Below are 57,671 nucleotides of genomic sequence, written 5' to 3' on the forward strand. Positions count from 1 at the left end.
CCTCGCAGCAAGCGTCGATTCAAACAAGCGCTAGGCGTCGGGCGGACTGAGGGGCGATCGGGGACTAGTGTTCGATCCGGCAGCAAAATGAAAGGGTCTGCGGAAGCGCGATCGACGCTCTGGCTCTACCTTAACAACAACTTTGAGAAAAGGCTTAATAGTGACGGCAGCTGTAGGAGAGGTTCTCGATGCACCTCTACTGAAGTCAGAGAGCGCATTTTGGAGCAATTCCTCAAGCGCGCCTTCGTCGAACGTGACGGGCGACTTGAGAAGAAGAGCGGGGATGCCCTTAGAGCAGCTAGAAACGGGACGTCGAGGAAGATAGCCGAGATCCTTTTTTCTGAACTTTTAAAGGAACTCGGATCTAAGTCCTAACAGTAAGCAATCAATACCCCTCGTCTCAGACTTGGGGTATTTTTCTGTCAAATTCACTCCCTATAGGGAAGGTCATGCGGGAACGGTGGAGATTCAGACGGCGCAGTTGAGTTTGAGTGAAGGGGCGCGTATATCGTCCTCGACCTTTGCCAGTGGCGACGCGGGTAATATTAGGATCGCCGTCGCCGAACGGATCGAATTGAGTGGCGAACTGCCCGGAAGTATTTTCCCCACGACGATCGAATCCGGAGCCGTTCTCCTGGACAGTTTCACTCGGCAACTCTTGGCGGTGCCGGAATTTCCCACGGGAGCGGGGGGAACGGTGAGGCTGAGTGCATCGGAATTGAGGCTAAGCGAGGGCGCCCGCATCGATGTCAAAAATGAGGGAACGGGGAATGGCGGTCAATTAGAAATTGCCGTCGGTAACTTGCTCTTGCACGATCGCGGTTCACTTTCGGCGACGACGACCTCCGGAGAAGGGGGCAATATCGAGATTGCCGTGGCAGATCGCTTGCAACTCGACGGGGGTAGCACGATCGCCACGAGTGCTGGCGGAACGGGGAATGGGGGCAACCTACGGCTGTCCTCCCCAACGATCGCCGCATTGGGCAATAGCGATATCGTCGCCAATGCGGTAGCCGGACGCGGGGGGAATATTGCCATCGATACCCAGGGGTTGTTTGGGATCGAGTTTCGCGACGGGCCGACGCCCCAAAGTGATATTACGGCGAGTTCTCAATTCGGTCTTTCCGGAACGGTGACCCTCGCCAATCCGGAAGTGGACGATCCCTCGCAATGGGTCGATTTACCCAGGGGCATCATCGAGCCGCGCGATCGCCTCGTCACCGGATGCAGCCCTGGGGAGAATCGCTTTACCGTGACCGGACGCGGCGGTTTGCCGTTCGGTCCCGACGAGGTGGGAAGGAGCGATCGCCCCTGGCAAGATTTGCAAGATTTCAGCGATTCTTCCTCCTCTTTTAACTCGGACTCTTCCCCGACGATCGCCCGGGGAACCCCACGAGGAGTCCGGGTACCGGATGGCGATCGCGCCGCGCGCTTAGAAGAAGCCAAAGGATGGGTTAAAGATCGGTCGGGAACCGTTCATTTAGTGGTCGATCGCGGGGATAGAAGTCGGTCGGTCGCGGGCGATCGCCCCGAAAACTGTGGTAGTTTAAATATAGAAACTTTCCGTTTCTAATTGATGGAAAATCAGAGCATTTAATCGATCGCAGAAAAATAAAGAGTTTGTAAAAAATTCGTACATTTTTCATCGAACTTTGAAAAAGTTTTAAGGGTGCCGAACGGACCGAGATCGGAGCGAAAAAAGGGAAATGTTTCTGCTTCAAAGCAACTGCCTGTCGTCCGTCCGGGGGAACGAAGGCTTGTGGTACCGTCGTCCGACCTGTGGGGAGGTAAAAACTAGTGATTGACCTGCGTTCGCTACCGCGATCGGTTCGTTCTTTTATTCGATTAGCCGTTTTGAGCGGTTTGCTCGTGGCGATCGCCCTTCCGGCGGCAGTCAGACCGTTGCAGGCCCGAGGGGTGCAGCCTGCGGGAACCGTGGAGATCCCCACTGCCGAGGTCGAAAGCAATCCGTTGCAAGCGGGACGCCGCCTCTACGATGCGGGACGGGTGTTTGAAGCGACCCAAATTTGGGAAAGTGCGGCGCGAGATTATGCCGCGCGGGGCGATCGCCTCAACCATGCCCTGAGTCAGAATTATCTGGGAGTGGCTTACCAGCAGTTGGGAGCGTGGGAGCGATCGCGATCGGCGATCGATACCAGCTTGGACGCGATCGGCGCCGAAACCCAACTCGATCGCCGGGGTAGTGCGATTCTCGCTCAAGCGCTCAATACCCTCGGCAACTGGCAACTGGCTCGGGGCCAAACCGAGGAGGCCCTCGAAACCTGGCGTCAAGCGCAAAGCGCCTACGAACGCGCCGAAAACCAAACGGGGATTATCGGCAGTCAGATTAATCAAGCCCAAGCCTTGCAAGCGTTGGGGCAGTACCGCCACGCTCGGGCGCGCTTGGAGGAACTGGTCGAGCGCGTGGGAGGACAACCGGATTCGCCGTTAAAGGCCGATGCCTTGCACAGTTTGGGGATCGCCCTGCAAATGACCGGGGAATTGGAACGCTCGAAAGCGGCCTTGGAAAGCAGTTGGGCGATCGCGGAGCGTTTGGGCGATCGCGCCACCCTCAGTAAAAGTCTGCTCGGGATCGGCAATATCGCCCGGGATTTAGACCGCGACGAGGTCGCCCGGGCCTACTATCGCGAAGCGGCGAAGCAAGCGCCGGACGAGTTGACTATCGTACAAGCGCGCCTCAACGAATTAAATTTGAACGTTCGGACACAGCGTTGGGCCGAGGCGATCGCCCTGGTGCCGGAGATCGAGAGCCGATTGGCGAATTTGAGTCCGTCCCGTCCTTCCATTTACGCCCGGGTCAACCTCGCCGCCCATTGGCTCCAAATCGACCAACGACAGCCCCAAACCGCAGCGCGAACGCAAATCGCCGAGCTCCTGGCCACGGCGATCGCCCAAGCCCAAGACATTCGCGACGAACGCGCCCAAGCTCACGCCCGTTACCAACTCGGGCAACTCTACGAACGCAACGGACAACTGGAACAAGCCCGCCATCTGACCGAACAAGCGCTGACCCTAGCCGATCCCTTGGAAGCGGAAGATATCGAAGCGCGCGCCGCGTGGCAGTTGGGACGGCTGTTAGTGCGAGAGGGACGGCGCGATCTCGCGATCGCCGCCTATCAAAATGCGTTCGAGACCTTGCAAACCCTGCGCGCCGATTTGGTGTCGGTCAATACCGACGTGCAATTTAATTTTCAAGAAAGCGTCGAACCCCTGTATCGGGAATTTGTCAGCTTGTTACTCGCGCCGGATGCCCCGCAAGACCAGATCGTGCGAGCGCGCGAAGTGATGGAAGCATTGCAACTGGCGGAACTCGATAACTTTTTCCGCGACAGTTGCTTGGAGACCAAACCGACCCAAATCGACCGGATCGACCCGGAAGCGGCGGCGATTTATCCGATCGTGCTCGCAGATCGCCTCGAAGTCATCGTTTCGATTCCCAATCGTCCCCTGACCCACTACGCCACCGCCGCGAGCCGCGATCGCGTCGAGCAGACCTTGCAGCAACTTTATACGTCTTTATTCTTGGGCTATTCTGGAAACGAGCGGTTGCAATGGTCGCGCCAAGTCTACGACTGGCTGATCCGCCCCGCCGTTGACGAACTCGACGCCGCCGGGATTAAAACCCTCGTCTTCGTTCTCGACGGCTGGTTTCGGAATTTGCCGATGGGAGCGCTCTACGACGGTCAACAGTATCTCGTCGAGCGCTACGGCGTGGCGCTCTCCCCGGGATTGCAACTCTTTCCCGAAGGACTCAAACGCAGCGATTTGAGCGTGTTGGCCGTCGGACTGACCGAAGCGCGACAGGGATTTTCGGCATTGCCGGGAGTGGAACGGGAAGTGCGACAACTCGAAGCCGATCTCAAATCGGAAGTTTTGCTCGATCGCCAATTTACCCGGGAGAATTTCCAACAGTGGGTCAATGCCAAATCGTTTCGCGTCGTCCACTTAGCCACTCACGGACAATTCAGTTCTCGCCCGGAAGAGACGTTCTTGCTGACTTGGAACGATCGCATCGACGTTAAAGCGTTCGAGCGCTTGTTGGAAAATCGCGAGCAAGCCGAATTTTATCCGATCGACCTGCTCGTTCTCAGCGCCTGTCAAACGGCGTCGGGAGACAAACGCGCCACCCTCGGATTGGCCGGATTTGCCTTGCGTTCCGGGGCGCGCAGCACCTTGGCAACCTTGTGGTCCGTCAGCGATCGCTCGACTGCCGAGTTAATGGGGTACTTCTACGACTTTCTCTCCCGCGAGGATCTCAAGCTCAGTAAAGCTGAAGCCTTGCGTCGGGCGCAATTGCGGCTGATTCAGGATCCGCAATACAACCATCCCTATTTTTGGGCGCCGTTTGTCTTAGTCGGGAATTGGTTGTAAGGGCGTTCGCCCTGGGGAATGCTAAGAATAGATTCTCTGGGGGAGAGGATTCGCACTCCATCCCCCGGCTCTTTCGGGTTGGCTCCAACCCAAAAGTTGGGATGGTATAGCGGGAGCGAATATGGAGGAGTTAAACGATCCGAATTTTCGGTAAAAACAGTGACCGAGTAAAGCCGATCTCGCTTATTTTTTGAATCCCGCTAGATCGACCCGCATCAAAGTTCCTTTTCTCACATACTTTTCAATGGATTGAGCGATGAAGCGATTGAAACTTTATTTTTCCTACCCTTTACTCCTTTTCAGTGTGGCAGGTAGTCTCCTCTGGCTCGCTGCCGCCAGCGAAGCCGCGCGGGCGGGCGATCGCCACGCCCCCGGCACTTGGTCGGTTCCCAGCCGAGGGCAAATCAGCTTAAACTTCCAACCGCCCGGCGATGCGGCACCTTTGGATACTACCGGAGGCGGCACCCGGGGCAATATCAACTTCCAAGCTCCCGGCGATGCGGCTCCGAGTAACAGCGCTTCCGGCGGCACCCGGGGCAATATCAACTTCCGAGCGCCGGGAGAAGCGGCCCCGAGTAACAGCGCTTCCGGCGGCACCCGGGGGAATGTGAGCTTCCAAGCCCCCGGCGATGCGGCGCCGAGTAACAGCGCTTCCGGCGGCACCCGGGGGAATGTGGGTTTCCAAGCCCCCGGCGATGCGGCGCCGAGTAACAGCGCTTCCGGCGGCACCCGGGGGAATGTGGGCTTTGAGGCTCCGGGAGAAGCGGCGCCGAGTAACAGTGCTTCCGGCGGCACCCGGGGGAATGTGGGTTTTGAGCCGCCGGGAGAAGGCGCCCCGAATAATACTGTATCCGGAGGCACTCGGAGTGACGCCTTGGCGGAGGTCAAGCCCTTGTTGCCGTCTACGCAACACGGACGCACGGTTTCGGCTCGTCCGACGTTCTTCGTGTACGTGCCGCCTACGGAGGCCCGTCAAGTGTTTTTCAGCCTGCAAGACCAATATCGTAACCATCACTATCAAACGGTCGTCGAAATTTCCGGGCGGGGAGGAATTGTGAGCGTGACCTTACCGGAAGACGCACCGGAATTGGAAATCGGCAAGGACTACGTGTGGTTTTTTGCCCCCCTTCAACCGGGAGAAGAACTCGGACCGGATACGTACAAAGTGACCGGATGGGTCAAACGGGTGGAGTTCCCGAGTTCGGAAAACGCCGGGGTGAGTGCCAACCCGATGCAACAGGCGACGACCTACGCCGAGTCGGGGATTTGGTACGATACCCTGTCGGTGTTGGCGGCGGCGAAACAAGCTCAACCGGAGGAGGCGACCTGGGTTGAGGAGTGGCACGACTTGCTCGAACAGGTGGGTTTGGAGGCGATCGCCTCTCAACCTTTCAGCGATCGGTTGTAGTTACCCTCAAACGTAGATGTGGCAGCAGGCGAGAGACCGAATCGAACAGCTACCGAAAGGGTTCGGCCCTTGGCTCAAACAATGGCGGGGAGTCTTGACCATTGCCCCGGTGGTTGCCGCCACCACGATTGGCGGCAACTTCCTCGGGGTGTTTCAGCTATTGGAATGGGCCACTCTCGACAGTTTCGTGCTGTTGCGTCCGCAAGAGGCGATCGACTCGCGGATCGTCATTGTCACGATCTCCGAAGAAGATATTACTCGGGTCGGACAGTGGCCCGCGAGCGATCGCGTCCTGACCCGCGCCATGAGTCACATTGCGGCACAAAATCCGACGGCGATCGGTCTCGACCTCTATCGCGATTTACCCGTCGAACCGGGTCACGCCGAATGGGTCGAACTGATGAAATCGACTCCGAATTTAATCGGCATTCAAAAAGTGGCGGGAAACCCGGTGGCGCCGCCGCCGACCCTCAAAGAGGCCGGACAAGTGGCGGCGTCGGATTTGATCTTGGATGCGGACGGGAAAGTACGACGGGGTTTGATTTTAATCGGGACGGAAAGCGGCGAATTTCTCGAAGGACTCGGGGCGAAATTGGCGCTGATGTATCTGGAACAGTCCGGTCTCGAACTCGAAACGGTAGATGCGGAGAATAATATTTATCGCCTCGGTCGGGCGTTGTTCGTTCCCCTACGCGGCAATGAAGGGGGTTATGTCGGCAAAGATACTGGGGGCTATCAGATTTTAATTAATTTTCGCGGCGGTCTCGGTCATTTCCACCATATTTCGTTCACAGATGTTTTAGAAAACCGGATTCCTAAAGATTTGATGCGCGATCGCCTCGTGTTGATCGGCGCTACGGCGGAAAGTTTAAAAGATATTTTTCAAACCCCTTATACCAATACGGTTTTAGCGACGCCGGAGTTAACTCCCGGTGTTGTCATTCATGCTAATTTTGCCAGTCAAATTATGGCGGCGGCCCTCGACGGTCGCCCGATGTTGCGGGCGTGGACAAAACCGTTGAATTCTTTGTGGATCGTCTTGTGGTCGTTTACGGCGGCGATCGCCTGCTGGCTGGTTCTCGAACACCACCAATCCCATCGTTACTTGTTCCTGCGCGCGATCGTCTTGGGCTGGCTCCCGACGGCGGGGGTTCTGGTGACTGTCACTTATCTCTCGTTTATTTACGGGTGGGCTATTCCGGTTTTTTCTCCGTTATTGGCGGCGACGTTTTCGGCGATTTTAATCCTCAATCATTACAATCAATGGCAACTCAAAGTCACCAATGAAAAGTTGGAAACTGCCAATGGAAAACTCGAAGATTATTCTCACACTTTGGAAGCAAAAGTAGAAGAAAGAACCCGAGAGTTAAAAGATGCTTTGGAAAATTTGAAATCCACTGAGGCTCAACTGATTCATACTGAAAAAATGTCGAGTTTGGGTCAACTTGTGGCCGGAGTTGCTCACGAAATTAACAATCCGGTTAATTTTATTTATGCCAATATCGACCATGCCAATGATTATTTAGAAGATCTAATCGATTTGATCGAACTGTATCAAAAAAAATACCCGGAACCCGATCCAGAAATTTTAGAAGAAATAGAGGATTTGGAGTTGGATTTTATTCTAGAAGATTTTCCTAATTTGCTCGTTTCGATGAAATCGGGAGCCGAACGGATTGGCAAGATCGTGACGGGATTGCGCAATTTTTCGCGACTGGACGAGTCGGAAATGAAACCCGTGGATCTTCATGAGGGAATTGACTCGACTTTATTAATTTTACAATCGCGATTGCAAAAAGAGGCGATCGAGATTATTAAAGAGTATGGAAATTTGCCGAAAGTGGCTTGTTATGCGTCTCAAGTCAATCAAGTTTTTATGAATATTTTGACTAACGCGATCGATGCGTTGGTGGAAACCAAAATGAAGGCGATCGCGCCGTCTGAGAATGGCAAGCACGACGGAGAGGGAGGAACGGACCGTCGCGGGTTGAAAATTTGGATTACCACCAGCGTGTCCGGGTCGGATACGGTGATGGTGAAAATCACCGACAACGGACCGGGAATCAGTGAGGCGGTGGCTAAAAAGATCTTCGACCCATTTTTTACGACCAAACCCGTCGGGTCGGGAACCGGACTGGGACTGTCGATCGGCTATCAGATTATTGTCGAAAAACATGGCGGCCAATTGAGCTGTTTTTCGCCTCCGGGGGGCGGCGCCCAATTTATTATCGAAATTCCGCGATCGCCGCAAACGAAAAAACCCGGAGATCGCGCGGCGATCGCATCGGGATAGACTGCTATGCTTTTGGACATGCAAGGGATTTTAGAATTTAGAGTTTAGATTTTAGATTGAGAGGGTCTGAAGTCTGATTTCCTCCCGAAAGCGGGCAACCTGTCCGCGCCACGGGTTCGACCCTCGTGCTTCCTACCTTGTGCCTTTTGCCTTGTGCCTTTTGCCTCCCAACTTCCCATGAGACTTAATAACTTAGAGTGGCTCGATCTCGCTGAATATCTCTGTCTGACCCTCGCCGTCGTCGGTGCGGTGGCGGGAGTGGGCGATCGCCAGATTCTCTATGCGGCTTTGCCTTTAGCCGCTTGTATTTTTCTCAATCTCGTCCGGCGCCAACAAGCGCAACAGGCCGATCGCCAGAGTGCGATGAGTGCGATCGCCGTGTTAGAAGAACGCTTGACCCGCTTGCGAACGCAATGGGAGGGCGATCGCGAACAGATGCAACAGCTACGAGCATCGATCGAACAAGTCGGCGATCGCCTCGATCGCCTCGATATCAAACCCGCCGCGTCCGAATCCCCGGCGGCGAACGAGTCGAACCGGGAAGAACTTGACTGTCTGGTGGCGGCGATGCAGCAGCAACAACGGCAACTGAGAACCCTCAGCGAACGCCTCGACGCGATCGCCACCTCGGCGCCGGAACCCCCCGCAGAGTCGCCACAATCGCAACCCCCTCAAACGCCCCCCGCGCCGGAACCGAACTGGGAACAATTGCAAAATTTGCCGGAGGCGATCGCCACCTTGACCGATCGCATCGCCCAACTCGGTCGCGGAATGGCACAAGTGCTGCAACGTCTCGAACGCGCCAGCGATACCCCCGACCGTTCCCCCGCGCCCTCAGTGGGGGATTTAGCCGACGCCCTCCAACCCCTCGCCCGCGCCGTGAGCGAAATTCAGCAGCAAATTGCCGGACTCGAACCGCGAACGGGTACCCCTCCCACCACGGCGCCCTCGGAAACGGCGATCGCCCGCACCACACCCTCCCCCGGCCCCGTTCCCACCAACTTCGGGATCGGCAGCGATCCCCGCCAAAATTTACCCCAATGGGGCAATACCCCCAATATTCCGCCAGAATCGAGCATCACCCCCGCCGCCTTTCCCAACGCCCAACCCGCCACCGTCGCCCCCCAAGAATTCGTTCGCCGCTACCAACAAGGCGAACGCAACTTTCCCGGGGTCAACCTCGAAGCCGCCGATCTCGCCCGGGTCTATCCCAGCCAACCCGGTAGCCCCATCGACCTGCGCGGCGTCAACCTCGTCGGTAGCAGCCTCACCGGGGCCAATTTTGCCGGAGGCGACCTCGCCGAAGCCAACCTCAGCGAAGCCGATTTAAGTCACTCCGATTTAAGACAAGCCAACTTAGCCGGGGCCAACTTAGCCGGGGCCAATCTCGACGGCGCCGACCTCGAAGGCGCCAACCTGATCGCTGCCGACCTGCGAGGTATTAATTTCAGAAACGTTTATCTCCGCCAAGTGAACCTAAGTAGCGCCAATCTCTGCCGTCAAAATTTTGCCGGGTTCGACCTGTCCGGCTTCAATCTCAGTCGCGCCAATCTCACTTATGCCGATTTGAGCGGCGCCACTTTAGAAGGCGCCGACTTGACGGGCGCCGACCTGACGGGGGCAAATCTCGACGGCACCTATTTCGGCGACGGCGAAACCGCCGCCCGTTTGGATGGGGCGATCTTGCCCGACGGCAGCAGATTTGAATGAAAATCCCTATAAAAAATCCCTCCAGGGGATGGATGGGAGGGAATGGGGTGTATTAAGTCAAACACTTTCAGTCTTTTCTATTTTCTCGTCTGTTTTCGATCCTGACGAGGGGGTTGTTTCCCCCAAGTGGTCTGACCCCAATCGGACGGAAAAAACACCCCTGCACGGGCAGAGGTGGACGGGGAAAATTCTCGTTAGTTTAATTCTAACCTAATGCCTTCTAAGGTTCGCCTGCTTTTTCTTCGATCGCGGTGAATATTCCCGCCAGCGATCGCGCGATCGCTTGGTATTTTTTTGCCAAAATAACGATAAAATATGCTTCGACTTGTACGCAGATCTGCGATCGCGCTTCGTAGGACTGCGATCGACCCGATCGATCGGCTTTTCCCTCTAAAACCCTCTAAACATGAAACGATTAATTTCGATCGCCGTCAGCTTAATTATTTTAACGATTATTTATACCAAAATTGACTTTTTAGGACTTATCCGCGTTTTTGAAAACAGCGATCGCGCCTGGACGATTGCCAGTTTTGCCATGTTAATCCCCTTAGTGTTGATTACCAGTTGGCGGCTGCAAGAATTAACCCCTTCGGGAGTACGGTTGAGATTTGCCGAAGCCAATCGCCTGATCTTAGCCGCCAGCGTCTTAAATATGGTTTTGCCCTCTAAAATGGGGGATCTGGCAAAAGCTTACTTTATGCGCGATCGCGGTCATTTAAGCGGGTCGTTAGCCCTGTCTCTCGTCGTCTTTGAAAAAGCCTGCGATCTGCTTTCCTTACTGCTGTGGTGTATTTTTGGCTTGTGCTTGTATCCCGATAAAAATTTTTTGTTTTGGGTCATGACGGTTGCCGTCAGCAGTAGTTTTATTTTTGGTATTTTATTACTCAGTTCTCGCAAGTTCGCTCATTTATTTTTTAATTTAGCTGGCCGAATCGCCCCTAAAAAAATTAGGGTTAAACTCGATAAAATGCGCTTTTCTTGGGGAGAAATGCACGAATATTTCTGGAGCGATCGCCGCCAATTGGCGAAAATTTGCCTCACCTCAATATTTCTGTGGTTTTGTCATTTATTGCAAATTTGGTTTTTTATCCTCGCCCTCAAAGCTTGGACCCCCTTTCTGGCCAATTTAGCCCTGTCCCCCCTAGCCATTTTAGCCGGATTAATGCCCCTCACTTTTGCGGGAGTCGGAACCCGAGACGCGGCCCTGATTTTGTTTTATCAACCCTATTTTAACGAAGCCACTGGTGCAGCTTTGGGCTTATTATGTACCTCTCGTTATTTCATCCCCGCGATCGCCGGACTGCCTTTTCTCAGTCAATATTTAGCAACGGTTCGCAATTTTAAAAAGTCGTAACTTTTTTGAAAATCACTGAACTTTATCGGTCAACTTGATTGACTTTTATTCATTTTTATGATCGATTTTTGCCGCTATCTGCTGTCAACTTCACCGCCGACCAAAGCCCGAGAACGGTTTTGGTTGGGATTGACGGTGGTTTTTTCTTTAATTTATAGCTTGATGGCATTAGAAAAAGCCTTTGACAGTAGTTATGTCGTGCAAGATGACGCCCGCCAACATGTTTTTTGGATGCAGCGTTTTCTCGATCCGAGTTTATTTCCCAATGATTTAATTGCGGACTATTTTCAAACCGTCGCCCCTAGCGGATACACCACAGTTTATCGCCTAGCTGCCGGATGGGGAATCGATCCATTATTCTTCAGTAAATTATTGCCCGTGGCGATCGCACTGGTGACGACAATTTACTGTTTTTATTGTAGTTTACTGCTGTTTCCCATCGCGATCGCCGCCTTTAGCAGTAGTTTGCTCTTAGCCCAAAGTTTTTGGATGAATTTTGATGTTGTTTCGGCGACACCTAGGGCATTTTTATATCCGATTTTTATTGCTTTTGTGTATTACTTTTTACGGCGATCGTGGCTGGGGATTGGCGGGGCGATCGCCCTGTTGGGTTTATTTTATCCTCAATATGTTTTTATTGCATCGGGACTGTTGCTATTACAAGTCATTGAAGTTGAAAAAGGTTCGTTAAAACTCTGCAAAAATTGGCAAACTTATCGTTTTTGTGGCTGGGGATTGGCGATCGCCTTTGCGGTCATGTTACCGTATGCGTTGAAAACGAATGTTTATGGTCCGGTAATTGACGGGAGTCAAGCGGTGAACTTGCCGGAGTTTTGGGCGGAAGGACGCGCTCAATTTTTTAATAGAAATGCTTTCTTATTTTGGACGATTGGGGAGCGATCGGGCATTTTACCGCCCTTATTACCGCCCTTAATTTGGTTGGGAGTTTTTCTCCCCTTTTGTCTGCCAAGGTTGCGGCGATCGCGCGATCGCTTTCCTTTAGTTAGTTTAATTCAGCCTCAAACCGGAGGGCTTTTTTTACGCTTAGGTTTCTCTTCATTCGGGATGTTTGTTGCCGCCCATTTATTTTTATTTAAATTACATTTACCGAATCGTTATATCGAACATACTTGGCGCTTTTTACTGGCGATCGCCTCCGGTATTTTTATCGCCATTCTCTGGGATGCTGCTTTCAAAATTAAGGTTGAAAAACATCAGTTATGGGGTCGAATAGCGGCGATAGGATTGGCGATCGCTTTATTGGGTTATCCCCTCTATACGCCGAGTTTTCCCAGAACGAATTACCGTCCCGGTCGTTTACCGGAACTCTATAGCTTTTTCCAACAACAACCCAAAAGCAGCACGATCGCTTCCCTGTCCGGAGAAGCGAACAATTTACCGACATTTTCCCATCGTTCGATTTTGGTCGGTCGCGAGTATGCGATCCCCTATCATCTCGGGTATTATCGTCAATTTAGCCAGCGAATTCGTGACTTAATTGAGGCACAATATAGTCCGGAATTGTCTGTTGTCAAACAGTTCATCGATCGCTATGGTGTTAATTTTTGGTTAGTCGAACGATCGGCATTTTCGCCGGAGTATTTGGAAAATCAGGGATGGTTACACCAATATCAACCCCAAACTCAACAGGCGATCGCCGATTTGCGATCGTCAGAAGCTACTGTTAAGGTTCCAGTTGTGGCGGCGGCGATCGATCGCTGTCGGGTATTTGAATCGGGAGATTTTGTCGTTTTAGATGCGCGATGTATTGTTGGAAATCCATCTTTAGAATGATATAATTGCGCTTCCCTTTGTCTTTTCTATGATTCAACTAACCGAGTTAAGCCTCAACAAATTGAATTCATCGCCTAAAGATCGACTCAATTCACTAAATTAATATGTCAATTTCTAGCGTCCATCAATTTTTAACAGGTTCGACCGATAAAATTCCTCGAAAAACTACTCTATTTTGGTGGAATCTAACGGCTATTTTTGTCATTGGTTTCGGTTGGCTGGTCTTAAAAGAAGCATTATCGGCGGAATATGTAGTGCAAGATGACGCCCGCCAACATGTTTTTTGGATGCAGCGTTTTCTCGACCCGCAGTTATTTCCCAACGATTTAATCGCGGACTATTTTCAATCGGTCGCCCCCGCCGGATATACGGCATTTTATTGGATCTTTGCCAAAGTAGGAATTGACCCGATTTTTTTACACAAACTCTTACCACCTATCTTAGGGGCGATCGCCAGTTTCTACTGTTTTTTACTGACTTTAGAATTATTTCCCGTTCCCTTAGCTGGGTTTTTGAGTGTTTCCTTACTCAACCATTATTTATGGATGCGTGACGATCTGATTTCTGCGACTCCCGCCGCTTTTGTCTATCCTTTGTTTTTAGGATTTCTCTATGCACTGTTTCGCCGTCAACTTATTTTTACCTGTGTCACTCTCGCACTTTTGGGTTTATTTTATCCCCAATGCGTGTTAATTGCTGGGGGAATTTTATGCTTGCAAATCGTCTGTTTTTCACCTCGCGGAGTCTCCGTGAATCTGCACAAACCCACCTATCGCGTGGCGGCGATCGGTTTGGCGGTGACGTCCGTGGTGATTTTACTGTATGCATTGAAATCGAATGATTACGGTCCGGTGATTTCGGCGACGGAAGCAAAAGAGTTTCCGGAGTTTTGGACTGGGGGAAAAAGTGAATTTTTTACCCACAATCGCGAGGAATTTTGGTTTACCGGACAGCGAACCGGGATCGTTCCCCGCTTTGGAACCATTTTACCGATTATAGCGGGCGGATTTTTGCCCCTATTTCTGTTATTAAATGCGATCGATCGCGGGTTGCGTCCCCAGGGCGATCGCTGGTTCCCCAGTTTGCAAAAGTTGCAAGAACGCGGCTTATTTTTACTGCAAATTATTATTTCCTCTTTAGTTCTATTTTTTCTCTCTCACGCCCTTTTATTCCGCTTGCATTTACCGAGTCGCTATACGGAACATACCCTGAGAATGGTCACGGCGATCGCCGCCGGAATCGCGATGACGGTTCTGATCGATGCGGCGTTTTCTTGGGCGAAAAAATTACGCCGGACGCCAATTCAAATCCTTCCATTAACTCTAGCGGCGGTATTAATCGGATTGGTGGTACTCGAACCAACTTGGTTAAAACGCTTTCCGCGAACGGAATATGTTATCGGCAAATTTCCCGAACTTTATCAATTTTTTGCCCAACAACCGAAAGATATTTTAATCGCTTCTGTAGCGGATGAAGTGAATAATATTCCTTCATTTAGTGCGCGATCGATCCTAATTGGTGGCGAAGGTTATGCGGTTCCCTATCATAAGGGTTATTTTATGCCGATTCGAGAACGCAGTCTCAACACGATCGCCGCCACTTATACTCCCGATCGCGATCGCTTGCGCGAATTTATTCAAACCTATCAGATCGATTTCTGGTTACTCGAAGAAGGAACCTTTACCCCACCCTATATCGATCGCGATCCGTGGATGATGCAATACGATATCGCTAAAGAAGCGATCGCCCAATTACAACAGGGAATCGTTCCCGCCCTCGCCCCCATCGGCGATCGGTGTAAGGTTTTTGAAACTGGACGCTTTGCGGTTTTAGAGGCTTCTTGTTTAGTAGAACAATTGCAAGATTAATGTTTTATTTTCATCGAATATTTAGCGATAATAAGCTCAATATTATTCCTTTCTTACTGATTATCACTGTCGATTGTTTGGCTTTAAATTTCGCGATTCTTCTAGCAGTATTTTCCGGGTTGGAACCGACCCATTTTATGGAAGAAGGAGAACCGATCACCTGGTTTTCGGCGGGACAATTGGCGGCGATCGGGGCGATCGCCGCGATCGTTGGCGCAATTCGTTTCCGCGATCGCTACTCTCGAAAAATCGCCCATGCTTCTCCCTGGATTTGGTTTTTTATCGCTACTTGTTTCTGGTTTCTCGGGCTTGACGAACTCCACGAAATTCACGAATCGATCGATCTATGGATTCATGAATTATTGAACATCGACCAAAGCCATTTGAGCGATCGCCTCGACGATCTAGTTATTTTACTATATGGGGCTGTGATGGGATTTGTTCTTTACAAAAATAAGCGCGAATTAAAACAATTCCGACAAGTGTGGAAATTATTAAAAGTAGGAATTTATACGACAATCGCGATGGTGATTCTCGATGCCATCACTAATCAAAATGATATTATTGCTAGTGAAACTATTAATGAATGGGTGGGAACTGTTGAAGAATGCTTCAAAATTGGCGCTGAAGGTATCTTGTTATCGGTGAGTTACTACTGTTTGCAAATTGCTAAAAATTTGAGCATTAGAAGCTTAGAAAATAACTAAATTTGGAGGGCGATCGCCTTGAATCAAAATCCTTTTAATTCTACAAATAATCCCGATCGCCTCAAAATTGCGATCGCCCTCACTGCGATCGTCTGCGTCAGCTTTGTTATTAATATTATCGGCATTAATTGGGGATTGCCGAGTACGATCGGCTGGGCGCCAGACGAACTCATCCCTTTACGAGTTTTAGAGGGATTAGAAAAAGGTTTTTCTAATGGGTGGTATTACAAATATCCTCCTTTTCATTTCTATATTTTAGCCCTTCTCTATTCTCCTTTCTGGATTCTGCATCAATTCCAGATTGTTGACATTTACAGCAGTGAAATTTATACGATTTTATTTTACCTCGGTCGCGGTCTGACTCTGCTCATGTCTGTCGGTTTGCTGCTAGTGTTGTATTTCTTGGCGTCGAAGGTTTTCGATCGCGCTTCCGCCCTCTTTTCTTTACTAATTATAATCGTCAGTTGTCCGTTTGTTTACTATTCAAAAACTCTCAATCTCGACATTCCGTATTTATTTTGGTTTTCGCTGTCGTTATTCTTCTATTTAAGAATTCTCGAACGACAACAATTACGAGATTATCTCCTCTTTTCTTTGATGGCGGCGATCGCCGTTGCTACCAAAGATCAAGCCTATGCCTTTTACCTACTCACTCCTCTAGTAATTATTTGGCAACATTATCGTCATTTAAAACAACTCAATCCCGATACTCGTTTTAAAGATGCCCTTTTAGATCGAAAAATTGTTTATTCGCTGTGGATTGGATTCGGCGTCTTTTTTCTCCTGCATAATCTTATTTTCAATTTGGAGGGCTTTTTCAAGCATGTTAACTTAATTACCTCCGGTAGCGCTCAAATTCGCCCCCGATACGAACAGAATCTCTGGGGACAGTTAAAAATGTTTCGTCAAAGTTTGACCCATTTGCGATTTTCTCTGGGATGGGGATTGTATTTTATTTCGATTTTGGGCTTTCTCAAGGTTATTTCAAAAATTAAAAAGTATCGTTTATTCGCGTTTCTACTGGTTCCCCTCGTTTCTTACTATCTTTTTTATATTTGCATTGTTTGGTATAGCAATATCCGTTATTTAATGCCAATTTGGCTGATTCTGTCTCTGTGTGGCGGCAAATCGATCGCGGAGTTTTTGGGAAGACGATCGCCTTACCTTGCAGTTAAAGCGTTAGTCATTATTGCCATTTTTATTTACAGTTTTTCTTATTCATTTACACTCAATATTTTGATGGTCAATGACTCCCGTTATACGGTGGAAAGGTGGATGAATGAAAATATTGAAGCGAATGCACTGGTTTTGGGGGCGGGCGATCGCAAATATTTACCCAGACTGGAAAGTTATCGTTCCCAAGTCATCACCGAACCGACCCTAGAAACAGTGACTAACCTCGATCCGGACTATATTATTTTAACGAGTGCTTACGATATTCGTCGATTTGAAAGTGGAACGCCGGAATATCAGTTTTTCGCGGAACTTCAAGACCGTAACTTGCCTTATAGTCTGCAATTTAGATATCAATATCGACCGCAATGGTATTTTTTCAATCGCCAAGAATTGGAATATCGCAATGTAGACGATCGCTATATTTACTCAAATTTCGATAAAATCGATCCGGAAATTACTATTTTTCAAAAAGTTCGGGAATAAAAAGCCTAAATTTTAAACCCTTTCGATCGCGGCAGGACGCCCGCCCCCCTCATAATCATTCCATCCTAGAATCTACAATCTAAAATCTACAATCTACAATTCCTTCACCGACTGCGCTTGTCAATCATATCCGCAAGCAGGGCAAACATCGCCAATTGAGTAGAAGTTACCAGTAAAATTAAAGTTCTTTCAGTTAAATCCTGACGGATAAAAAGATCTTGAAACAGAGTCATTAAAAATCCCGAAAAAAAGACCCCTGCAACGGGTAAAAATACGCGCAAAGGAGCAAAATAAACCCCGGTTCTGAGAATAATTTGTAAGAAACGCAGGGTATCGCGAATTGGTTGAATTTTACTTTTACCAATGCGGGGGTGATAGTCGATCGGTTCGTAATCGACAATATAATGATTCGTCAACATGGCGATCGCGATCGTGGTGGTGAAACTGAAACCGTCCGGGAGAATATTGAGAAACTGTTCGGCAATATCTTTGCGAAAGACGCGCAAGCCACTGTTAAGGTCGGGGATGTGACATCGGGTGACCCATTCGGCGAAGCGGACGAGAAACCATTTGGGGATTTTGCGGAGGTTGGAATAGCGGACGTTGGCGCCGATGCGGGCGCCGATGACCATGTCGGCGTCGCGAGTGAGGGCGACGAGGTGGGGAATACGATCGCTCGGATAGGTTCCGTCGGCGTCGGTAATGACGATTAAGGGATGTTTGGCGTGACGGATGCCTGTTTTGAGGGCGGCGCCGTAGCCTAAGTTGTTGGAGTGGTGGTAGACGCGCAGGTGAGGGCTGGGACGAGGGCGATCGCGCTGCTGCCACTGTTGTAAAATGGCGGCGGTGGCGTCGCTGGAACCGTCGTCGATCGCCAAAATCTCGTAAGTCGATCCGGCGCGATCGAGGATTTGTTCTAATTCGTCGAGGGTATGGGCGATCGCCAGTTCTTCGTTATAAACCGGAATAATCACCGAAAATGGCGGATTTTCGCCGCGATCGCGTTCGATAGAGTCCATAGGGCTTGCAAAACAAGCATTTTAGCAGAACAGTTGAGGAGAATCGATTCTATCACGTCGGTTTGGGCGCGAAGGCGGCGCTATTTTTCAGGGTGACGATCCTAAAATAGGAACCCGATAGATACACTATTGGTGGTCTAATCCCGCGCGCTAACGCCACACGTCCTTGTTTACCAAGTTTTTTACGCGAGAGCTTCGAGATCGCCTGCACGCCGTGCGCCAGTCGCTGACGGCGACGCGGATGTTGATGGCGGTGACGATCGCCGTGTTGATTGGGGGCTTACTGCTGGCGCGAACCTGGGGATGGACTCAAAACTTAGAACTGGCGGTGTTCGATCGCATGGTGCAGATGCAGCCGGATCTCGGCCCGGATCCGCGCCTGTTGGTGGTCGAAATTACCGAGTCGGACTTGCAACGTTTTCAACAATGGCCCTTGAGCGATCGCATTTACGCCCAAACTTTGCAAGAACTCCAAAAACATCATCCCAAGGCGATCGCCCTCGATATTTTTCGCGATCTTCCCAATCCTCCCGGTTATGAGGAATTGGTCGCCCAATTACAACAGCCTAACGTCATCGGTATTACCTATTTCGGCAATAGCAAAATCGAACGCATTCCGCCACCGCCGACGTTACCGGAATCTCAGGTCGCCTTTAGCGATCTGCTCACCGATCCCGATGGGGTCGTCCGTCGCAATTTAATGTTTCTCCCCGAGGACGACCGGATTTTCCAATCCCTCTCTCTGAGTCTGGCCCTGTTCGAGTTGGGCGATCGCGGTCTGACGCCGAAAATTGCGAAAGATAATAACTATCACCTGGGCAACGCTATTTTTACCCAACTCAAGCCCAATTCCGGCGCCTATCAAACCATCGATGCGGGAGGCTACCAAATTCTCCTCCACTACCGATCGCGCGATCCCGCCCGCCGGGTCACCCTCGGCGATATCCTCGACGGACGCTACGATCCTGCGTGGATCGAGGACAAACTGGTGGCGATCGGAACCACGGCGCCGAGTTTAAAAGACACTTTTTTTACCCCCTACAGTGAAGTCGCCGAGGGCAATCGCAAAATGCCGGGGGTGCTGATTCACACCCAAATGGTCAGTCAGTTTTTGACTGCGGCGATCGACGATCGCCCCCCTTTCTGGTTTTGGCCCGCATGGTTAGAAACCCTTTGGATTCTCACTTGGGCGGGGTTGGGAATTGGTATCGGAATGTGGCTCAATCATCCGGCTATGCTTGCCCTTTGTACTGCCGTGAGTTTGTCCGGTTTGGCGCTAATTTCCTATCAATTCTTCCTCCACGGCGGCTGGATTCCCATAGCCACGCCCGGCTTAGGATTGTTGCTCGTATCGGCGGCGATCGTGACTTACGAACTCCAAAAAGCCCGACAACAACAATCGATGGTCATGCGCTTACTCGGTCAACAAACTTCGCCAGAAATTGCCCGAGCCCTTTGGCAACAACGCGACAGTCTACTCGAATCCGGAATGATTCCCGGAAGGACATTAACCGCCACTGTATTGTTTAGCGACATTCACAATTTTACGACGATTTCCGAGCAGACTTCTACCGATCTTCTCATGAGTTGGCTCAATGAATATTTGCAAGCAATGACTCGAGAAGTCACCACCCATCACGGCATTGTTAATAAATTTATTGGCGATGCCTTGATGGCAGTTTTTGGCCTTCCCTTATCCCATTACAATACGGCAGAAGATGCCCGCAATGCCGTATCTTGTGCGTTGGCGATGCGCGATCGCCTCCGCGAACTCAATGACAACTGGGCCAAGCGCGGTTTACCCGTAATTCAAATTCGCATCGGAATTTACACCGGATCTGTAATGGCGGGCAGTTTGGGCGGGAAAGAACGGCTGGAATATGGCGTCATCGGCGATAGTGTCAACATCGCTTCTCGTTTGGAAAGTTGCGAAAAAGACCGTCAAATTGATAATTGTCGGATTTTGATCGCTCGCCAAACACTGATTCACGTTTACGGAGAATTTGAAGTCGAATTCTGGGGGCCGTTGCAACTCAAAGGTAAACAACATTCGGTGGAAGTCTATCGCGTTTTGGGTAAGTTGCGAAAGTAGAAAAGAATTTGAGAGTTGAGAATTTAGATTTTAGACGCGGTGAGATTTAAATCTTGTGTTAATGCTATTAAAATCAACATCAATGGATCGGTATCGATCGCGAGTTTGAGAAGGACTCTAAGGATCGGTTACAATTAAAGAATTAGATGAAATGTTCAGTTATAATTTTCAGTCTAAATATTTTTTAGTGCCATGCCAGTTAAAGCTTTTCAAAACTCCATACTTTTTCGATCGCCGACCTCGGCGTTAGCGATCGCCACCCTCTTAGTCGTCGCGATCGCGCCGATGGGAAATCGGGCGACAGCTTCCGAAATCACGATCGCCGATTCGTCTACCCCCAGAGTGAACGACCCTCCGGGAGGACGAGAACCGGGAGGCAACCGCGCGCCCCTCCCCGAGGTTGACAATGCGCCGGGAGGACGAGAACCGGGGGCGACTCGCAGCGCCAATGGATGTCTGGAAGAAGATAAAGCCTTGGCGATCGTGCAACCCGTCGGCGATCGCAACCGCATTACCACCAGTGCTATCTATCCGACCTTCTTCTTCTACCTTCCAGAAACCAGCGCACCCAAAGCAGAATTTGTTCTCACGGACAATAGGTATCAAGAAATTTACAAGACGACTTTCGACGTTTTCGATGCAGGTAGCACGATCCGGGTCACTATCCCCGCTTCTCTCCTGTCGCCGACATTGGAAGTGGGATCGGAGTATACTTGGTCTTTTTCCTTATTGTGCAATCCCAACGAACCCTCGGGGAATATCTTCATTCAAGGAACGATCGAACGGATGATGTCGAGTGGGGGATCGGGACGGGAAATGATGGCCGCTTCGGCGAGCGATCGCCTCGCCCGCTTCCTGGAGGAGGAAAACTGGACCGATGCCCTGATTGCTTTAGCCGACCTGCGCCGCGAAAACCCGAATGACCGCAGTTTGCGCGATCGCTGGACGTCCCTCTTACAAGAGTTGGGACTCGAAGAGTACGCCAGCGAACCGTTAGTGCAACCTTGAGCTGAAGATGAGTTATCACGGGAAGAAGGGGAACGGCCCGGTCGTGGCACGTTTCCCGGTGTCCCTTTCGACGGTTCGATTGCTATGAGTTTTTCCATCTCCCTCTCACTTCTGCTCGCCTTCAGTATTTCAGGAAGCGCCGATCGCCCGTTCGCGCCGTCCTCACTTAATCCCGTCGTCACCCTGGCGCAAGGAACTAGCGAAGACGACGCCCGGGGCGATCGCCTCCTGGAACAAGGACGCCAGCAGTTTAATAACAGTCAGTTTCGCGAAGCGGCGGCGACCTGGGAACGGGCGTTAACCGTGTATCGGGCCGACGGCGATCGCCGGGGAGAACTCCAAGCGGTGGGGTTTTTGGGCATGATTTACCCGTACTTCGGCGAGTATCGAAAAGCCCTGGAGTTCGCCGATCGCCAGTTAGCCCTCGCCCGGGAATTGGGCGATCGCCAGGGAGAAGCGAACGCCTGGGGCAATTTTTCGGTGATTTATATTTACCTCGGCGATTTTCCTCGGGCGATCGAAGTCAGCGAACAACTGTTAGAACTCTCCCGAGAACTCGACGATCCGGCGGGGGAACGCAGTGCGATCGGAAACTTGGGATTGATTTATTTATCTCGATCGCAATACGGCAAGGCAATCGAATATATCCATCAAAGTTTGGAAATGAGCCGCGAAGATGGTAACAAGTTAAATCAATCCAATGGCTTGGGCAATCTCGGGGTCGCCTATCGGGCAATCGGCAATTACGATCGCGCGATCGAATATACCGAGGCGCAATTGGAGATCGCCCGCGAGATCGGCAATCGCCAGCAAGAGGCCAACGCCCTCGGCAATCTCGGGATAATTTATATCTACAAGCAACAATATAATAGCGCCATCGAGTATAACGAACGACAGTTAGCGATCGCCCGCGAGATCGGCGATCCGCGCGGTGCCAAAAATGCTTTGGGAAACATCGGCATCGTTTACTTCCTTCGCGAAGATTACGGCGGGGCGATCGCCCGGTTTAACGAGGTGTTGACCCTCACGCGCCAGATCGGCGATCGCACCGGGGAAGCCAATTCCCTAGGCAATCTCGCCCAAGCTCACCTGCGATCGGCGAACTATAGCGAAGCGACGAACTACGCCCGAGAACAACTCGCCCTCGTGCGCGAATTGGGCGATCGACGCGCTGAAGCCAACGCCCTGATGAGCGTGGGGGGCGCCCTGTTATACGACGGTCGCAGTCAAGAGGCGATCCCGTTGTTGCGTCAGGGGATTGAAGTCTTCGAGTCCCTAGTTCCCGGAGTCAGCAACGAGAATAAAATCACCTTACTCGATACTTTTGGCGACTCCTACGACCTCCTGCAACAGGCCCTGGTCTTGGTCGGTCGGGCCGAAGAAGCCTTAGAAGTTTCCGAACGCGGACGGGCGCGCGCCTTCGTCGAGTTATTGGCCCAACGTCGCAACCCGAATTCGACCGCCGAAATCGAGTTAGATCCGCCGACGATCGCCGATATCACACAAGTGGCACGAGATCGCCAGGCGACCCTCGTCGAATATTCGATTGTCGATGCCGGATTATTAATTTGGGTTGTCACCCCGGAAGGTAACGTCCATCTGCGAACGGTGAAATTTTCTCCGCAACAACTGCAAAACCTCGCCGAACAAGGACGGGTCAGTGCTGCCGGAGGTGTCATCCTCAACGAAAACGAGATCGCCTTTGCGAATGCCGTGCGCGGCACGCGAGCGGCTCTCAACTTCAACCAAAGTGCGGCACAAGAACAAGCGAACGACGTAGAGGAAATCGAAGAAGAGCGCGAAAAGTTAAAAGAACTTTACAACCTCCTCATCAAACCGATCGAAGATCTGTTACCGGACCATCCCGACGCGCGGATCGTGTTTATTCCCGACGCTGCCTTATTTTTGGTTCCCTTTCCGGCATTAATCGACGATCGCGACCGCTATTTAATCGAACGTTACACCCTGTTAAGCGCTCCTTCGATTCAAGTGCTGCAATTGACCGAACGGCGATCGCCACCCTCCTCATCCGAGTCCGGCGAGGGGGAATTTTTAGTAGTGGGTAACCCGAAAATGCCCCCGGTTTACTCTCCAGAAAGGAATCAGCTAGAACCCTTGCGGGCGCTCCCTTACGCCCAAGCGGAGGCGATCGAAATTGCCAAAATTGTTAAAACCTTGGCTTTAGTCGGCGAGAAAGCCACCGAAGCGCTGCTCAAACAACGGATGACCCAGGCGCGGGTCATTCACCTGGCGACTCACGGCTTGATTGACGACCGTCACGCAATGGATAGCGCGATCGCGGTAACCCCGGATGGGGATAACGACGGCTTGCTGACCGCCGAGGAAATTTTCGAGTTAGACCTGAAGGCGGACTTAGTGGTGCTGTCCGCTTGCGAGACCGGATTGGGCGAGATTACCGGGGATGGTGTAGTCGGCTTGTCGCGATCGTTCCTCAGTGCGGGGAGTCGCAGTGTTTTAGTCTCCTTATGGTCCGTTCGCGACGATTCCACCGCCTTTTTAATGCGCGAGTTTTACCGGGAGTTCGATCGCACCGGAGATAAAGCCCACGCTTTACGACAGGCGATGTTAGTGACGATGGATCGAGAGCAGTACGCCCACCCCTTTCACTGGGCGGCGTTTACCCTAATTGGGGCGGCGGATTAGAGATGAGAGTGTGAAGTTTAGATCGAGAGGGTCGGGAATCGGGAAGTCCTCAGAACGGGAAAGGTTCTCGGCGGGGGAGAGCTGACACGCGATTCCCGACTCCCGACAGGACCCGCGATCGCTCATTGACGCCGTTAACCGTCGGTGCGTAATATTAATGCAAGGTTAAAAAGTGTAAAAATTTATTAACTTATAAATTAAGGGAAAATCCCACTAGGCATCGATTCCGATCGCGCCGACCGACTTTAAACCCCCGACAACTAGATAGAGCGACCCATGCAACAGCAGTTTCGTCATTCTCTTCTCAAAACTCTTGCCGTCTTCTTCCTGGCGATTTGCACGTGGGCGATCGCGCCGCACGCCGCCCGTGCTTACGACAATCCGGACTTGCTGCCGACGACGCCAACGCCGATTATCGACTTGGCCAAATCCCTGACCAGCATTCAGCAAGAAAACCTCAGTACCGAACTGGAGAATTTTGAAAGCGAAACCGGGTGGAAGCTCAGAGTGCTGACCCAATACGACCGCACTCCCGGTCGGGCCGTGCGAGAGTTCTGGGATCTCGACGACAAAAGCATTTTACTCGTCGCCGATCCTCGCGGCGGCAACCTGCTCAATTTCAACGTCGGCAATGAGGTTTACGCCTTGCTACCGCGTACCTTTTGGGTAGAATTGCAAACCCGTTACGGCAATCAATTTTTCGTGCGCGACCACGGAGAAGATGGCTCGATTCTCAACTCGTTAAACGCCATTGAGGGCTGTTTGCGTGACGGCGGTTGCCGCGTCGTACCCGGACTGCCGCGCGAACAGTGGATTTTAACCTTAGTCACCTCCACCCTTGGCGGTGTGGTGTTGGGATTTGCCGCCCACCCGCGCAAGGATCGCCAAAACTTTTCGTGGCAGTGGGCCTTAATGTTTTCGCCCTTATGGGGAATTCTGTTCGTCGCCTTCGGGATCGGTCCGGTCGTGAGCCGTACCTCGGATTGGCTGCCACTTTTGCGAAATGTCCTCGGCTTTTTACTCGGGGCCGTCGTCGCTTATCTGACCCCGGTTATCGATCGCAAATCCCCTTCCGAAACCTAAACGGCGTGCTGAGGAGAGGCGATCGCTTCTCCCTTAGCCTGCCTTACCCCTGAGTGCGATCGTCCCATCCCGGTTGTTGGTGGCGGAACACACTCAAATCGAGGGTCGGACCGTCCCCCGGGGCGTCGGCCACGCCGTCGCTACGCAGGGAAAAGGCAATCACCGGATCCGGATGTCCCGTGAGGGTTTCGATCAACTCCCCAGTGTGTAGATTCCATAACTTGATCGTCCGTTCCGTACTGCCACTGGCGAGGGTTTCGCCGTCGGCGGCGATCGCCAGCGATCTCACGATCCCCGAATGTCCGGCAATGGTGCGGATCGATTCCCCGGTTTCCAAATTCCAAATGTCGATCGTGCCATCTTGGGTGCCGCAGACCAGGGAGCGACCGTCGCGGGCGATCGCGCAAGAAATCACCGGATCCGAGTGGGTCTCGAACGTCCGGATTAAGCGCCCACTGCCCACGTCCCACAACTTCAGAGTTTTATCAATACTGCCACTGGCGAGCAATGCCGAGTCCGGGCTGAACACCACCGGGCGCACCGTTCCCGTATGGGCGGCGAAACTGTGCAGCAACTCGCCACTATCGAGCTTCCAGAGATTGATCGTGCCGTCGTAGCCGCCACTGACGAGCAAGCTGGCATCTTTGGCGATCGCCAGGGAACTCACCCCACTGGTATGACCTTTCAAGGTATGAATTAAACGGCCCGTTCCCCCCCGAACTTCGTCGAGTTTCTTTTCCGTACTGCCACTCGCCAGGGGTTGTCCGCCGCCCCCGGTCGAGAGGGGATAGAACGAGAGAGACTCGCCGTGGAGCGCCTCGCATAACTCGGGATCGTCCAAGTTCCAGAGCTTGATCGTGCCGTCGTAACCGCTCGTCGCCACCGATCGCCCGTCCGCCGCCACTGCAAACGGGTAGACCGAACTCGACGCCCCGGCGAGGGCGCGCATCCACTCCCAAGACGCCCGATCGGACGCGACCGACGCCAAATAACTCCGCAGACCGCCCCCGTAGAGCAAATCCCCGGGATGGAGCGCGGACGAGTCCTCGGCGAGCCAATCCGTCGGCACGAAGCCCATCAGAATAGCCCGATATTCCTCCCGCGATTCTTCCGGCGGTTCGAGGATCCAGGCACAGGCGATCGCCACGTTCTCGCGGATCTCTTCGGCGGAAACCGACCAGGAGAGAGACTCTAGGGAGCCGCGCGCCACTTTGACCAGAGCCCGAGTAGAGCGGTGGGCCGCCACGGCAAACGGCACGGTTCCATCAATTTTGATATTTTCCGCATCTTCTAACGGAATCAGATCCTCTCCCAGGGTCTGGGCGATCGCCTCTTGGGCCAACTGTTCCGGCAAATATTGCAAGCATAATTCGCGCACCGGAGCAAACTGCTCGGCTTTGAGAACCATCCGACGACAACGGGCGTGAATATTTTTCAGTCGCCGACCCCGAATGATGACGAGTTCGCTATACACACCGGGCAATTCACAACAAATCAAGTTCGCCCAATTGTCGTTGACCCGGGCGAGAAAATCTTGTTGTTGTGCTTTCAGGGGTCTTGTCCAGTCCATGTTTGAGGTGGGTTGTCCTCCCAAGATTTTTACACAGATCGCTCAAAAAAAAGGCGCGCGAGCCGCGCCCCGATCGCGATCGCCGTTGGCGAAGGTTCAATGTCTAAGGTCTTCGTCTATATCCTCCAATGCAGGCGGCGGAGCTTCCGGCGTTCGCAGCAATTCGACCATTTCCTGAATCTCCGGAGGCGGTGGCGGCGTCAACCGCGACCCTACCAAAGTCAGCACCCCGCTCTAAAGAGACGGAGTGCTGACAGGATCGGACATTTTTGTGATAATTGTAGAACGACTTCGGAAATCTTATCTTTTAGCGGCAAAAATGAGGGAGATCGCACCGATCGCTTGCCGTTCAAGTCCCGAACCCCCCACAATCCCTAGAGCCTTACTTTCCCGAAGATCTCCAAGGCTTCGATCGCCCTCTCATTCGTTTCAAATCATCTTGAATCGATCGAGTCGGACGATTCCAAGCCGTCTACAAGTCACAACCTGTTCTCAGTGCCAGCTTAAACAAAGATCGCCCCAGAGATCGCCGCTCGTTTCGATCGCGGCGCCATGTTCGAGTGCATTGCAAGCAAGGTTCGGAATGAATCTAGCGTTAAGCGAGGGAGACCTTTGCTACTCTAGGTTCGGGAAAATCATGAGATGACTCGTTCGAGAAAGGGCATCCTAACTATTATCCAAAAACTATTAACGAATTTATACGAATGACCGATATTGCTAACGCGAATCAAAACAGAAATCCTACTGCCAATATTTTAGTCATTGACGATACCCCAAATAATTTACGCTTGTTGGGTAAAAGCTTAAAACAGTTGGGCTATGGCGTGCGCTTGGCGAAAGATCCTCAATTGGCTCTCCAGTCGGCGATCGCGCGGCCACCGGATTTGATTCTACTCGATATCATGATGCCGGAACTCGACGGTTACGAAGTCTGCGCTCAGTTGAAAGCCAACGAGCGAACGCGACAGATTCCGGTCATTTTTTTAACGGCCAAGGGAGAAGTATTAGATAAAGTGCGAGCCTTTGAATTGGGGGCGGCGGACTATATTACCAAACCCTTTGCAATGGAAGAAGCGATCGCGCGCATTGAAAATCAACTCAAATTTTCCCAACTCTCTCAAAAATTAATTCGTCAGAAAGACTTACTCCAGCAAGAGATTCAAGCGCTACAAAACTTTCGTAGCCCGTCGCCGCCGGATCTCACCTTGCCGTCTTCTTCCCCGAGTTTGATTCCCGTACCGTTAGGGGAGAACGCAGACGCGATCGAAACGGTCGTCCCCGATTTGGTCGTAGATCCGCCGTTACCCGACAGTAGCGCCTTGCAAGAATCGTTATTCCAGCACTCCCAGGCGATCGAAAAACAGTGCTTGCGCCTGTCCCCAGGGACCACCGTCGCCGAGGCGATCGCCCGCATGAGTCGAGAAGGGTTCAGTTGTGCCTTAGTCGTCGAAAATAACCAGTTGGTGGGACTGTTCGCCGAACGGGATATCGTCAAAATGGCAGCCGAGGCGATCGCCCCCGACGACATCTTACTCTCCGAGGTGATGACTCCCGATCCGATCGCCGTCAACATCTGCGAACCGATCGACATCTTCTCGATTTTATCTATACTGCGCCAGCACCGGATCCGACATTTACCCGCGATCGACGAATCGGGTCGGATCGTCGGCTTAATCACCCAAAGTAGCATCCGTCAAGTCCTCCAACCGACGGACTTACTCAAATTTAAGCAGGTCGATCGCGCTATGACCCGCAAAGTCATTCACTGCGCACCGAGTGCTTCTGTCTTAGAAATAGCGCGGCTGATGGCGACCTACCGCATTAGTTGCGTCGTCATCGCCGAACCCACCACCGGATCCGTTGGCGATGTGATTCCGATCGGCATTGTTACCGAACGCGATATCGTTCAATTCCGAGCCTTAAACCTCGATTTAAACGCGATCGCCGCGCGAGAAGTGATGAGCGCCCCCCTGTTGCCGATCGAAGCCGGGGACTCCTTGTGGACGGCCCATCAGTTGATGCAACGCCATCGCATTCGTCGTTTAGTCGTCACCTCCGACAACGGCACCCTCGCCGGGATCCTCACCCAAAGTAGTCTCCTCGAAGCCCTCGATCCGGTGGAAATGCAGGCCACCTTAGAGGTCTTGCGCCAACAAATCGACCGTCGCGTCGGCCAGTTAAACGAAGTCAACCACCGCCTACAGCAAGAAATTAGCGCCCGGGAACGGGAATTGCGAGAACGCACGATTCTCGAACAGGAACTCAAGACCCAGAATCTGCGCTTGCAGGCGGAAATTCAAGAGCGCATCCGCGCCGAAAACGCTCTCGCCAAACAAGAGGAACTGTTCCGTACCGTCGCCGAAAATGCCCCGGCAGCGATCATGCGACTCGATCGCCAATATCGCTACCTGTATGTCAACCGCATGACCGAAGATATTGCCGGGATGGGGGCAAATGAATTTATCGGCAAAACCAGCAGCGAGCTAGGATTTGACGAATCCTGCGTGGGTCAGTGGGAAACGACGATCGCCGAAGTGTTCGATCGCCGCACGGCCCAAACCATTGAATATGAATTACCCGGATCCCACGGCATTCGCTATTTTTCAGCCCGCATCGTCCCCGAATTCGACAGCAGGGGAGAGGTCGCCTCGGTACTGGCGATCGCCCACGATATCGGCGATCGCAAACGACGGGAACAAGCGTTGCGATCGATTGTCGAAGGAACCGCCTCCACGACCGGGGACAATTTCTTTTACGAATGCACCCGCTATCTCGCCCAAGTCCTCCAAATCCGTCACGCTTTAATTGCCGAACAAGCAGATCCCGAATTTACCAAAGCGCGCACGTTGGCGTGGTGGACCGGAGAAAGTCATCGGGAAAATATCGAGTACGAACTCGCGGGAACCCCCTGCCGACAAGTATTTCGAGGGGAATCGTGCTTTTATCCCGATTCCGTGCGCGATCGCTTTCCCGACGATCCTTATTTTCCCCAACTGAAGATCGAAAGTTATTTCGGCATTCCCCTCAACGATTCTAAGGGACGGGCGATCGGTATCCTCACCATTTTTGACGAGCGACCGATGGCAAACGATGCCGACACCCAGACGATCTTAAAGATTTTTGCCGCCCGCGCCAGCGCCGAACTCGAACGCAGACAAGCGGAGAAAATCCTACAGCAGCAAGCTGCCGCGATCGCCGCAACCGCCGACGGCATCGCCATTCTCGACCCCCAGAATCGCTATACCTATTTAAACGAGGCTCACCTCCAGATTTTCGGCTACGAAGGCCCGGAAGAACTCTTAGGCAAAAGTTGGCAACAGCTCTATCCGAGTAGAGAACTCGAACGTTTCGAGCGCGAAATCATTCCCCAGTTGCGGGAAAAAGGCTCTGTCCGCCTCGACGCGATCGGTTTGCGCCGGGACGGTCGGGAGGTTCCCCACGAAGTCTCCGTTTCCCTACTCGACAGTGGCGATCGCATTTGCATCGTGCGCGACTGTACCGAACGCCAACAAGCTCAAACCGCCTTGCAAGAGAGCGAACAACGCTTGCAAGTGGTTCTCGAAGGCAGCGATTTGGGTTGGTGGGACTTGAATCTCGCCACTGGCGTCGTTGATTTTTCCGAGCGCTGGAAAACCATGCTCGGTTACCGCGATGAGGAAATCGAGAACGTCCCCAACGCTTGGTTGGAATTACTCCATCCCGACGATCTAGAACCGACTTTAGGGTTACTCAATGCTTGTTTAGAGGGTCGCAGCCCTAGTTACGAGGCCGAATTTCGGATGTTGACCCGTTCCGGCGAATGGAAGTGGATCCTCGCCCACGGCAAAATCGTCGAACGCGACGAGCGAGGTCAGGCGCTTCGCATGGCGGGAACTCATAAAGATATCGACGATCGCAAACAAGCCGAAGTCGAACGCCTAAAATTATTAGCACGCGAACAAGCCGCCCGCAGTGAAGCCGAAGCCAACCGCACCCGGGTCGAAACGATCCTCGAAAGTATCAGCGATGCCTTTTTTGCCCTCAATCGCCAGTGGCAAATCACCTACATGAACCAACAAGCCGAAGTCTTGTTACAACAAAGCCGCAGCGAACTGCTCGGTGAAAATTTGTGGGAACATTTTCCCGAAGCCGTCGGAACTCAATTCGATCGCGTTTACCATCAAGTGATGGCCGAGCAAGTCCCGATCGACTTTATCGAATTTTACGCGCCATTGGCAGTCTGGGTTGAGGTACATGCTTATCCGTCAAAAGATGGGATTTCCGTTTATTTTCAAGATGTGACCGCTCGCCAGCAAGCCGAAGACAATTTACGCGATCGCGAGCAGTTTTTACGCAGTATTTACGAAGGGATCGAAACGGCGGTTTTCGTTGTCGATGTTTTAGACCATGGCGAGTTTCGCTATGTCGGCATCAATCCCACTCACGAGCGCTTGACCGGGATGACCGACGCCGAGTTAAGAGGGAAAACCCCTCAAGAAGTGTTACCGCCTGCGGCGGCCCGAGCCGTTACCGATTATTACCGCATGTGTGTGGAAGCACGAGCGCGCATCAGTTATGAAGAATGCTTGCCCTTGAAAGGGCAAGACACCTGGTGGATTACCAACTTAACGCCCTTGTTCGATCGCCACAATCGCGTTTATCGCTTGATCGGAACCTCTTTTAATATCAACGATCGCAAAGAAACGGAAATCGCCCTGCAACAGCAACTCAAACGCGAGCAACTGCTCAAGTCCATTCAAGAGCGGATTCGTTCCTCCCTCCAACTCGATGAAATATTGGCGATCGCGGCAGAAGAAATTCGCAGTTTCCTCGGCTGCGATCGCATTTTGATTTACGAAGTTTTGCCAGAAGATCGGCGCAGTCTGCTTACAGAATCCGTCGCGCTAGGATGTGGGGCGATCGTGGCGAGGAAAGATTACCAAGACAGTATTTTTTCTCGATGGAAAGAACGCGGCAAACTCGGAAGTATTGTAAAAATTGACGATATCGAGACCGCCGATCTCGAACCGGAATACGTAGAGTTTCTGAAGCGCTTCGATGTTAAGGCGAAATTAGTCATCCCGATTTTAAAAGATCAAAAAAATTGGGGATTAATCGTCGCGCACTCTTGTAAGAAAGCAAGAAAATGGCATAATTACGAGATCGAATCCCTCAATCAACTTGCTGTACAATTGGCGATCGCCGTGCAACAATCGATGCTGTTCGAGCAAGCTCAAGCTGAAATTGCCGAACGCAAAAAAGCCGAAGCTGCCTTGAGAGAAAGTCAGGATTTCGTCCGGCGAATCGCCGATACTTCGCCGAATTTACTTTATATTTTCGACGCGATCGAACAGTGCAATATCTATACAAATCGGGAAATTGCTACGACTCTCGGCTACAGCTCGGAAGAAATTAAGGCAATGGGCAATAATTTATTGCCGAGTATCTTGCACCCCGACGATTTATCCAAAATCCCCGAGCATTTTAAGCAACTCGATCGCGCCCCAAATGATGAAATCCTAGAGTTGGAATATCGGATGCGAAATGCGCGCGGAGAATGGCGTCACATTCTCGCGCGCGAAGCCGTGTTTGCGCGCACGCAAGAGGGCAAACTCAAGCAATTAATCGGTACCGCATCGGACATTACCGAACGCAAAAAAACGGAAGCAGCCTTGCGTGAAAGTGCCGAACGGGAACGGGCGCTCGCGGCGGCAATTCGCCGCATCCGTCAATCCTTAAATTTAGAGACAATTTTTGTCACGACGACGGAAGAATTACGAGTTTGTCTCGATTGCGATTGCGTCGCTATTTACCGCTTCGATGAAGACTATCGCGGTCAATTCATGGCGGAGTCGGTCGCCAAACCGAAATTCTCAACCCTCGGCAAACCGAAAGAGCAACAGCTTCAAGTCGTTGACGAAGAATCGAACCATTGCGGACTAGAAAATTTGTTAAATTCTCCACATTTATGGGAGGAAGATCCGTACTACTCCACAGATACAAATCGACTGGAACTGAGCGAGACAACTTGCTTAGTCGTGGAAGATGTTTATGCGAAAAACTTTAGCGATTGCTATCGCGAACGGCTGGAATCTTTCCAGATTCGAGCCTATCTGATCGTTCCGATTTTTTGCAATTCCCGAGTCTGGGGGTTGCTGGCGGCTTATCAATGTTCCGGTCCGCGAGAGTGGAAAACGAGCGATCGCAAAATGGTCATCCAAATTGGCAATCAATTAGGAGTTGCTTTACAGCAATTTGAACTGCTCAATCGCACCCAAAAGCAATCGGAAGCCCTCGCGCAAGCGGCGATCGCTGCCGATGCCGCCAACCGCTCTAAAAGTGAATTTCTCGCCAATATGAGCCACGAATTGCGAACCCCACTCAATGCGATTCTCGGCTTCGCTCAAATCATGACCGCCGACGATTCTCTAAATTCCGAACATCGCCGCAATTTAAACATTATCAACCGTGCGGGCGCCCACCTGCTCGATTTAATTAATGATGTTTTGGAAATGTCAAAAATTGAAGCGGGGAGAATTCAATTAAACGAAAATGATTTCGACTTGCTCTTACTGCTCGATACCTTGCAAGAAATTTTGAAAGTTAAAGCCGATAGCAAAGGATTGGATCTGATTTTCGAGCGATCGCCCGACGTCCCCCAGTTTATTTGTGGGGATGAAGGGAAATTGCGTCAAGTCCTGCTCAATCTCATCGGTAATGCTATCAAATTTACCCACACGGGTTCGGTGACCTTGTGCGTCACCCTCAATAATAAGGCGACTGAGACGGGTTCGGGCGATCGAGATTCCCTTTTCGATTGCAACTTACTATTTTCAGTAGAAGACACGGGCGAAGGAATCGCTCCCGAAGAAATGGGCAAGCTCTTTGAAGCCTTCGGTCAAACCGAAAGCGGACAAAAGTCGCAACAAGGAACGGGATTGGGTTTACCCATTTCACAGAAATTTGTAGAATTAATGGGAGGCAGCATAGAGGTTTGGAGTCAACGCAATGTCGGCAGTGTTTTTAGTTTTAACATTTTGGCTAAAGCTAGTTCTATCGAAAACATAGACGAAAAGTTAGCTCCAAAAGAAGCCCTCGAACTGGCTCCCCATCAACCTCAAATTCGCATTTTAGTCGTAGACGATCGCGACGAAAGTCGTTTACTCGTGCATCAAATGCTCGCAGCTCTCGGCTTTACCGTCCGAGAAGCAATAAACGGTCTCGACGCGATCGAAGTTTGGCGCGATTGGCAACCCGATCTTGTTTTGATGGATATCCGAATGCCCGTTATGGATGGCTTACAAGCGACCCAAACAATTAAATCTCAAGCCGCCGGAGAAAAGCCGATTATTATTGCCCTAACCGCCAGTGCGTTTGAAGAAGAACGCTCTAGCATTCTCGCCGCCGGATGCGATGATTTTATCCGCAAACCCTTTCAACGAGACAATTTACTCGATAAAATTCGGGAACATTTAGATATTGAATATATCTACAAGGCAGAAGATAACAAAGGAACTGCGGGCAATATTAGATCGACAGCTCCCGAGCCAAGCCGAAAAGATGACTTAAATCTGCTTTTAGCAGAAATGCCCGAGCAATGGATTCGACAAATTTATGAAAATGCCGCTCGATGTATCGATGACAAAATCATAGAGTTACTCGAAGAAGTCCCCGACAATGCAGCTTATTTAGCTGAAGTTTTAGGAGACTGGGCGAATAATTTCCAATTCCAAAAAATCATGGAATTCATCGATCGTGAAAAACCAGGGAGTTAAGCTGTTGAAACAAGATATCTTGATCGTTGACGATACCCCAGATAACTTGCGCGTGTTATCTTCTTTATTAGCCAGTCACGGGTATTTAGTTCGTAAAGCTTTAAATGGGCCTCTCGCTTTACAAGCTTGTCAGAAACAATTACCGGATCTGATTCTGCTCGATATTATGATGCCGGAAATGGACGGCTATGAAGTGTGCAATCATCTCAAATCCGACCCCACAACTCAAAAAATTCCCGTCATTTTTATCAGCGCCCTCGACAATCCGTTTGATAAAGTCAAAGCGTTTAATATTGGCGGCGCCGATTACATTACCAAACCCGTTCAAGCGGAAGAGGCGATCGCCCGCGTTTCCCATCAACTGACGATCGCCGAACAGCAACGGCAACTCGCCGAACAAAATGCCCAATTGCAACAGTTAAATCAAAAACTGAAGCGATCGAATGCCGATTTAGAACAATTCGCCTATCACGTCGCCCACGATTTGCGATCGCCGATTCAGAGTATTATTTTATTCGCCGAACTCGCGGAAGATCGCTTTCAGGACTGTCTCGGAACTAAAGGTCGAGACTATATGGAAGGGATAATTAATTCGGGACTGAGAATGAAAGATACCATCGACAATTTACTCGCTTATTCGCGGGTCGAACTCAGTCAAAATAACTTCCAACTCACCGATTGCGAACAAGTTTTAAGCGAAGCATTAGCGAATTTAGCCGAAGAAATTAGATCGTCCGGCGCGGTCATTACCCATTCAAATTTACCGACCCCGATCGCCGATCGCACCCAACTGGTGCGCCTGTTTCAAAACTTAATCGGAAATGGGATAAAATTTCGCGATACTGGAATCGTCCCTCAAATTAAAATTGGAGCGGAATCGATCGGCGATCGCGAATGGATGTTTTCGGTACAAGATAACGGAATCGGGATTGACCGGGAGTCCTTCGAGCGCATTTTTGAGATTTTCGAGCGTTTGGATACCTCCAAGAAATATCCCGGAAGTGGGATCGGGATGGCGATTTGTAAAAAAATTGTCGAACGTCATGGGGGGAAAATTTGGCTCGAATCCGAACTCGGTCGGGGAACGACCTTTTACTTTACTTTACCCGCCCAAGGGAGCGTTAACCCTTAAATCTAAAGCGATCGGGGTGGATTCGGCGATCGTCCCCGACCCTCCTTGCGATCTTGTTATATTTTGATGGGTGGCTAACAATTAAAGATCGTTAAAGATCTGAAAAAGTGCCTCTTTAAAAATTACTCCAATGGAAAATCAAGCCAGCGAAACCGACTACAAAGCAACCATCTTGGTCGTTGACGATACGCCGGACAACTTGCGCGTGGTATCGGCGATTTTAGTCGATCGGGGATATCAAGTCGGCAAAGCCTTAAACGGACAACTGGCACTGATGGCGTGCAAACATTTATCTCCTGATTTGATTTTACTCGATATCAATATGCCGGAGATGAATGGGTATGAAGTTTGTAAACATTTAAAAAACAATCCCAAAACTCAAGATATTCCGATTATTTTTATTAGCGCTCTCGACGATGTCCTCGATAAAGTGAAAGCTTTTGAAGTCGGCGGCGTCGATTACATTACCAAACCGTTTCAATCCGCCGAAGTGATTTCGCGCGTTGACAGTCATCTGAAGTTGCGATCGCTGCAAATTGCCCTACAAGCACAGAATGACTCTTTAGAACGAGAAATCGAACAGCGCCAAAAAATACAAGAGGCTTTAGAACAGAGTGAAGCGCAAAATCTCGCCCTTCTCAATGCGATTCCGGATCTGATGCTGCGGATTAGTGCGGACGGTATCTTTTTAGATTATCGCATGGCTAAAAATAGCGAAGATGCCAATCAAAACTCCGTGCGGGCCAATCTGTTAACGAGCTTTGCGGCTTCAACGAGTTCACCGGGGGGCGATCGCCCGTCTCCTCCCTATACTCATCCAGAATCCAATCCCCATTTAAAACTGCACGCTTCCCTATTTCCCGAAGTCGATCGCCCCGAACAGCACAATCCTTTCGTCGGTCAAAAACTCACGGATATTTTATCGGAGGATTTGGCCTTTTGGATGATGCACTATACGGAACAAACCCTGATGACTTCGCAAATGCAAGTGGGTGAATTCGTCCAACAAATTGACCGTCGGTGGCACGGTTACGAGGCGCGATTTGTCAAAAGCGGTTCGTCGGAAGTGCTGGCGATCGTGCGCGATATTTCCGAACGCAAACAAGCGGAAGCGGAACGGTTGAAAACGGAAGCGATTTTGCGCGCGCAAAAGCAACAGCTCGAAAAAACGTTATCCGATCTCAAACAAGCTCAAGCGCAACTGATTCAAAGTGAAAAAATGGCGAGTTTGGGGCAACTCGTCGCCGGGATTGCCCACGAAATTAACAATCCGATCAATTTTATTTATGGCAATGTTTCTTATTTAAAACAGTATGTGGTCGAATTACTAGAAGCTTTAGAGTTTTACCAACATGAATTTCAGGGGGGCGATCGCGATGACCGGGGGGACGATCTGGATCTGGACTTTTTGAAAAGCGATACCCAAAAAATTTTACATTCCATGCAAAATGGCGCCGATCGCATCCGCAAAATTGTCACGTCTTTACGTAATTTTGCGCGACTCGACGAAGCGGAAATGAAGTGCGTGGATCTTCACGAAGGGATCGAGAGTAGTTTGGTGCTGGTCAGACACCGATTGCAACGCGAGGCGGGCGATCGCCAAATTCAGGTGATTAGAGAATACGGCGATTTACCCAAAGTTATGTGTTATCCCAGTCAACTGAACGAAGTCTTTTTTAATTTGCTCAATAACGCGATCGATACGATCGAAGAAAAGTTAAAAACCACGACAGGGCCATCCGAGGCGGAGGACGACGATCGCTGTTGGATTCGCATTCGCACGGAAACGACGGCTGACGGTACGGTGACGATTCGGATCGCCGATAGTGGCTTGGGGATTCCGGAGTCGGCGCGATCGCGCTTGTTCGATCCCTTTTTCACGACCAAATCCCCCGGTAGCGGTACGGGATTGGGACTGTCAGTGAGCTATCAAATCGTCGTCCAAAAACACCACGGTCAGATCCTTTGTGATTCGACTCCGGGACGGGGGACGGAGTTTATACTAAAAATACCTATTGCTTCAAGTGAGGACAAATAGGCGATTAAATAAGCGACTCAATGAATACCTCGGCGAGGGTCCGGAGGGGGCGATCGCCTGTTTTGCCATTGGCGGACGACCCTACAGCGACGAAGCGAAGGCGATCCACTTTCACGGTGCAAATGGTAAAGTTAAAAGCAATCGACCATAGAATCTCTGATTCATTCAATTCAAGGGAAAAAGCAATCATGGTTCAACGCGGTTCTAAAGTTCGTATCCTGCGTAAAGAGTCCTACTGGTACAAAGATGTCGGCACTGTCGCATCTGTGGATCAAAGCGGCATTATCTATCCGGTGATCGTTCGCTTTGACAAAGTAAACTACTCTGGGGTCAACACCAACAACTTCGGCATGGAAGAAGTGGTAGAAGTTGAAGCCCCCAAAGCGAAAGGTGGCAAAAAAGCCGCTAAAAAATAAGCGCGCTGGGTCGTTCGCGGCGATCGCGACAAGTCCAGCCGTTGCCTAATTCGGTGGTAGCGCGCTTCGAGCTTGTTGCTGTTAGCCGGACGGCAAGCAGCCCTTCACCTGGATGAACCGTGCCTGAATTACCTGAAGTTGAAACTGTGCGCCGAGGTCTCGAAACAGCGACTCTCGGCGCTTTAATTGTGGGGGGGGAGGTGCACTTAGAACGCACGATCGCCCACCCCGTTTCGGTTGGGGCTTTTTTAGCCGGACTTTCCCACTGCGCGATCGCCGCATGGCAGCGCCGGGGGAAGTATTTGCTCGCTCGTCTGGAAGTGCGCGATCGCCCTTCCGGCGAGAAGGGTGGGGGATGGCTCGGGGTTCACTTACGGATGACGGGACAATTGCTGTGGCTCTCTCCTGACGAACCCCTACAAAAACATACCCGGGTGCGCTTGTTCTTGGACGGCGATCGCGAATTGCGCTTTGTGGATACGCGCAGCTTCGGTCAAATGTGGTGGGTTCCGCCGCAAACCCCCGTGGAGGCGATCGTTAGCGGACTCGCTCAACTCGGTCCCGAACCGCTCTCGGCGGACTTTTCCCCGGATTATCTCTACGAACAACTCCGCCGCCGCCACCGTCCGATCAAAACGGCGTTACTGGATCAGGGGATCCTGGCGGGATTGGGGAATATTTACGCGGACGAATCCCTATTTTTAGCGGGCATCTTACCGATGACGCCCTGTAACGACCTCGATCGCCCTCAAACTCAGCGTCTCTACGAGAGCATCGTTAAAGTGTTGCAAACGGCGATCGCCGCAGGCGGGACGAGTTTCAGCACCTTTCTCAATCTGCACGGGGTCAACGGCAACTATACGGGGGTGGCTTGGGTTTACAAGCGCACCGGAGAACCTTGTCGTCTGTGCGCTACGGCGATCGAGCGGGTTAAATTGGCGGGGCGATCGACCCATTTTTGTCCTCAATGTCAGGGAATTTGAGAGTTTAGATTTTAGAGTTTAGAGTTTAAAGTTTAGAGTTGAGAGGGTCGCCATTTAAAGGCGATGGCGTTGGGAGTTGCCATCGGTAACTCGGGGTTTTGTGTAGTGTTGATTTTATAAAATTATCGGGGCTTCCGCCCCTAGGACCCACCCTCGATCGGAAGGGAGGGCGATCGCCTGTCAAGTATAAAAAATATTTAAAAATATTTAAAACTATTTAGAATTATTGAGAAGTATGGAGGAACTTTGAGGGATTTGAGGAAATCTTGAGAAATGATTTGTAATTTTTTGTAAAGTTAAACAAAGACTGCACGGTTGAGGCAGTCCGTACCCCCTAGCTCCGAGAGAGCGATCGCCTCACCGGGGCGTAAAATAAGGGGGGAATTCAATACCGATCTATCCGCAAAAGATAACTTATGGCCATCAAAAAAGGTTCTTTCGTGCGCGCGATTCGCGAAAAGTTAGACAATAGTGTAGAAGCCAAAGCCAGCGATTCGCGATTTCCGCCTTATATCTTTGAGACCAAGGGGGAAATCCAAGAAATTCGCGACGAGTACGCTTTAATCAAATTCGGCGAAGTCCCGACCCCGAACATTTGGTTGCGGGTCGATCAACTCGAAGAATTCAAATAGCCCCATTCGCTCCTCACATTCTTACCCCATGGTGACATCATGAACTCTACTGCGTTTACGCCTCCAACCTGTCATCGTCCGCGAGTTGCCGTGATTGGTGCCGGACGAGTCGGCAGTACCCTCGCTCAGCGCATCATCGAGAAAAACCTCGCCGATGTCGTGCTGCTCGATGTAGTCGAAGGCTGGCCCCAAGGCATTGCCCTCGATCTGATGGAGGCGCGCGGGGTAGAGCGTCACGATCGCGCGATCGTCGGAACCAACGACTATGCAGACACCGCCAACGCCGATGTAGTGGTGGTCACGGCAGGTCGTCCCCGGCGCCCCGGCATGAACCGAGACGATTTGATCGTCACTAACGCTCAGATCGTCGCCGGAGCCACGGAACAGGCGATCGCGCGATCGCCCAACGCGATCGTCCTGGTCGTCACCAACCCCCTCGACGTGATGACCTATGTCGCCTGGGAAAAAAGCGGATTGCCCGCCCGTCGCGTGGTCGGAATGGCTGGCGTTCTCGATGCGGCTCGGTTTAAAACCTTTATTTCGATGGAATTGGGCGTTTCGATTCGAGAAATTGACGCGATGGTCCTCGGGGATCACGGCCAATTAATGGTTCCCTTACCCCGTTACTGCACCGTCAACGGGATTCCCCTGACCGAACTGATGGACGATCGCGCGATCGATCGTCTGGTCGAACGGACCCGTCACGGGGGGACGGAAATCGTCGAATTGATGAAAACCGCCAGCGCCTATTTTGCCCCGGCGTCTGCCGCCTGCGCGATGGTCGAAGCCATCTTGCGGGACGAATCGCGCATTTTGCCGGGGGCGGCGTATCTCGAAGGCGAGTATGGTTTAAACGATCTGTTCCTCGGGGTTCCGTGTCAGTTGGGTTGTCGCGGGGTGGAAAAGATTGTCGAACTGCAGCTCGACAGTGCCGAACGGGAAGCCTTTGAAGCTTCGGCGAAATCTGTCGCCGCGCGCATCCACAAAGCCAAAGAGCTTTTAAGCGATAAAATCTAGTTGTTGCAACGTCGGCGACGGTCGATCGCTCGGTTCCGAGGATCGGCGGCGAGGACGGGTTCGCGCGATCGATCGCGGAACTCAACTCGCCGACTCTTCGTCGGGAACCAACAGCGCCAGCAAGAACAACGGAACCGCAGCGACAGTTAACAGCACGACAAACACCGTCGCTTGCACCCCAGAAACCACAGCTTTCTTGAACCGCAGTGCCGTTCGCGCGGACTGCTGTGCTACCTCGCGGGAGGGAACGGGTACGGGAAGCCAACTATAGAGCCGTTGAGTTTTCATAATTTGCAGAGGGAATATTTATGGATTTCGCAGTGGCGATCGCCACTTCCGAGTCTTTTTCCTCAGAAGCGATCGCGGAAGTTGCCTGACCTGTTTTCGTTGCCCCCATCTGGTCAGCAAAATTCGGTTTTGAAGATATTTCGACTATATCAGAGGCTCTAGTCCCTATCCCTCAGCCATTGTACGGATTTGTTGCCCGAGCGAGCCTCCGCGATCGCCGCAACGCTTTCCCTTTAAATGGCGATCGCCTCCTTCAAATTTTACCAAAATTGTAGCCGTTCTCATTTGGCGATCGGGTCTGCTAAGATAACTCCGGTCGCGATCGTCCGGGCAACCAGAACCTCGCCGCGTTCGGTTCTCCCCCCTCTGTTGAAATGCGATCGCCCTTGCGTCCGTGGCTTCTGGAATTGTAGTGCAGGTAACCGAACCCTAAATCCCGGGAACGGCGCCGATCGCAAAAGGCTTTTCCTGGGGCGATCGCGGGGTTCATTGTAAATTTAAGAATATTTTTATTTAAAGTCATCTAAATGCGATCGCTTCCCCACGCTAAATCCCGGCTTAACCGGGGAATTACCGGGGATTCCCTCTATATTCGGGGGGATGGAAGCCGATTGCCCCCTCCCCTTCAAAAGTTAAAAATTCCCAACTTTCGCCGGATTAAAATAGAGATCGATGGCATAATAATAAGCTCTTGGGTTAAACTCCTAAAGCGGCTCGAACCCGAGCGGAAAAATCCTCTCTACTCCCTCGTGAGTTTCAAGGGCTTTCCGAGGGCGCGATCGCTGGAAAATCGATAAACTATCGAAAAATCTGCCTCGAACGGAAAAATCAACGCCAGATAAAAACCGAGGATAACAAGATGTTGCAAAAAATCTTAGGTCTTAGGAAAGACAGCGAACGTCAATTTTCCGAAGCAGAAGCGCTCGCGGCGATCGCCGTATCTGCAGTAGCGGCAGATCATTTCTTTGTCGATCGCGAAATGGAAACCCTGTTAACCTTGCTGTCGGAAATGCCCCTCTACCAGCGCTATTCCGAACGGCGGTTGCACCAAATGCTCAATCAACTGCTCGAACGGGTTCAAATCAAAGGGACGATCGCCCTCGTCCGCGAAGCTAAGGACGTATTGCCCCGCGAGTTATATCCCAAAGCCTTTCGGGTGGCGAGCGAAATTGTCTGGGCGGATGGGGTGTTTAACCGCAGAGAACAGGAATTTTTGAACGATCTCCAGCGAATTTTAGAAATTCAGACGGAAACCGCCTCATAACTTCCCGGAGAACCGACGGCGATCGGCAAGGGTTGGCTCGGTCACCTCTATCTCTAGGATGGCGCGCGGATGGGGACTCGCCGGATAAAATGGGTCAGATTCAACCCAGAGATATCCGCGAAAGAAACAGCCGAAGTAATGATTAATGCCTTCCAACCCGTCCAAAACGCCATCGAAAACTTACTGCGCGGTGCCGTCGAGTCCCTCCCTTCGATCTTACTCGCGATCGCGATCCTGTTCGCAACGCGATCGGTCGCCGGGCTCGTGCGCCGCCTCGCTCAAGCGACCGGGGACAAAACGATTAAAAGTCCGTCCCTGCGATCGCTGTTAGTCCAGACCAGTTTTGTTTGTGCCTGGTCCGTGGGCATTCTGATCGCCTCGGTAGCGGCGTTTCCCGACTTGCGCCTCGGCGACATCATCGGTTTACTCGGTCTGAGTTCCGTTGCCATTGGTTTCGCCTTTCAAGATATTTTCAAAAACTTTCTCGCCGGGATTTTATTGCTGCTGCACGAACCCTTTCAACTCGGAGATCAAATTATCGTCGAAGGGTACGAGGGGACCGTGGAAGAAATCTCGATCCGTTCCACTCAGATTCGCACCTATCAGGGGGAACGAATTGTCGTCCCGAACGCGATCGTGTTTACCAATGCGGTTAATGTGTTGACGGCTTTTACCCACCGACGCACGGATTTGGCGATCGGGGTCGATTACAATACGCCTCTGGCGCAAGCGGTGGAGACGTTATTAGATGCGGTGGCGCCTGTGGAGGGCGTCTTGACTCAACCGAAACCCGAGGTCGATATTGTCGGTTTTGGGGACAGTTCGATCGATATGGTGGTGCGCTATTGGACGTTTCCGGAAAAGGCGCAGGTTCGACGCACGCAAACTCAGGTGATGATGGCGCTCAAGACGGCGTGCGATCGCGCCGAGATTAATATTCCCTATCCGATTCGGACTCTTTATTATTTCGATCAAGAGAAATTCGACGACCACTATGCGGTTGCGGCGAATGGCGATCGCGCCGACTAAGGTTTCCCCCAGCCGCTCAATCGCAACAGAGCATTCGCTCTTCGATCACCTTCCAGGTGGTGGGGGTGACGGTTCGCGCTACTTGGTAGCAGCGCACGATCGCCCAATTGGCGCGCAGATAGTCGGCGAGTTCCTGTCGTTGGGGGTCGGAGAGGTCGAGCCACTGGGGATCGCACTCCCAGGCGACGGACCAGCTTTGACGGATGCGATCGCGGAAACCGAAATGAATCTCGGCGGAGTCGTTATCGCTGGGAATGGCCAGTTGGAAGACTTCTAAGCTTTCGATGAGCCGGGATCCGTTCTCGAATAATTGCATTTGTTCGAGTTCGCGGGCCAATATGTTGACGAAGGCCAGATCGCGGACGCGATCGACGGCGACATCCAGATTGCGTTTGAGGGCAAAGTCTACATCGAAGGGGAGTTGGCGGGCGCGATCGCGGGCGAGTTTTTGGGCGAGATCTCGGGTCAGTTCGCGGGCGCCGCGATCGAGGTCTAAGGCGCGATGGCGGGCAAAAGTAAGGTTTCGGGTCAGTTCGCGGGCCGATCTGCGGGCGCGGGAGATCGGGGCGATCGTGTCGAGTTCTAAGAGTTGGGCGAGGTCGAGGGCCGCTTGTACGGCGCGATCGTTCCCGGCGAGCAAGTCGATTTCGCTGCCGAGTTCTCGGGCGGAGTCGGCCATCCGTTCGGCGTTGGGGGGTTTTAAGGTACTGTCGATCGCCAACATCAGAAACAGGGCGGCGGCGCGGCGGGCGCTGGGTTTGTACGGGCCGCGATCGCCGTCGGCGAGGCGATCGCACCATTGGAGCAAGCTTTTGACTTTGCTCGACCTGATGAAGGCGCGCCCTGTGGCTTCCATCAGCAGCAGTAATTTATCCGCCGTCGGTTGGCGAATCCCCGCTAAAAATAAGAAGACCGCTTGCCATTGTTCGCATAGTAAAAACTCGTTGACGGTTTGGGCACTGAGTCGGTGCTGTTGGATGTAGCGAGCGCTGAGATATTCTTGCAAGCTTAAATGGGAAAAGGCGCATTCTTCGGGGTCGAGGTCGTGCAGGATCCCCGACCCAATCCCGATCGCGGCGACCGGATCGATCGCCGTCGGATCCGGGTTGAGTTCCGGCGGGCAATGGTTGCCGATTTCCGAGGGGGAAAACCAAAAGGAATTGGAGACTAAGCCGCGATAGGCGAGTTCGGACAACCAATCGATCGCCCGTTGGCGCGGATTGGCGCAGGGGAGAGGCGCGCCCGCGAACGCTTCGGTTTCGCTCAAGGCGCGATCGAGGAGCAGGTCGATCGCCCGGGCGTACAAAGCGCTGGCGTCGTCGGGTAACTGTTGCGATCGCGCGTAGACCCAGCAGAGTAAGATCGAGCCGAGCGGGGTGCGCGCCAGGTTGCGGGGGGCGCCCCGTTTGAGGCGGTCGAGGTCGTGCCAAAAGGCGCTGCGCCGCGATCGCTCGGTTCCGGTGCGCTCGAACCACAGGGAACTCAAATGGTGGCACTGGCGATCGTCGAGGGGGGCGATCGCTACGGACTGAAACTGTCGGGCGTTGAGATCGAGCAAGCGGGCGATCGCGGCGGGTTCCGGCCAGGTCGGCGCCCCGGGAACGAAGCCGAGACGGTCGCTGGCAATGTAGCGATTTTTGGGATATTGGGCGATCAAGTCTTCAATTTGTGCGATCGTTTCTTGGGCGGTGGCTCCAGCCACTTGACCGACTCCGTCCAGTATAATACATAATCGACCAGCACTTAAAGCTTTGTCGGTCAATTTTTCCGGGGACGGAAAGCCAACCCGGCGAAAGCGTTCGGCAATTTCTTTTTGCAGTTGCAGTTTGGGGTCGGTAAAGCTTTTACACTCGATATAAACGGGGAGATAAGATTGTTTCCAAATCTGCCCGAGTTTGCGACCCGTGAGGGTTTCCACGCCGATGGTTTTCAAAACCGTGGATTTGCCGGAGCCGGACGGACCGAGAACTAACAAATAGGGAATGGCATCGGCCAACTCCAGCGCCGATCGCCCGTCGGGGGATGGCGAAGGTGAGACGAAGCCCTCGTCGCGGTGCCCGGCGAGGACGAGCTGCACGTCGAACTGTCGGGCAGTTAGGGGAACGACGGCATTACAGCCCAAAAAACGGAGGACGCCGTAGCGTCGCAGGAACTGGGCGGCATAGCGGGCGGCGCCGTCGGCGATCGCGTCGGCGGTGGCGCGGTCGAGGGCTTTGGCGATCGCCGTCAACAAGCGGGGGCGACCGTCAAAGAGGATTTCCCGCGCTACTGCCGTCACGTGAGCGCTCGCCTCGGCGATCGGGGAGTCGATGTCCTTCATTGGAAGGGAAAATACGCAGATCTTATCCCGATCCTACGCTACATCGAGTCCGTCTCGGCAGTGGCGAGCGCCCTCAATCGATAAAATCGATCCGGGGTCCGCCGTCGTTGGCGCGATCGGCATTGCGCGGGTTGGCACCGGAGTTAGACGCCGCATTCGTTTCGTCGGCCCGGTTCGGTTCTCCCTCGTCCGTAGGAACGGGTAAGGGATTGGGGGTGGCCGTCGGCGCGGGGGTTTGAGGACTGGGCGTGGCGACGTCGGGTTCGGGAATCGGCGGAGGTGCGAGCAGCAACTGCCAACCTTCAATTTGATTTTGCGCCTGTCGGTACGCCGAGGAATAGTAAGGCACTTTTTGTGCCAGTTGGATCGCCGCTTCGAGATCGTAGACCGATTGTTCTTGAGCGAGATCGAGCAGTCGGCGACTCCAATCGTCGATCGCGGCATCTGCGGAAGCGCGCAAGGGAGAGAGGGTCGAGATTTGGTTGGCGGTATCGATCGCCTCGGTCAACTGGATCGAAGTCACCGCCGCATCGCCAATTTTATAGGCGCGATCGAGTAATTGCCCGTCGCGGATTTGACCTTCCCAGACATCGATCGCCGATTGCGCTTCGCTATAGAGCAAGCGACCGGGAGAAATAGTTTCCGCGATCGAGATCGCCGCTTTGAGATCTCCCCGGTCGGCGGTAGCCCAGGCGCGATCGAGAGTCGGCTGGTCTTCCATGCGTTCGATCTCGTCGGTCCAGGCATCGATTTTCCCTTGGGCTTCGTCGTGCAGCGCCCGATTGCTCGGGATTTTCCGGGCGATCTCGATCGCCGACATCAACGAGGCGCGATCGCCGTAACGGGCCATATCGGTTGCTTTTTGCAAGTAGGGGCGGTCTTCGGTAATTTGGATTTGTTCGTTCCAGCGATCGATCTCCTGTTTCGCTTCCTGCCATTGGGGATTGCCCTGACGCACTAACTGCGCTTCGGCAATGGCGGCGCGCAGATCCCGCACGCTGCCGAGTTGGGCTAAATCCCGCGCCCGTTCTAAATAGCCGACATCTTGAATACTTTGCTGCCACTGGGCGATCGACTGTTGGGCTTCTCGGTATAAGGGGCGATCGGATCCGATTTGCCGAGCTTTGGCGATCGCGTCTTCTAACGATTGCACCGTCGAACGCCATGCCATCCCTTGAGCCCGGGCCAACTCGACAAAATCTTCCGCTTCTTTTTTGACCGAAGTATTGGCGGGCACTTGGCGGGCGATGTAAATCGCATCTTGAGAATTGCGCTCGTCCAAGCGCTGGCGGGCTAAGGCGAGGATTTGCTTCGCCAAATCGTTAATTAAACTGCGCGATTCTTTATAAACTTTACTTTTCGGATCGATCTGCTCGACGATTTTAATCGCTTCGTTGAGGTTGTCGATGCCGCCGCGATCGGCCAAATCCCGCGCTTTATTGAGAATATTGCCGTCTTCGCGGGTGGTTTCGATCAGTTGGGCGAGGGCGTCGTACTGGGTGGTCGCCCAGTAGGTGTTATCGAGGGCGGGTAACTGGCGTAAGTAGCGGTAGGCTTGTCCCCAGTTTTCCTTTTCTAAGGCGGCTTCGGCTTTTTTGTAGAGATCTTCGGCTTCTTTCCAAATCGACTCCCAGCGAGCGATCCGTTCCTCGACCAAGTTCGCGGCGGGGACGTCGGTGGGGATTTGACGGGCGACGGCGATCGCCTCGGATAATTTACCTTGGTTAAAGGTTTCTTCGGCCCGATCGAGCAGTTGAACCGACCATTTTTCGATCTGTCGGTTGATTTCCGGGCGTAAGGGGTGATCCTGGGGCAATTTGTTGAGAATGGCGATCGCGTCGAGCAAGCCGTCCGCATTTTGGCGGTTGGCGGCCCGTTGGGCGCAGTAGAGGCGATCGCCTGCGGAGGACATCATCCCGAAATGCTCGCTACAGTTGGGAATGGCGGGCAGGCGCAACAACATCATCAACGCTCCCGTCCCCAAGCCCCCGCAGACCACCAAGGTCAGCAGCGCCCAAAACGGCCAACTGGTCACCCATTTCATCCACAGGGGACGGGGAGTTTCCGGTTGCGGTCTTCGCGGTCGTCGGGAATTGAGTTTCCCCGGGCGTGCGCTGCTGGAGACTGCCGAGTTTCGTTCCCTCGGCGACAGGGGGGCCGAATCTCTGGGGGAGTGAGAAGCCGCCAGATGGCTCGGCGTTGCGGCGCCGTCCCAGGCCATGTTGGCCGTTCGTTTCGCCAACGCACCTTTGGGCAAATCCGACAATCCCGACCACAAGTCCGGGCGATCGGAATTGGAAGAGCGTGCTGCTTGCCAGCGATCTGGAAGTTCGTGATTGTTAGTCATAGCCTACCGATTAATATCTCGTGCAGCAGCCGCGTTGGCGTCGAGGGCAATCCGTCGTGCGACTGCTCGCGTCTGAGAGGGCAAAATGCTGTCGGGCTTTCTTTCTCCCAGAGCCAAATTCAACGGAGAACGGCAGTCCATATTCGCTGCTTGTTAGCCTCGAGCTTTTGTCTCAGATTTCCCAACCCCTTGCCCGATCTGCGTTTTCCGATGCACTATTTTCCACAATTTTGGTTCTATAGTTTCCTACACCCCTGATTTAGAAATTTCCGGGTTGCGCCATTTCAGCGATGTTGACGACGGCTTTGAGGAGCGATCGAACCGATTAGAACTGGCCGCTCCCCTAGGGGAAAAAGCACTCCGCCCTCAGTATAAAAGGATCGGGAGGAATTCGGAAGGAGCGAGCCGGGTTGGCAGGGGCGATCGCCCCTGCCGTGCCGCCCGGTTTGCAACTCCCCCTTGGCCGCTCCCGCCGCGATCCCGACCCTGAATCCGACCCGATCTCCTTCAAACTCTCCCCTCGTTTGCAATCCTTAAGGGACGGTTCGCGGTTGCGATCGACGCTCGATCGCAACCGCGTTTTTCTGTTTGAGACGATCTCAATTTACCGACGAGTTTGTCTGTAAATCATGAATCAGTTCTGCCAGTTGTTCCTCGGTTGCATTGTAAACTTCGCCACAAAAATGACAGGTCGCTTCCGCACCATTGTCTTTTTCGATCATGTCTTGAAGTTCGGCTTCGCCCAATAATTTCAACGCCCCTAACATGCGCTCGCTGGAACAGCCACAGTGGAAACGCAGCAGTTGCGGTTCCGGCAAAATCTCCAATCCCAAATCGCCGAGCAGTTCTTGCAAGATATCGCTGAGGGATTTACCCGCTTGCAACAAGGGCGTGAATCCGCGCAGTTGACCGACCCGCTTTTCTAAGGTCGCGACGAGTTCTTCATCCCGCGCCGCTTTGGGCATCACTTGCAGCAACAACCCCCCGGAGGCTTCCACCCCTCGGGCGCCGACAAAGACGCCGACGACCAACGCCGATGGGGTTTGTTCCGAGGTGACCAGATAGTTCGCCACGTCGTCGCCAATTTCCCCCGACACCAGTTCGACGGTACTGGAGTAAGGATAGCCGTAGCCCACGTCTCGAATCACGTAGAGATAGCCGTCACCTCCGACCGCTCCCCCCACGTCGAGCTTGCCTCGCTGGTTGGGCGGCAGTTCGACGCCGGGATTGTCTACGTAACCGCGCACGGTGCCGTCGAGTCCCGCATCGACGAGAATCCCGCCTAACGGTCCGTTGCCTTTGACGCGAATGTTGACCCGCGATTGCGGTCGTTTCATGCTCGATGCGAGCAGCAAACCCGAGGACATGGTCCGCCCGAGGGCTGCCGTCGCCACGTAGGATAAATCGTGCCGTTGGCGGGCTTCTTCCGTGAGGCGAGTGGTAATGACCCCCACTGCCCGAATGCCGCCGTCTGCTGCCGTTGCTCTAATTAACCGATCCGCCATGAAGACCTTACAATTCTTAACAGATTTTACTCTTAATTTATCTTAATCATCTTAAAATTGGGCTGATGTTGGGCGATCGCCCGAACCCTCGAACTCCTCTGCCATACTAAAAAAGATCCCCGGGACGGAGTTAAGTCATGTTAGGCAATTTTCAACAAAGCCAATTGAGAATTGAAATCGAAGCCTCCGAAGAGGACATTCGCGAGAGTTTGTTAGATCCGACCCAGTTGGAACGGTGGTTGTGGCCCGCTCGTTTGGACAGGGGTTTACCGGATCGCTTGACTGTCGGGACTAAATTTAAAACCCACATCGGCCCGATCGCGATCGCCCACGAAGTCGAAGTCGCCGACTCCCAAGGATTGCGCTTGTTACTGAGCGAGGGAATCGACGGCTTCCACGAATGGTATTGGGGAGACGGTTGGATTCAGTCCCGTTTGGAAGGGGTTTCCTTACTCCCCCTCAATTTGGGGCAAACGATGAATTTACTGCGCTTGCGCGAGTTTTTGAGCGCCAAACAACGGACCTCACCGCACTGACCCGGCGTAGAACCGATCGCCGATCTCAGCCCGTGGGAAGCGCCGCAAAGCGCTCCGCCAGCGCCAGACGCGCTTGTTCGCGATCGTCGAAATGGATTTTTTCCGTTCCCAAGATTTGGTAGTCTTCATGTCCTTTTCCGGCGATGACGACCCCATCTCCCGGTTGAGCTTGGGCGATCGCCGTGCGGATGGCTTGGGCGCGATCGCCGATCACCAAAGCTTCCACGCTGTCGGGGATTCCGGCGACGATATCTTCTAAAATCCGTTCCGGATCTTCCGTGCGCGGGTTGTCCGAAGTCACCACGACGCGATCGGCTAATTCGGCGGCAATTTTCCCCATCATCGGGCGTTTGGTGCGATCGCGATCGCCGCCGCAACCGAACACGCAAATCAATTGCCCCTCGACAAACGGGCGCGTCGCTTTCAACACGTTTTCCAAACTGTCCGGCGTATGCGCATAATCGACGATCGCCGCAATTTTCTGCTCCGGAGATACGCTCACCCGTTCCATCCGTCCCGGAACTCCCCCAAATTCGGGCAGGACCGCAACCATCGCCCCCAAATCCAAGCCCAAATGCAACCCGGCGGCGATCGCGGCGAGCAAGTTCGCCAAATTGTACTGACCCACTAACGGTAAACTAAACTCGGCCTCGCCCATCGGCGTGTGGATCGTTCCCTTCACTCCGGTCGCCTCGTAACTCAACTCGCTGGCGTACAAATCGGCGGACTCGTCGGTTAAGGAATAACTCCAAACCCGTTCGCCCCCGACCCGTTCGATCAATTGCCGACCGTAGGGGTCGTCGGCGTTAATCACCGCCCGTCCTCGGAGGTATTCCGGCGCGAACAACCGCGCTTTCGCCTCGAAATAATCCTCCATATCTCGGTGAAAATCTAAATGATCTTGGGTCAAGTTGGTGAAAATTCCCACTTCAAAGGGAATTCCCAACACCCGATCTTGGGCCAACGAGTGGGAACTGACTTCCATCACCGCATATTGCGCCCCCGCTTTGACCGCTTCCCCTAACTGCTGGTGCAATTGGGGCGCGAAGGGGGTCGTGTGAATGGCGGTTTGCTCGAACCCGGGCCAGCGCGTGTACAAGGTCCCGAGTAAGGCGGTGGGACGGTTGGCGCGACTTAACAGGAATTCGACTAAATGCGTGGTGGTGGTTTTGCCGTTGGTTCCGGTGATGCCGACGGTGAAGAGCGATCGCGCCGGATTGCCGTAAAATTGGCTGGCGACGGCGGCGCACACTCGGGTCATGTCGGTGGCGGCGATCGGTCGGACTCCCTCCGGGGCTTGGGGATGCACTTTGGCTGCCGCTTCCGTGCTGACGATCGCGGCAACGGCTCCGGCGGCGATCGCGCTCGGCCAAAAATCGCCGCCATCGACGCGGGTCCCGGGCATTCCGATAAATAAATCCCCCGGCTGACAGGCGTGGGAGTTGGTGGTCACTCCCGTAATGTCGCACTCTAGTTGTGCCGGATCGTTGACTTGAATGCGATCGCCGAGACCGACTAATAAATCTTTTAATTTCATCGTTTCAATGACTCCCATTGAGTGAGTACCGAGTGAGTGAGGGCGAGGCTGTTGTCCCCCTGTAAAACTAAGTTTTGAGGCTCTTTTAGCTTGGTGTCCCCCGAGTTTTTAGCGCCGATTTTGAGATTGCGGCTATTGTGAATCCCCACTCGGAAAATATTTCTGTAACATTTGCTTCACTTGTCCGACGCTGGCGCGCGGCGAAGGTCGCGGTAAGGGTTCTTCCCTCGGCCCGTCGGCGCCGTCGATTTCGCGACACAGTACGGGAACTTCATACTGATACGCCTGGAACCATTCCGGGCGGGTGGTGATATCTCGAATTTCGATCGCTAAGGGGAAGTCGTCGATCTGTTCGAGTTTTTCTTGCAGTCCTTCGCATAAGTGGCAGCCGGGTTTGCTATAGAGAATTAATTGCACGATCGTTCTCGGGTCAATGCCGCCCCGATGTAGGTTTTCCCTATTTTACGGGCGATCGCCTGTCGTACTCGCCCACCTCGGGCCGTCTTTGGGACGATCGCTTCCGGGGAAGAACTTTCACCATTTTGTTTGAATCGTGCAATTAATGTTTCTTGATTAAGTTAAGTTAACTTGCGATATTGTCAGGGATTGTAAACGGGCGATCGCTTGAGAAAATGTTCTATTCGATACCTTTTAGCCGTTTAATCCCGGGGCGATCGCCCGCTATCATTCGGGGATTTCAAGGATAAAAAGCACTCGTCAATCTTCTAAAGCGATCGATATATTTTGCAAGGTTAAAATAACTTTTTTGTGGGCAATCTAAAAATAGAGCATCTTCGTGCTTTTTTCAGGGGCGATCGCCGAATTTTCGCGCCAATGTTGCAGCATCAAGCCGTATAATCTTCGCAATGGAACCCGCGCCTTTGGCGCCGCGTCCTCCCTCGGGGAGGCGATCGCGCAGAGCGACCCCCAAAACCCGACCGCGAAACGCCGAAATAAATCCCCGTTTTCTCGGTGGGGAATAAGAAAACCCCCCTAGGGTAAATTTTTTAATCGCTACAACCCTTACCCTACAAGCATTTTTCTACTCCTTTAGAAATAAAAACCGAATTCCCGATCGAGTTATGCGACTTTTGCGCTACGATAGACCTTGGTAAACCCTAAGACTTCATTCAACCTACAAGCGAGTATGGTCTACACCCCAGAAGCACCAGTCGCCACCCGTCAGCAATTCGACATCGACAAACTCAACCAACAGTTTCAATTCGCCCACCCCCGCGAGATCCTCGCCTGGTGTATTGAAAATATCCCCCACGGCTTGGTGCAATCGACCGCTTTCGGTGTAAGCGGCATGGTCATCATGGATTTGCTTTACCGCGACTTGCAACCCCAACGTCCGGTCCCGGTGCTGTTCCTCGATACCTTGCATCACTTCCAAGAAACGTTAGATCTCGTCGAACAATCCCGAAAGCGCTACAACTTAGACCTACACGTCTACAAAGCCTTAGATGCGGATTCGCGCGAAGCCTTCGCCTTGCGTTACGGTGACGAATTATGGCATCGCGCCGTGGATAAGTTCCACTATTTAACCAAGGTCGAACCCCTCGAACGCGGTTTAAAAGATCTCGACACCGTGGCTTGGATCACCGGGCGCCGTCGCGATCAATCCCCCAGCCGCGCCAATATGGGCGTGTTCGAATACGATAAAAAAGGCCGTTTGAAAGTCAATCCCCTGGCGTACTGGACGCGCAATCAAACGTGGGGTTATGTCGTCGAACACGGCGTGCCTTATAACGTCCTGCACGATCGCGGTTATGCCAGCATCGGCGACGAACCGCTTACCACTCCGGTCGCCGCCGGGGAACACGAACGGGCGGGCCGTTGGCGCGGTTCGGCGAAGGTGGAATGCGGCATTCATCTTTAATCCCTTGAAGTGTTGAGATCGAACTGTTGAATCTACAAGGAAGCAGCAGTTAGTCGTCACTGCACGGCGATCGGTGCGACAATGGAGCACGACGGACGGCTAACTGCTTATGAACTCCTCCAAGGCGATTAAAATTCTCCACCTGTCCGATATCCACATGGGAAGTGGGTTTTCCCACGGGCGAGTGAACCCGGAGACGGGAATCAATACGCGATTGGAAGATTTTGTCACGACTTTGAGGCGCTGCATCGATCGCGCGATCGCCGAACCCGTCGATTTAGTTTTATTTGGCGGCGATGCCTTCCCCGATGCCACCCCAGCGCCATTCGTGCAAGAAGCCTTTGCCAGCGAGTTTCGGCGGCTCGTCGATGCCGAAATTCCCACGGTGTTACTGGTGGGCAACCACGACCAGCACTCCCAAGGACAAGGGGGGGCGAGTTTGTGTATTTACCGGACGTTAGGCGTACCGGGCTTTATTGTCGGCGATTCCCTGCGGACGCACTGCTTGGAAACTCGTAGCGGTCCGGTGCAGGTGATTACCTTGCCGTGGCTGACGCGATCGACCCTGATGACGCGCAACGAAACAGAAGGGTTATCGCTGTCCGAGGTCAATCAACTGCTGGTAGAGCGCCTGCGGGTGGCTCTCGAAGGAGAAATCCGGCAATTGGATCCGGAGGTTCCGGTGGTGTTGTTGGCGCATTTAATGAGCGATCGCGCCGAACTCGGGGCCGAACGCTTTCTCGCCGTGGGTAAAGGGTTTACGATTCCCCTGTCCACCCTCAGCCGACCGGATTTCGATTATGTCGCCCTCGGTCACGTCCACCGTCACCAAAATCTCAATCCGAGTAACGATCCCCCGATTGTTTATCCCGGGAGTATCGAACGGGTGGATTTTAGCGAGCAGAATGAGGAAAAAGGTTACGTTCTGGTGGAATTAGCGCGCGGATCGGCTCGGTGGGAGTTCTGTCCCCTCCCGGTGCGTCGCTTCTGTACGATTCGCGTCGATCTGTCGGAGGCTGAAGCGCCACAAGCCGAGTTAGAACGGGCTATCGCCCGTGCTTCCATTGGCGATGCCGTCGTCCGTCTGATCTACCAAATTCCGGGCGATCGCCTCGACGCGATCGACAATCTCGCCTTGCACGACTGCCTCGCCGACGCCCACAGCTACACGATCCAAGCCGAACTCGTCAGCCAATTGGCCCGACCTCGGGTTCCCGAACTCGGCGCCACTGGAGGCATCGACCCCATCGAAGCTTTGCAAACTTATATCGCCACCCGCGACGACCTCAAAGACCTCGAAGCGGATTTGCTCGAAGCCGCACGGGGGTTATTAGCCGCAGAAGATAGCCTTCACCTCGGCGCCTCTTCCGGACGGGCAGAACAAGCGACCAGCTCCCAGTTGCGCTTGCTCTAGGCCGATGGAACGCTCAAACATCGAGAGCTAACAGAATGAACCCCACCCGCCGAGTCACTCTGAAAAGAGGCTGGCACCCAAAACCTCCGTATCCAACGCCCTTGGGCTTTTACTTTTTGGCTAAGAGCGGATCGACCGGGGTTTTGCGCTTGCGAAGCACCAGTAAACCGGAAACTAACCCCAATCCGAGCAAGCTGGTCGGTTCGGGAATTTTGCGGGGTAAATCGACTTCGTACTCGTAAGAGACCTTAATCCCGGCAGAGGCGATCGTATCGAAGACCGACCACATATTGCCGCCGCCGCGTCCGCCTGCCATGGAGAAGTCCTCCGTTTCCACTGTAAAATCCACTTGACCCGTGCCGACAAAGATGGCGGCGAGTTCCGCTTGGGAGGGGGCGTCGATCTCGATCGCGGTAGTGTTACTGGCTGCCGTCTCGAAGGTTTCGCCGGAGGTTCCGTCGCCTTCGGTGGTGCCGTCGTAGGCGGATAAGCCGGAAGTGGTATAACTTTCGTCGAAGCTGACGAACGACGCCAAACTACTCAAATCGAGGCCGTCGGGCCCGGTAAAGGAAAGGTCGGCGGTGTAAAACGCCATAAAATCGGTTGGGGTGGTTTCGTTGAGGTTTTCAACTTGCCACGACCCGTCCAAGGCGGCGCTAAAGTCGAGTTTGACCGTTTTGAGAATTCCTAAACTCGGGTCGAACTGTTCGATAAAGAGGTTTTCACCGCCGTTCGTTTGTCGGTTGGCAAACCCGGTTTCGTAGACGGGAGTCCATAGGGTACTGGCACGGGCAATACCACTGGGAAGTAATACCATCCCTGTAGCCAGGGTAAGTATTTTTAATTTGGACAGTTGTAAAAACATATTCGTGCCTTTCTATACAGACTCTCAATTTCCTGTAGGGGCTGAGAAAAGCGGGTGGGGCTTTTCTGCTGCTCTGTTCCGATCTCAGTATCGGTTTTGATAGGGGGGTTCTGCCGTGATGACGATCGCAGGAAAGAGCCGATCGCACAACCGCGCGGGCAGCGATATCGATCGCCTCTCACTCTGGGAAATCGGAAATTCCGGCTTTTTTCGGCGCGAAAAGAATGAATGAAAAAGCAGAAAAATTTTAAAAGCAGAAAAAGAGGGGGCTACCCTAAATTGTAACTGATTTTCATCGGATCGAAGAGTTTAATTTTGAATTTGACCCGAGAAGCTAAGAGCTAAGCGCCGCTTGCAATGCGGACGACGAGGCGATCGCGCCAAGCCTGCAAAGCGTTTGATTTGTGGCACCCTAGAACAGTAACGCTCCTGATTTTTTCGCGAACAAAACTGGTGATTTGCCCCTCTCCAAAATTTCGATCGCTCCCCCGGCGCCACAGGTTAGCCGTGGCGATCGCCGGACTGTGCGTCGCGATCGCTTGGCCGTCGGTTACCCTTGAAGACGGCTCGATCGCCTCCCCGGGGGCCGTCGGTCGTTGCGCGGATCCGGTCGCCGAATCGATCGCGGAATCGTTGAGTGACGGACAAGTGCGCGAAATTGCCCGTCAAGTGACCGTGAGGATTTTTAGCGATCTCGGCGCCGGATCCGGGGCGATCGTCGATCGCGACGGCGACACCTACACTGTCTTGACCAACGATCACGTCCTCGACAACGAAGAAAATCCCGCTTATGCGGTGATGACCGCCGATGGGGAACGCTACGACGCCGAACGCTTGGACAGCACCGATTTTGGCGATCTCGATGTCGCTGTGGTGCAGTTTCGCAGCGATCGCCCCTATCCGGTGGTCGAGTGGGGGGATACGAGGGCGATCTCCGTGGGCGATCGAGTTTACGCCTCCGGTTTTCCCAACTGGTATTTCTCGGACGATTCCCTGACCAGTACCCGAGATTGGGGAACCAAAGCTTACCGTTTGACCACGGGCGAAATCGGGATGTACTCGGCGAGATCGCTCGAACGCGGTTACCAACTCGGCTACACCAATGACATTCAAAATGGCATGAGTGGCGGTCCGGTATTAGATGCGTCCGGGCGCTTAATTGCCATTAACGGACGCTTGAAATATCCCTTACTCGGAATCGATGTTTTTAAGTTTGAAGATGGGACGCAACCTTCCGTGGAATTATTCCAACAAATGGAGTCCTTAAGTTGGGCAATTCCATCGTGTCGCATTCGAGAGAGATTTTAGATTTTAGATTTTAGATTCTTATTGGGTTCGGGGCAATTTCCTGGGGTTTTTCGGGGAATAGACCGCAGGAACAGAACCCGACATCAATGATTGATTCTCGATCGAGAATAGCTAAAATCTATCTTCGATCGCGCGCTCGATCGAGGTCGCCTTGGGGGAGTCAGCAAACAACCCCGCGATCGGTCCGGGTCAGATTGAGGGAAGGCGATCGCACCGCTTAACATAAATTAATACAACTTAAACTCTGACCGGGGAACAATTGGCAGGTGAAGGCGGTCGGGTGTCCAAACATTTTGTGAAAAACACTCCATTCATCGAAATGGGGCGCGAGAGAGTTGGGCGGTTGAAAACCGCAGGCTTAATTTAAAGCTTTCCAAATACAACAAAATAAAACGTACTCCGGAGTTGATTTATTTGTTGGTGGCGAATAAAAAACATCCGGAAAATTGGATTATTTGGGGCTTATTTAGGAGGACGATCCAAAAATCTGCTGTAGTAATAAACAAGCTGAAAGGTTATACAAGTAGAGTTCAATTATGAACAAATTTACCTATCCAATATTATTGACGACAATTGGCCTAATTAGTGCTACGAGCTTAACCATTCAAGCTGACGGTCGCTGGCAAGCGGGAAACCGCGCGATCGCCGAACAAAGCAGTTTAAATCGAGAAGCGATCGCCCAACAAAGCATTCTCTACGTCGATCCCAAACGAGGTAACGATTCGCCCAGCGACGGACGCAGCGAAGCCAAACCCTTGCGAACGATTAGTGCCGCTTTAGAAC

39 protein-coding genes (1 of these 39 running past the window's edge) are annotated in these 57,671 nt (G+C 52.6%); 28 read left to right on the forward strand and 11 right to left on the reverse strand.

Annotated features, from left to right (window positions below; all coding sequences use genetic code 11):
- The first annotated feature begins 406 nt into the window (after positions 1-406).
- The 10 genes from JJD41_RS00005 to JJD41_RS00050 all read left to right on the forward strand — a co-directional run bounded on the left by JJD41_RS00005 (position 407) and on the right by JJD41_RS00050 (position 17,185).
- Positions 407-1,573, forward strand: a complete 1,167-nt coding sequence (locus JJD41_RS00005; protein ID WP_200664165.1) for an S-layer family protein — start codon at positions 407-409, stop codon at positions 1,571-1,573.
- Between the two features lie 224 nt (positions 1,574-1,797).
- Complete coding sequence (locus JJD41_RS00010; protein WP_200664166.1) at positions 1,798-4,392, forward strand: CHAT domain-containing protein; 2,595 nt, start codon at positions 1,798-1,800, stop codon at positions 4,390-4,392.
- 256 nt (positions 4,393-4,648) lie between these two features.
- On the forward strand, positions 4,649-5,800 hold the full coding sequence (locus JJD41_RS00015; RefSeq protein ID WP_234488434.1) for a DUF928 domain-containing protein: 1,152 nt from the start codon (positions 4,649-4,651) through the stop codon (positions 5,798-5,800).
- Positions 5,801-5,816: 16 nt separating this feature from the next.
- Positions 5,817-8,093: a CHASE2 domain-containing protein gene (locus JJD41_RS24510; protein WP_234488435.1), complete on the forward strand. Its 2,277-nt coding sequence runs from the start codon at positions 5,817-5,819 to the stop codon at positions 8,091-8,093.
- A gap of 177 nt (positions 8,094-8,270) precedes the next feature.
- On the forward strand, positions 8,271-9,803 hold the full coding sequence (locus JJD41_RS00025; RefSeq protein WP_200664168.1) for a pentapeptide repeat-containing protein: 1,533 nt from the start codon (positions 8,271-8,273) through the stop codon (positions 9,801-9,803).
- Positions 9,804-10,209: 406 nt separating this feature from the next.
- Positions 10,210-11,157 (forward strand): lysylphosphatidylglycerol synthase transmembrane domain-containing protein, encoded by a 948-nt coding sequence (locus JJD41_RS00030; protein ID WP_200664169.1) that lies wholly within the window; start codon positions 10,210-10,212, stop codon positions 11,155-11,157.
- Positions 11,158-11,214: 57 nt separating this feature from the next.
- A complete protein-coding gene (locus JJD41_RS00035; protein WP_200664170.1) occupies positions 11,215-12,951 on the forward strand; it encodes a hypothetical protein in 1,737 nt (578 codons plus the stop codon).
- A 104-nt stretch (positions 12,952-13,055) separates the two neighbouring features.
- Complete coding sequence (locus tag JJD41_RS00040; RefSeq protein WP_234488436.1) at positions 13,056-14,819, forward strand: hypothetical protein; 1,764 nt, start codon at positions 13,056-13,058, stop codon at positions 14,817-14,819.
- Complete coding sequence (locus JJD41_RS00045) at positions 14,819-15,526, forward strand: hypothetical protein (RefSeq protein WP_200664171.1); 708 nt, start codon at positions 14,819-14,821, stop codon at positions 15,524-15,526. Before JJD41_RS00040 ends, JJD41_RS00045 begins: the two co-directional genes overlap by 1 nt.
- Before the next feature lie 18 nt (positions 15,527-15,544).
- Positions 15,545-17,185, forward strand: a complete 1,641-nt coding sequence (locus JJD41_RS00050) for an ArnT family glycosyltransferase (protein ID WP_200664172.1) — start codon at positions 15,545-15,547, stop codon at positions 17,183-17,185.
- Positions 17,186-17,289: 104 nt separating this feature from the next.
- On the opposite strand, the gene JJD41_RS00055 is transcribed toward JJD41_RS00050, so the two are convergent.
- Entirely contained in the window at positions 17,290-18,204 is a 915-nt protein-coding gene (locus JJD41_RS00055) for a glycosyltransferase family 2 protein (protein ID WP_200664173.1), read from the reverse strand.
- A 166-nt stretch (positions 18,205-18,370) separates the two neighbouring features.
- On the opposite strand from JJD41_RS00055, the gene JJD41_RS00060 reads away from it, so the two are divergent.
- From JJD41_RS00060 to JJD41_RS00075, 4 genes are all read left to right on the forward strand, one after another.
- Positions 18,371-20,296 (forward strand): CHASE2 domain-containing protein, encoded by a 1,926-nt coding sequence (locus JJD41_RS00060; RefSeq protein ID WP_234488437.1) that lies wholly within the window; start codon positions 18,371-18,373, stop codon positions 20,294-20,296.
- Between the two features lie 192 nt (positions 20,297-20,488).
- Positions 20,489-21,304: a DUF928 domain-containing protein gene (locus JJD41_RS00065; protein WP_200664174.1), complete on the forward strand. Its 816-nt coding sequence runs from the start codon at positions 20,489-20,491 to the stop codon at positions 21,302-21,304.
- 84 nt (positions 21,305-21,388) lie between these two features.
- A complete protein-coding gene (locus JJD41_RS00070) occupies positions 21,389-23,968 on the forward strand; it encodes a CHAT domain-containing protein (RefSeq protein ID WP_200664175.1) in 2,580 nt (859 codons plus the stop codon).
- Between the two features lie 276 nt (positions 23,969-24,244).
- Positions 24,245-25,051 carry a TPM domain-containing protein gene (locus JJD41_RS00075; protein ID WP_200664176.1) on the forward strand — a complete coding sequence of 269 codons (807 nt, stop codon included), beginning with the start codon at positions 24,245-24,247 and terminating at the stop codon, positions 25,049-25,051.
- Between the two features lie 43 nt (positions 25,052-25,094).
- On the opposite strand, the gene JJD41_RS00080 is transcribed toward JJD41_RS00075, so the two are convergent.
- Both JJD41_RS00080 and JJD41_RS25155 read right to left on the reverse strand, forming a co-directional pair.
- Positions 25,095-26,621 (reverse strand): WD40 repeat domain-containing protein, encoded by a 1,527-nt coding sequence (locus JJD41_RS00080; protein ID WP_200664177.1) that lies wholly within the window; start codon positions 26,619-26,621, stop codon positions 25,095-25,097.
- 96 nt (positions 26,622-26,717) lie between these two features.
- The gene (locus JJD41_RS25155) at positions 26,718-26,849 is read right to left on the reverse strand and encodes a hypothetical protein (protein ID WP_255547196.1); all 132 of its coding nucleotides are present in this window, start codon (positions 26,847-26,849) and stop codon (positions 26,718-26,720) included.
- 476 nt (positions 26,850-27,325) lie between these two features.
- On the opposite strand from JJD41_RS25155, the gene JJD41_RS00085 reads away from it, so the two are divergent.
- The 7 genes from JJD41_RS00085 (at position 27,326) to mdh (ending at position 40,593) form a co-directional block, all read left to right on the forward strand.
- Positions 27,326-34,375 (forward strand): PAS domain S-box protein, encoded by a 7,050-nt coding sequence (locus tag JJD41_RS00085; RefSeq protein ID WP_200664178.1) that lies wholly within the window; start codon positions 27,326-27,328, stop codon positions 34,373-34,375.
- Entirely contained in the window at positions 34,356-35,507 is a 1,152-nt protein-coding gene (locus tag JJD41_RS00090; RefSeq protein WP_200664179.1) for an ATP-binding protein, read from the forward strand. The genes JJD41_RS00085 and JJD41_RS00090 overlap by 20 nt, the downstream gene beginning before the upstream one ends.
- A 130-nt stretch (positions 35,508-35,637) precedes the next feature.
- A complete protein-coding gene (locus JJD41_RS00095) occupies positions 35,638-37,545 on the forward strand; it encodes a response regulator (RefSeq protein WP_200664180.1) in 1,908 nt (635 codons plus the stop codon).
- 122 nt (positions 37,546-37,667) lie between these two features.
- Entirely contained in the window at positions 37,668-37,961 is a 294-nt protein-coding gene (locus JJD41_RS00100) for a photosystem I reaction center subunit IV (RefSeq protein WP_234488438.1), read from the forward strand.
- A gap of 119 nt (positions 37,962-38,080) precedes the next feature.
- Positions 38,081-38,944, forward strand: a complete 864-nt coding sequence (locus JJD41_RS00105; protein ID WP_200664181.1) for a DNA-formamidopyrimidine glycosylase — start codon at positions 38,081-38,083, stop codon at positions 38,942-38,944.
- A 416-nt stretch (positions 38,945-39,360) separates the two neighbouring features.
- Complete coding sequence (gene ndhO, locus JJD41_RS00110) at positions 39,361-39,576, forward strand: NAD(P)H-quinone oxidoreductase subunit O (protein ID WP_168569974.1); 216 nt, start codon at positions 39,361-39,363, stop codon at positions 39,574-39,576.
- 39 nt (positions 39,577-39,615) lie between these two features.
- The gene (gene mdh / locus JJD41_RS00115) at positions 39,616-40,593 is read left to right on the forward strand and encodes a malate dehydrogenase (RefSeq protein ID WP_200664182.1); all 978 of its coding nucleotides are present in this window, start codon (positions 39,616-39,618) and stop codon (positions 40,591-40,593) included.
- Positions 40,594-40,674: 81 nt separating this feature from the next.
- Here mdh and JJD41_RS00120 read toward each other — a convergent pair whose 3' ends face one another.
- Positions 40,675-40,881 carry a hypothetical protein gene (locus JJD41_RS00120; RefSeq protein ID WP_200664183.1) on the reverse strand — a complete coding sequence of 69 codons (207 nt, stop codon included), beginning with the start codon at positions 40,879-40,881 and terminating at the stop codon, positions 40,675-40,677.
- A 301-nt stretch (positions 40,882-41,182) separates the two neighbouring features.
- The gene (locus tag JJD41_RS00125) at positions 41,183-41,404 is read right to left on the reverse strand and encodes a hypothetical protein (protein ID WP_200664184.1); all 222 of its coding nucleotides are present in this window, start codon (positions 41,402-41,404) and stop codon (positions 41,183-41,185) included.
- A 336-nt stretch (positions 41,405-41,740) separates the two neighbouring features.
- On the opposite strand from JJD41_RS00125, the gene JJD41_RS00130 reads away from it, so the two are divergent.
- Positions 41,741-42,145 carry a tellurite resistance TerB family protein gene (locus JJD41_RS00130; protein WP_200664185.1) on the forward strand — a complete coding sequence of 135 codons (405 nt, stop codon included), beginning with the start codon at positions 41,741-41,743 and terminating at the stop codon, positions 42,143-42,145.
- Positions 42,146-42,283: 138 nt separating this feature from the next.
- Positions 42,284-43,174 (forward strand): mechanosensitive ion channel family protein, encoded by an 891-nt coding sequence (locus JJD41_RS00135; RefSeq protein WP_234488439.1) that lies wholly within the window; start codon positions 42,284-42,286, stop codon positions 43,172-43,174.
- 16 nt (positions 43,175-43,190) lie between these two features.
- On the opposite strand, the gene JJD41_RS00140 is transcribed toward JJD41_RS00135, so the two are convergent.
- From JJD41_RS00140 to hslO, 3 genes are all read right to left on the reverse strand, one after another.
- Entirely contained in the window at positions 43,191-45,494 is a 2,304-nt protein-coding gene (locus JJD41_RS00140; RefSeq protein ID WP_200664186.1) for an NACHT domain-containing protein, read from the reverse strand.
- A 73-nt stretch (positions 45,495-45,567) separates the two neighbouring features.
- Positions 45,568-47,841, reverse strand: coding sequence for a chromosome segregation ATPase (locus JJD41_RS00145; protein ID WP_200664187.1), 2,274 nt, complete (start codon positions 47,839-47,841; stop codon positions 45,568-45,570).
- A gap of 599 nt (positions 47,842-48,440) precedes the next feature.
- Positions 48,441-49,346, reverse strand: a complete 906-nt coding sequence (hslO, locus tag JJD41_RS00150) for an Hsp33 family molecular chaperone HslO (RefSeq protein ID WP_200664188.1) — start codon at positions 49,344-49,346, stop codon at positions 48,441-48,443.
- Positions 49,347-49,483: 137 nt separating this feature from the next.
- Between hslO and JJD41_RS00155 the strand changes: the two genes are divergently transcribed.
- On the forward strand, positions 49,484-49,882 hold the full coding sequence (locus JJD41_RS00155) for a hypothetical protein (RefSeq protein WP_200664189.1): 399 nt from the start codon (positions 49,484-49,486) through the stop codon (positions 49,880-49,882).
- 25 nt (positions 49,883-49,907) lie between these two features.
- Here JJD41_RS00155 and JJD41_RS00160 read toward each other — a convergent pair whose 3' ends face one another.
- Together JJD41_RS00160 and JJD41_RS00165 are read right to left on the reverse strand one after the other, a co-directional pair.
- Positions 49,908-51,419 carry a UDP-N-acetylmuramoyl-L-alanyl-D-glutamate--2,6-diaminopimelate ligase gene (locus JJD41_RS00160; RefSeq protein WP_200666910.1) on the reverse strand — a complete coding sequence of 504 codons (1,512 nt, stop codon included), beginning with the start codon at positions 51,417-51,419 and terminating at the stop codon, positions 49,908-49,910.
- Positions 51,420-51,551: 132 nt separating this feature from the next.
- Complete coding sequence (locus tag JJD41_RS00165) at positions 51,552-51,836, reverse strand: glutaredoxin family protein (RefSeq protein WP_200664190.1); 285 nt, start codon at positions 51,834-51,836, stop codon at positions 51,552-51,554.
- A gap of 691 nt (positions 51,837-52,527) precedes the next feature.
- Between JJD41_RS00165 and cysH the strand changes: the two genes are divergently transcribed.
- Entirely contained in the window at positions 52,528-53,301 is a 774-nt protein-coding gene (gene cysH, locus JJD41_RS00170) for a phosphoadenosine phosphosulfate reductase (RefSeq protein ID WP_370583690.1), read from the forward strand.
- Between the two features lie 109 nt (positions 53,302-53,410).
- Positions 53,411-54,715, forward strand: a complete 1,305-nt coding sequence (sbcD, locus tag JJD41_RS00175; RefSeq protein WP_200664191.1) for an exonuclease subunit SbcD — start codon at positions 53,411-53,413, stop codon at positions 54,713-54,715.
- Positions 54,716-54,824: 109 nt separating this feature from the next.
- On the opposite strand, the gene JJD41_RS00180 is transcribed toward sbcD, so the two are convergent.
- The gene (locus tag JJD41_RS00180; RefSeq protein WP_200664192.1) at positions 54,825-55,580 is read right to left on the reverse strand and encodes a choice-of-anchor E domain-containing protein; all 756 of its coding nucleotides are present in this window, start codon (positions 55,578-55,580) and stop codon (positions 54,825-54,827) included.
- Between the two features lie 453 nt (positions 55,581-56,033).
- Here JJD41_RS00180 and JJD41_RS00185 point away from each other — a divergent pair, with 453 nt between their 5' ends.
- Positions 56,034-56,888: a S1 family peptidase gene (locus tag JJD41_RS00185; RefSeq protein WP_370583691.1), complete on the forward strand. Its 855-nt coding sequence runs from the start codon at positions 56,034-56,036 to the stop codon at positions 56,886-56,888.
- 536 nt (positions 56,889-57,424) lie between these two features.
- A protein-coding gene (locus tag JJD41_RS00190; RefSeq protein ID WP_200664194.1) for a right-handed parallel beta-helix repeat-containing protein crosses the window boundary here: on the forward strand, positions 57,425-57,671 show its start. It continues 1,187 nt past the right edge of the window; the window shows 247 of its 1,434 coding nt (coding positions 1-247); its start codon is at positions 57,425-57,427; its stop codon lies beyond the right edge, outside the window.

It is taken from the genome of Oxynema mangrovii CENA135 (genome assembly GCF_016632315.1).
In the GTDB taxonomy this organism is placed as follows: Bacteria; Cyanobacteriota; Cyanobacteriia; order Cyanobacteriales; family Laspinemataceae; genus Oxynema; species Oxynema aestuarii.

What these genes read in the sequence shown, in the direction of transcription:
- JJD41_RS00015 (WP_234488434.1), top strand. Translation starts at nt 4,649, where the DNA reads ATGAAGCGATTGAAACTTTATTTTTCCTACCCTTTACTCCTTTTCAGT.
- JJD41_RS24510 (WP_234488435.1), top strand. Translation starts at nt 5,817, where the DNA reads ATGTGGCAGCAGGCGAGAGACCGAATCGAACAGCTACCGAAAGGGTTC.
- JJD41_RS00025 (WP_200664168.1), top strand. Translation starts at nt 8,271, where the DNA reads ATGAGACTTAATAACTTAGAGTGGCTCGATCTCGCTGAATATCTCTGT.
- JJD41_RS00030 (WP_200664169.1), top strand. Translation starts at nt 10,210, where the DNA reads ATGAAACGATTAATTTCGATCGCCGTCAGCTTAATTATTTTAACGATT.
- JJD41_RS00035 (WP_200664170.1), top strand. Translation starts at nt 11,215, where the DNA reads ATGATCGATTTTTGCCGCTATCTGCTGTCAACTTCACCGCCGACCAAA.
- JJD41_RS00040 (WP_234488436.1), top strand. Translation starts at nt 13,056, where the DNA reads ATGTCAATTTCTAGCGTCCATCAATTTTTAACAGGTTCGACCGATAAA.
- JJD41_RS00045 (WP_200664171.1), top strand. Translation starts at nt 14,819, where the DNA reads ATGTTTTATTTTCATCGAATATTTAGCGATAATAAGCTCAATATTATT.
- JJD41_RS00055 (WP_200664173.1), bottom strand. Translation starts at nt 18,204, where the DNA reads ATGGACTCTATCGAACGCGATCGCGGCGAAAATCCGCCATTTTCGGTG.
- JJD41_RS00065 (WP_200664174.1), top strand. Translation starts at nt 20,489, where the DNA reads ATGCCAGTTAAAGCTTTTCAAAACTCCATACTTTTTCGATCGCCGACC.
- JJD41_RS00070 (WP_200664175.1), top strand. Translation starts at nt 21,389, where the DNA reads ATGAGTTTTTCCATCTCCCTCTCACTTCTGCTCGCCTTCAGTATTTCA.
- JJD41_RS00075 (WP_200664176.1), top strand. Translation starts at nt 24,245, where the DNA reads ATGCAACAGCAGTTTCGTCATTCTCTTCTCAAAACTCTTGCCGTCTTC.
- JJD41_RS00080 (WP_200664177.1), bottom strand. Translation starts at nt 26,621, where the DNA reads ATGGACTGGACAAGACCCCTGAAAGCACAACAACAAGATTTTCTCGCC.
- JJD41_RS00085 (WP_200664178.1), top strand. Translation starts at nt 27,326, where the DNA reads ATGACCGATATTGCTAACGCGAATCAAAACAGAAATCCTACTGCCAAT.
- JJD41_RS00095 (WP_200664180.1), top strand. Translation starts at nt 35,638, where the DNA reads ATGGAAAATCAAGCCAGCGAAACCGACTACAAAGCAACCATCTTGGTC.
- JJD41_RS00100 (WP_234488438.1), top strand. Translation starts at nt 37,668, where the DNA reads ATGGTAAAGTTAAAAGCAATCGACCATAGAATCTCTGATTCATTCAAT.
- ndhO (WP_168569974.1), top strand. Translation starts at nt 39,361, where the DNA reads ATGGCCATCAAAAAAGGTTCTTTCGTGCGCGCGATTCGCGAAAAGTTA.
- mdh (WP_200664182.1), top strand. Translation starts at nt 39,616, where the DNA reads ATGAACTCTACTGCGTTTACGCCTCCAACCTGTCATCGTCCGCGAGTT.
- JJD41_RS00120 (WP_200664183.1), bottom strand. Translation starts at nt 40,881, where the DNA reads ATGAAAACTCAACGGCTCTATAGTTGGCTTCCCGTACCCGTTCCCTCC.
- JJD41_RS00125 (WP_200664184.1), bottom strand. Translation starts at nt 41,404, where the DNA reads ATGACTTTAAATAAAAATATTCTTAAATTTACAATGAACCCCGCGATC.
- JJD41_RS00130 (WP_200664185.1), top strand. Translation starts at nt 41,741, where the DNA reads ATGTTGCAAAAAATCTTAGGTCTTAGGAAAGACAGCGAACGTCAATTT.
- JJD41_RS00135 (WP_234488439.1), top strand. Translation starts at nt 42,284, where the DNA reads ATGATTAATGCCTTCCAACCCGTCCAAAACGCCATCGAAAACTTACTG.
- JJD41_RS00140 (WP_200664186.1), bottom strand. Translation starts at nt 45,494, where the DNA reads ATGAAGGACATCGACTCCCCGATCGCCGAGGCGAGCGCTCACGTGACG.
- JJD41_RS00145 (WP_200664187.1), bottom strand. Translation starts at nt 47,841, where the DNA reads ATGACTAACAATCACGAACTTCCAGATCGCTGGCAAGCAGCACGCTCT.
- hslO (WP_200664188.1), bottom strand. Translation starts at nt 49,346, where the DNA reads ATGGCGGATCGGTTAATTAGAGCAACGGCAGCAGACGGCGGCATTCGG.
- JJD41_RS00155 (WP_200664189.1), top strand. Translation starts at nt 49,484, where the DNA reads ATGTTAGGCAATTTTCAACAAAGCCAATTGAGAATTGAAATCGAAGCC.
- JJD41_RS00160 (WP_200666910.1), bottom strand. Translation starts at nt 51,419, where the DNA reads ATGAAATTAAAAGATTTATTAGTCGGTCTCGGCGATCGCATTCAAGTC.
- sbcD (WP_200664191.1), top strand. Translation starts at nt 53,411, where the DNA reads ATGAACTCCTCCAAGGCGATTAAAATTCTCCACCTGTCCGATATCCAC.
- JJD41_RS00180 (WP_200664192.1), bottom strand. Translation starts at nt 55,580, where the DNA reads ATGTTTTTACAACTGTCCAAATTAAAAATACTTACCCTGGCTACAGGG.